Genomic DNA, 57,671 nt, shown 5'->3' with positions numbered 1-57,671 from the left:
GCGATGATCGGTTTCACCCGCGACGAGTCCTTTCGGTCGTTGGGCCCCATTGCCGACATGACCGATTATCAGCGAGCCATCCGGGCCACATTCCCGGCCAATGCGGAGCAGATTCTGCGCGCATATCCCGCCCGGACGTTAGAGGAGGCCCGTCGCGCGGCTCGCGACGTGGAAAGGGACATGACGCTGGGTTCGCAGATGGCGGCCTGGGCGCAAGCACAGTCGAGCGGCAAGGCGCCGGTTTTCGCCTATTTCTTTACCCGCACCCATCCCTACCGGCCGGGCGTTGCCTTTGCCGATCATGATCCCGCGACTGTCGGCGCCTATCATACCGCCGATGTGCCTTATTGGCTGGGAACGCTGGAGAGCCTCAACCGCTTCCGCGTGACACGCGACTGGACGCCCTATGACCGGCAATTGTCAGATCGCATGATGGACCGGTTGCTGGCCTTTGCGCGCAACGGAAATCCGGGGAACGACTGGCCCGCCTGGCAGGCTGCCCGGCCGCGACTGCTTCTCCTTGGCGACGGAGTGGCACCGGACAAGAGCGGCATGATCGATTGGCCGCATTTCAGGACGCTGCCCCTGCTCAGCGACAATGTCCGGCCGGCGGCCCCCGCCGATCGACCGAGGATCAGGGATTGAAGATGATGATGGACCTGAACAGGCGCGCCTTTTTGACCGGCGGGGGTGCGGTCTTCGCGGGATGGACCCTTGGCGCCACGGCGCTTGCGGCAGGTGTGGACGAGCCGGGCCTGGAATTTGTCTACGAGGCGATCGTGACGCTGGAGCCGACCGTCGAGGTCGGGCGGACGCCGCTGGGCACGCGGCGGCGGGTGCCGATTACGGGCGGCAGCTTCAGCGGGCCGCGCATCCGGGGCAAGGTTCTGGCGGGCGGTGCCGACTGGCAGTTGCAGCGTGCGGATGACTGGACCGTCATAGAAGCTGATTACATGATGCAGGCCGACGACGGCACGCAGATCCATGTCCGCAATGTCGGCCTGACCAACAGCCGGGTGCCAGGAGCGGCGCAGCGTTATCTGCGCACTATCCCCAGTTTCGAGGTGCCGGATGGTCCTCATGCCTGGCTCAACCAGGCCATCTTCGTCGGCACGCTGGGATCGCCGCCGGCGGATGCGCCCAAGCCGTCCGTGCGTATCCGCGTCTATCGCGTGACCTGATGCGCGGGGCTTTGGCAACCTGTGCTGCGCTGGCGATACTGCTGGCGGGCTGCGCGCCCGTGCCGGCAAGGCGCCTTGGCACCGACGCCGGTCCTTGCAAGTCGACCGGGCAATTTTCCTTCGTCTGCGGAGCGATGAAGCCGGAGGATCTCGCCGTCATCCCCGGCACCCGCTGGGTCATTGCGAGTGGTTTCGCGACCGGCGCGGGGCTCAAGATCGTCGACAGCCGCACGCGCAAGGCGGCGCTGTGGTTTCGCGGTGAACCGGATCAGGTCGACCGTGACCCGCATTATGCAGATTGTGATGCCCCACCTGATCTGGCGCTGTTCACCGCGCGAGGACTGAGCCTGCGTCAGACGGGCGCGTCCGCTGCGCGATTGCTCGTGGTCAATCACGGGGGCAGGGAGGCGATCGAGGTCTTTGACGTGAATTTCGACGATGTCGACGCAGCGCCCCGGCTGCGTTGGCGGGGTTGCCTGTCCATGCCCCCTGGTCATGTCGCCAACAGTGTCGCTTCCTACAGCGATGGAACCGTGCTGGCGACCGTACTTACCCGGCCGGGAACCAGCATCACCGATTTCGTGATGGGCCGGGTGACGGGCGGCGTTTATGAGCGCAAGCCTGAAGATGCGGCGTTTCGCCTGCTGCCAGGGACGGAGTTGCCCGGCAATAACGGCCTGGAAACCGCACGCGACGACAGCGGATTCTATGTGATAGCCTTCGGCCTGCGCGAAGTCGTCTCCTATGCGCGGCGGGGTAGCCGGGCGCCGTTATGGCGGGTGCAGGCGCCCGAATTCATGCCCGACAATATTCACTGGGATGGCGATCGGCTGTTGCTTGCGGGCATGGTCCGGGATGAACCGGCGTGTGGCGGCTTGCGCAAGATCGTGAATGGCGTTGCCGATGGCATGACCTGCCATCGCGGCTATGTCGTGGCCCAGCTCAACCCCGCGACGCGTGGCATGTCCGTGGTGGCTTATGGAGCGCCCGATGCCCTGTTCAATGGCGTTTCCGCGGCGGTCGTCATCCAAGATGAACTGTGGCTGGGTTCCTATCAGGCGGATCGTATCGCGATCCGGAGCCTTCGCTGAAAACCGATGTACCATTTGGTACATTTCACTTGCACCGGTTCGTTCTTCGGCGTAAAGCTGATTCTGCAAGATCAGGAAGGACATCCTGACGCGCATTGGGGAGGGAAGGGTCGACCATGGGCCAGCGTTTCATTCATGTTCTGAACGGACCCAATCTCGACCTGCTGGGTGTGCGCGAACCCCATATTTATGGCCAGGAAACCCTGGCCGATGTGGAAGCCGCCTGCCTGCGTGAACTGGATGGAAGCGGCGTCAGCCTGGTATTCCGCCAGACCAACGCCGAACATGAAATGATCGGCTGGTTGCATGAGGCAAGGGCGGGGGCCTTCGGGATCGTCATCAATCCAGCCGCCTTTTCCTATGCGGGCTATCCGGTACTGGACGCGCTCAAAATGTGTGATTGTCCGATCATCGAGGTTCATATTTCCAACATCCACAGGCGCGAGGAGGAATGGCGATCGCGCTCCATCATGACCCGGTCGGTCACGGCCATTGTGTCGGGTATGGGTATCGACGGCTATGCGTTGGCGGTGCGCCATCTGCTCCAGATCGACCGGCGGAACGCAGCATGAGGACCGCGACCGACATGCTGCGGCCTACCCGCGCGCGGCTGGGCGTGCTGGCGCTGATAAGCGTCGCCACCATGCTCAATTATATGGACCGCGCCGTGATGGGCGTCGCCGCGCCCGCCCTGACCGCGGAACTGAAGGTTTCGCCGGAGATGATGGGTTTCATTTTCTCCGCCTTCTCCTGGACCTATGTCGCCGCACAGATACCGGGCGGGCTTCTTCTGGACCGGCTGGGCACGCGTATCACCTATGCCGGATCGCTGATCCTCTGGTCCTTCTTCACCCTGCTCCACGGCATCGCGGGTAATGTGGCAATGTTGTTCGGCTTCCGTCTCGCGCTGGGCGTGGCGGAAGCGCCTTGCTACCCGTGCAACAGCCGCATTCTCAGCAGTTGGTTCCCGCAGGACGAGCGCGCGAGGGCCAATTCGGTCTATGCCGTGGGGCAATATGCGGGGCTGGCCTTTTTCAGCCCGGTTCTCTTCTGGGTCGTGGGGAGTTTGGGCTGGCGCGCGCTGTTCCTGATCGCTGGCGCGCTGGGCATGGCCTTCGGGGTGCTGCTCTACGCCCGCTATCGCGATCCAGGCGAGAGCCTCCGCGTGAACTCGGCCGAACTGGAGCATATTCGCCTTGGCGGTGGACTGACGGTGACGAAGCAGGAAGTGAAAATCCCGTTTTCGTGGTCGAATGTGCGAAAACTGATGAGCAAGCGGCAGATATTGGGTGCTTCGATCGGGCAGTTTTGCGGCAATTCTACGCTTGTCTTCTTTTTGACCTGGTTCCCGACCTATCTGGCGACTGAGCGGGGCATGGATTGGCTGAAATCGGGAACCTTTGCTATTCTACCATATATTGCCGCGTCAGCAGGGGTGCTGCTGGGCGGGCAGGTATCCGATTTGCTGATCCGTCGCACCGGGTCTGCCAATGTCGGTCGCAAGCTGCCGATCGTTGTGGGGCTATTGCTGGCGTCGACGATCATCGCGGCCAATTATGTCCAGAGCAACACGCTGGTCATTGCCATCATGTCGATCGCCTTTTTCGGCCAAGGTATGGTCAATCTGGGTTGGACGCTGATTTCAGACGTTGCGCCGCGGCAGTTCATCGGCCTGACCGGGGGCGTGTTCAACCTCTGCGCTAATCTGGCCGGGATCGTGACCCCGATCGTGGTGGGCCTGATCGTGGGTCAGACTGGCTCCTTCTATGGCGCGCTGGCCTTCATCGGAATGCTGGCCCTGATCGGAGCGGCGGCCTATATTTTTGTTGTGGGGGATGTGCGCCGGGTGGAACTAGACTGAAAGGCAAACGCGGCACCAGCGCGCATCAAATAATATACGAACTGGTTAGTAAAAAAGGGAGGATGGAATGAAGACCGCTTTCAATATGCAGCTTCGCCTCGGCGGATCGCTGGCCGCCATAGCGTTGAGCGCCTGCATCAGCCCGGTCTGGGCTCAGGACCAGGCCGACCCAGCTGCCGCGATCGCACCGCCGGCCACGGACGCCGCAACTGATCAGGCCGAAACCGCCGACATCGTCGTCACCGGATCACTGATCGCGCGTCCGAACAATGTCGCGGTCAGCCCGATCGTCACCGTCTCCGACGAGCTGGTGCAGCAGAGCGGCCAGATAACGCTGGAGGATTCCCTGAACCAGCTGCCCGGCTTTACCCCGTCGGGCAATGCCGGCACGGGCGGACAGGGCGCCGGTGGTCGCGCCACGCTCAACCTGCGCGGCCTTGGTTCCAACCGCAATCTCGTGCTGCTTGATGGGCGCCGGCTGCCCTTGTCCGACATCAACGGCAATGTCGACATCAATATACTGCCTGAATCGATCATCGGATCCGTCGATGTCATCACCGGCGGTGCGTCAGCGATCTACGGGTCGGACGCCATGTCTGGCGTGGTTAATTTCAAGACAGACAAATATTTCGACGGCGTCCGCGCCGACATTCAGAATGGCAACAGCTTCCGAGGCGATTATGGCAAGTTCAACGCCTCGCTGGCGCTGGGCACGAAGTTTGCCGACGATCGCGGCCGCTTGATGCTGGCCTTGAGCTATGGCCAGCGCGATCCCCTGTCGGGTTCGCAGCGCGGCTTCTTCGCCGACAAGGTACCGTCCTCCTTCATCGGGACCGGTGCGTTCGTGCCTGACGCGCTCAACCTGCCGAGCCAAGCGGCGCTGAACGGCGTTTTCGCCCAATATGGTGTTACCAATCCGATCAACCGGACGCTGAACCTCGGCTTCAACAATAATGGTTCGCTCTTCGTCCAGACCGGCGCGATCAACTATCAGGGACCGACGACCGGCGCCTATGCCGTTGTCGGCGGCAATGTGCGTATGCCTGTGGGGCCACAGTTGCAGATACTGAACGCGTTTGAGCGCAAGTCGGCCTTCGCCAAGGGCGAATATGATATCACCGACTCGCTGACCGCTTACGGCCAGTTCCTCTATGTCGACTCCACCGTCACCACCGAAAGCGGCGGCAGCCTGACGCAGTTCGCACCCTTCACCACCATTCCCGTCACCAACCCCTTCATCCCCGCCGACCTGCGCACGTTGCTGGCGTCGCGCGCCAACCCTACCGCGCCATTCCGCTGGAGCGCACGTTACATCGGCGTGGGCGACAAGGGATGGGACGAGAATTACCGGGTCCAGCAATATCTGGGCGGCTTGAAGGGCACGATAGGCGGATCGTGGAAGTTTGACGCCTTCGCTTCCTATGACGAGACGGTTCATAACCAGTCGATGTTCAATGCGGTGCTGAAATCGCGCGTGCAGACCTTGCTCAACGCCCCCGATGGCGGCGCGTCGCTCTGTGCGGGCGGCTTCAATCCCTTCGGCATCGCCAACGCAAGCAGCCTGTCGCAGGCGTGCCAGGATTATGTGACGGCGACCATCAACAGCCACGAAAGGCTGACCCAGACTCAGGTGCAGGGCCAGGTCAACGGGCCGCTGTTCAACCTGCCTGCAGGGCCGGTCCAACTCGCCCTGCTCGCCGGCTATCGGAAGAATAGCTATAAATATGATCCGAGTTCGGATCTGGTGTCCAATAATGTCGAGGCAGTGGTCGGCTCGAACCCGGCACGCGGGGAGATCAGCGTCAAGGAATTCGCGGCGCAGGTGGACATACCCCTGTTGTCCGACACGCCCTTCTTCCATGAACTGGGCGTCGGCGCGGCCTTCCGCTATTCCGATTATAATCCGACCGGCAGCGTGAAGAGCTATGAATTCGACGCGCGCTGGCAGCCCGTCGAAGCACTGCTGATCCGCGGCAGTTACCAGCGGGCCGTGCGCGCGCCCAATATCGGCGAACTCTTCTCGCCCGTCACCGGATCGCAGTTGGCAATCGGTACGCCGCCTGCCGCGATCGGCGATCCTTGTGATATCCGTTCCGCCGCCCGGACGGGCGCCAATGGTGCGCAGGTCCGCGGCCTTTGCCTGGCGCAGGGTATTCCGGCCGCCGCAATCGACGCCTATCAGTTCGCGACCACCGCGACCGGCGGCAATATCCAGGGCAACAGTGCGCTGACACCGGAGAAGGCGAACACGTTTAACGTCGGTTTCGTCTTCAATCCGAAATTCTCGTCGCCCTGGCTGTCGGGCTTTTCCTTCTCGGTCGATTATTACAACATCAAGATCCGCAACGTCATCTCGACCATCAATGGCCTGACGGTGCTCGCCAAATGCTACAATCTGGACGGATCGAACAGCGGCTATTCGAACAGCAACGAATTCTGCCAGCTCATCCAGCGCGACCCGACCGGGCAACTGGTGGCCATCGCCCAGCCCTATCTGAACTTGGGCGCGCTCGACACCGACGGGGTCGATGTCCAGGTGAACTGGTCGCTCCGGCTGTCCGAAGCCGGTATCGGCGATGGATCGGGCAAGATCTACGCCTCCTCGGCCATCGGCTGGCTGAACCATTACAAGGTCCAGACGCTGCCGGGCAGTGCCTCGCAGGATTTTGTCGGCACCAGCACGCCCGGTCGACCGCTGCCCAAGTGGAAGGCGCTGACCACGGTGGGCTACAGCTCTGACGTGTTCGGCATCGGCCTGCGCTGGCGCTATCAGGGTAAGCTGCGCGACATCAGCGCGATCACGACGCCGGCGGCCGAGCAGGTGGGGGTGAAGCCCTATAATCTGTTCGATGTATTCTCGACGCTGGACGTCACTGAAAATGTCCAGTTCCGCGCCGGCATCACCAATTTGTTCGACAAGGGTATCCCCTTCGTCGCCAGTTCGCAGAACGGAACGGATGCGGGCACCTACGACATGGTCGGACGGTCCTTCTACGTCGGCGCGAAATTCAACTTCTGACCTTGGTCCGCCTCCGCCGCCCGGGTGGCGGAGGCGGATTTCCTCCTTTTTGGATTTGACGACATTGACCCAATTCCGCCCTGCCACGGAGCGATATCTGACTGGTCTGATCGGTCGCGATATCCAAGCATCCCTGTCCCCCTGGCTGCATGAAAGCGAAGCTGACGCGCAGGGTATTCGGCTGGTCTACCGTCTGTTCGACCTTGCAGTGGAACAGATGGCGGCGGACGATCTGCCGCGCCTGCTCGATGCCTTGCAACTGTCGGGTTTCGCCGGGGTCAATGTCACGCACCCCTACAAGCAGGCGATCATCGCGCATCTCGACGAACTGTCACCGCAGGCCCGGCAGATCGGATCGGTCAATACGGTCGTGTTCAGGGATGGCCGTCGTTTCGGTTTCAACACGGATGTCACCGGCTTCGCCGAAAATCTGCGATCGGGCCTGCCGCCGGCGGCGCGCTTTGACCGGGTGGTTCAAATGGGTGCCGGGGGCGCGGGAGCGGCGACCGCCCACGCACTCCTCGATCTGGGCGTGGGCGAGTTGTCCCTGTTCGATCCTAACGTGCAAAGGGCAGAGGAGCTATGCGTAGCGCTTTGCGGCACATATGGCGCGGGCCGGGCCATTGTGGGGCAGGATCTGGCATCGGCTGCAGGTGCGGCCGACGGGATCGTCAACGCAACGCCGCTCGGAATGAGCGGCTATCCTGGATCGGCAGTGCCAAAGGCGTTGCTGCGTCCCGAATTGTGGGTAACGGACATCGTCTATTTCCCGCTTGAAACACAGTTGCTGCGTGAAGCGAAAGAGGTCGGCTGCACGACGCTCAATGGGAGTGGTATGACCGTGTTTCAGGCCGTTGGCGCCTTCGAACATTTCACCGGGAGGAAGGCCGATCCCGCCCGCATGGCGGATAACTTTCGGGTCGCGCGGGAAGGGGCATGAGCAGCGGAGGCACATGCGCATGATATTCGGCATCGCCACGGTTTCGCTCAGCGGGACACTGGAGGAAAAGCTGCGCGCTGCTGCTGCGGCCGGCTTCGATGGTGTCGAGATATTCGAGAATGACCTGATCGCGTCCCCGCTGCGGCCACGAGAGGTGCGGTCTCTGCTGGATGACCTGGGTCTTGCCTGCCTGCTCTATCAGCCCTTCCGGGATTTCGAGGGGATGCCCGGCGTTCTGCGGCAGCAGGCTCTCGACCGGGCCGAGGCGAAATTCGACCTGATGGGAGAATTGGGGACGGATCGCATCCTGGTCTGCTCCAACTGTTCGCCGCAGGCGCTGGGCGAACGCAGCCGGATCGTCGCGGATCTGCGGGAGTTGGGTGAGCGGGCCGCGAAGCGCGGCATCGTCGTCGGCTATGAGGCGCTCGCATGGGGGCGTCATGTCTTCGATCATCGCGATGCCTGGGCGATCGTCGAGGAAGTGGATCATCCGTCCATCGGCATCATTCTCGACAGCTTTCATTCCCTGTCGCGCGCCATTCCCAGTGACAGCATTCGCGCCATTCCGGCTGACAAGATCGCCTTCGTGCAACTGGCGGATGCGCCGAAACTGGACATGGATCTGCTCTACTGGAGCCGCCATTTCCGCAATTTTCCGGGGCAGGGCGGTCTCCCCGTCAATGAATATGTCGCAGAGATACTGAGGACGGGCTATCAGGGACCGCTGTCGCTCGAAATCTTCAACGATCGTTTCCGCGGCTGGTCTGCCGACCTGATCGCCGCCGACGGCCTGCGTTCGCTGCGTCATGTCGAAGATGCCGCCAGTCGCCAACTGGGACGTCCCTCTCCGGTGCCGCCTCCGCCGGACAGGGTGCGGCCAGAATTTGTCGAGTTCGCCGTGGAAGCAAAGGACGTGCGCGCTCTGGAGGGCATGTTCCAGTCGCTCGGTTTTACCAGGACCGGGGTGCATCGCACCAAGGCCGTCACGCGATGGCAGGCCGGGTCGGTCAATCTCGTCATCAATGCGGATGCCGTCGGTTTCGGTCACGGGTTCGCGGTGACGCATGGCGCGTCGATCTGCGCGGTGGGGCTGACGGTGCCGGATCGCGACGCCGTGGCTGCGCGCGCTGCATATCTGGGTATCAAGGCGGTCGACGACGAGGAGGCGCCAGGCAATTTGTCGGTTCCGGCCCTGCGCGGCATCGGAGGCAGTCTCGTCTATCTTGTCGGAGAGGACGACGTCGCGGCCATGTGGGCGGAGGAATTTGCGCCGACAGGCGAACTGGCTGATCCACGTCCCCTGACGATCGATCATCTGGCCGCAGTCGTGCGGATCGAAGAATATCTGTCCTGGCAACTCTACTGGCGATCGCTCCTGGGGCTTCAGCAGAGCTTGCAGTCGGATGTCATCGATCCGTCCGGTCTGGTTCTCAGCCAGCCCTTGCAGTCAGCCGACGGGGCGCTGAGGCTGACACTCAACGCGTCGGAGGCGACCGGAACGCTCTCATCGCGCTTCGTCGAACATAGTTTCGGCGGCGGCTATCAGCATATCGCCCTCGGCACGTCGGACCTTGTGGTCAAGGCAAAGAGGTTGGCGGAGAGCGGGGCGGAAACCTTGTCCCTTCCCGACAATTATTATGCCGACCTGTCCGCGCGATTCGGATTCGACGCGGATATAAGGGCCAGACTGGCCGGCGCGCATATTCTATATGATCGCAGCGGGGAGGGCGAATATTGGCAACTCTACAGCCGTGCCTTCCAGAAGCGCTTCTTCTTCGAATTTGTGGAGCGCAAGGCGTATGAGGGCTATGGGGCGCCCAATGCCGGGATAAGGCTGGCCGCACAGGAGCGTTTCAAGCCAGGCGTGCTGTGAGCCGGATGTGCAGACATGGGGGGAGGAACGCAGGATCGGACGGACGGTCATTCGTCGGTCCGTCATTCTTTGAACATTCTGCGTCGATGGAAGTTGAAGGGAAAATTTACGCTCGCCGATTATGATGGCGACGGATAGACTTCGGATGTCAGGATCGATTGATGTTAAGCGCTTGGCCAAAGCTGAACCGATCAATCGCTGCTTGGGCCGATCGACGGGGCCGGGCGGTCGTGTCTTTTGTCGATTTCCGGCTTGAACCGCTCATTCCGCTCTGGATAGGAACGGTGGTCCTGATCGCGTTCGGCAAGATCCTGCCCGCGTCGATGCCGGCGCGATCGTTGACGGATGTGGCTACGATGCTGTTGCCCTTCCTGCTTGTGGCGCTGTCTCCCATCGTTGGCTATCGCGTGGCGCTCGGTTGCTTTCCGTTCAACCCATTGGCCTCCCAGCCCTCGTTTCGTCTTTGCCGTTTGGGTAGCTGGCGTCGGGTCGATCCGCTGACGGCGCGCGCCAATCCGGCATTTGGGCCCCACGGGTTCATGGCTTCGCTGCTTGCCGGGCTTCTGCTCAACGTGCCCTTCCGCACGGCGGAGTTCCTGGCAGCCGTCCCCGCGATCGGCACAAGCGCCCCGGCCTGGGCGCAGGTCATCATGAATGCCATGGTGCTGGACGTGATCGTCATGAATTTCTTCTATATCGTCTGCTTCGTGATGGCCTTGCGCGCGGCTCCCCTATTTCCGCGGATGCTTCTGTTCGTCTGGGTGGCTGACATCATGATGCAATTGTCGATTGCGCAAGCCGTGGCCAGCGCACCCGATCTTCCGTCAAGCATCGGGCCGGCGGTCAAGGACTTGTTGCTGGGCAACATTCAGAAGGTGCTGATCAGTGCGACCTTGTGGTTGCCCTATTTGATCCTTTCGGATCGGATCAATATAACCTTTCGGGCGCGCATTCGGGCTTGAATCTCCATTGTGATTAATCTTGTCCTTTGCTGATACATCGCCGTCCGGCCAATTGACTCGAACGACCCTTCGCTTCAACCTTGTGGTTGGAAACGCGCCCACAAAGGACGCGATGGAGGGGCGGCCATGCATTTCTGCGCACTTGCTGCAAGCCGCGCGCGCTATGCCGCCTATCTTGTCGGTGCTGCGGCGTTGGCGCTGCCGATGTCGGCATGGGCTGACGGCACCTTGGTTGTAACCATCACGCCGGCTGGTCGTTACCCGACCCGGATGCAGGGCGCGACGGTCCCGGCGGTCATCACCGTCGGTCGTTCGGCGCAGATGGTAGGGGAACCGGTCCGTTTTTCCCGCGCGTTATTCTCGTCGGTCGCCGTCGCGCTCGATCAGCGGGCTGAGCGGACACAGCGATCGACTATCGGCAGCCTGCCAATCGCCGGCACTGTCACAAGCGGTTTCGGTATGCGGTTTCACCCCTTGCTGGGGATTCACCGTTTTCATAGCGGGGTGGATCTGGCCGCGGCGAAGGGTACGGTCGTCAGCGCGCCATCAAGCGGTACCGTGACACGGGCGCAATGGGCAGGCGGTTATGGTCTCCTGGTAGAGTTGGATAACGGCAACGACACGATGCGTTTCGCCCATCTGTCGCGTATCAGCGTGGCAGTGGGGCAACAGGTCCGCCAAGGCGAGACGGTCGGCTATGTCGGGGCGACCGGGTTGGCGACCGGCGCGCATCTCCACTATGAAGTCCGCAAAAATGGCCATGCTATAGACCCGCTCGATCGCTGACGCCGGACTGACATAGTTAAGGCGAAAATCTGACGCACTGCATGTCAACGGTTGTCGAAAGCGCGAACCGGGGGAATAGCCCATGTCGGCGAGGCCAAGCCGATGAAGGGATCGCTGAGGAGAGCATGTCCCGCTAACAGGGTGCAGCACAGCGTAGATAATTCCCATGCCGCGTTCCGATCGGCGCGGATATCCGCCCTTCGGATCTATTGTGGAATTCTTGATCGGAGCAGGGATGACGACAGGCTTTTCGCGCCGATCAACGCAAAGCCTGATTGCCTCCAACCCGCGATCCCTCTGCAATCAAGCCAAATTGCCAAATGGGGATGAATTCGTATGCGTGCTTGCTCTGCAGAGAGTGCCGTGCGAGCGCAAGAGATCAGCGCAGGCGGCGGCAGGCCGGCCGCGCGCGGGACAGGAAGGGAAAGGCATGGAAAAGCCTCGCCAGGGCTTTGCCGGACTGTGGAATATCAGTTTCGGCTTCTTCGGCATTCAGATCGGCTTTGCATTGCAGAACGCAAATATGAGCCGCGTTTTCCAGTCGCTCGGTTCCAGCATCGACGATCTGTCGGCTCTTTGGGTCGCTGCGCCGCTGACCGGATTGCTCGTGCAGCCCGTGATCGGCCATTTGTCCGATCGGACCTGGCTGGGACGGTTGGGGCGGCGACGCCCCTATTTTCTCGCCGGAGCGATCCTGGCGGCGATCGCGCTGCTGTTCATGCCGCAGAGCGACGGACTGTTGATGGCCGCGCTTCTGCTCTGGATGCTGGATGCCAGCCTCAACATCTCGATGGAGCCATTCCGCGCCTTCGTCGGTGACATGCTCCGCAAGGACCAGCATGTCCTGGGCTATGCGGTGCAGACCGCGTTCATCGGCGCGGGTGCGGTGGTCGGATCGCTCTTTCCTTACCTGCTCGACCAATGGGGCGTCGCCAATGTGGCGGCAGCAGGGGCGGTGCCGGACACGGTGCGCTACAGCTTCTGGGCGGGCGGCGCAGTGCTTTTTGCAGCTGTGCTTTGGACGGTACTCACGACGAAGGAATATGGGCCGGAGGAGATGCGCGCATTTGATGCCGGCGGCGAGAAACATGCGGCGCCCGATCTCGCCGGCCGCTCGATCGCGCCCTGCTTCGTCTGGATGAGCGCGGGGCTGGCGGTTGCGCTGCTGGTCGACGCCTTGGGGATGGAAAAGGAAGTCTATCTGCTCGGCGCCCTGCTGGCAGGCTATGGGGCGGCGAGTCTGGCGGCGATCCTCCTGGCGCGAGCGGGCAGGCGGGATAATATGCTGGCGCATATCGTCGGTGACGTGGCAGGGATGCCGCCGATCATGCGGCAATTGGCGCTCATCCAGTTCTTCAGCTGGTCGGCCTTGTTCATTATGTGGATACACACCACGCCAGTCGTCGCCCAATATATGTTTGGCTCTGCGGACCCGGCGAGTGCCGCCTATCAGGCCGGCGGCAACTGGGTCGGCGTGCTGTTTTCCGTCTACAATGGCGTCGCGGCAATAGCGGCATTGACCCTGTTGCCCTGGATCGCGCGGCGGATCGGCCAGGCACGCACCCACGCCGCGTGCCTGGTGGCCGGCGCAGCTGGCTTTGCCAGTTTCCTGGTCTTGCGCGACCCGCAATGGCTGCTGCTCAGCGAAGTCGGGATCGGCATCGGCTGGGCTTCGATCCTCGCCATGCCCTATGCCATGCTCGCGTCGAGCCTCCCGCCCGCCAAGATCGGAGTCTATATGGGCTTGTTCAACATTTTCGTGGTGGTCCCGCAACTGTTGGTCGCGACGGCGATGGGATCGATCATGAAGGCCTTTTTCCCTGGCGACCCGATCTGGACCATGGCTTTCGCCGCGGCGACGCTTCTGGTGGCGGCGCTGGCGTCATTGCGCATCCGAGTCTGACTGATTCGCGCTCGATAGACCGTCGGCCCGCATCTTGCCGGCGATCGCCTTGATCCACTGCCCCTACGGAAAGCGTAGCGTTCTGCTACGGATGCACATTTTGCAATCACGAACGAATTTTTCGCACTTGCAGCAAAACGTCATTTGAACGAAAAGAAACCTGCCTTTCAGGCATCCTCTCCTAAAACTTTCACGGGCTGGTCTTCGGATCGGCCCTTTTTTTGTGCGTCATTTCAATGATCAGCCACGCTCGTGGCGGTAGCGCCGAAAAGTCTATACTGCTGGTCGCGATGGGATCAACGTCGTTGCGCCGCGTCATCGGCGTGCGGATTGCGCCTGGTGAGTGGGCAGATCAATTGGTTGAGGCGCAGTTCGTCCTGCGCTCCAGACGCGAAGGCGTTGCAAATCCAATCCAGACACCGTGCCAGAAACAGCATGGCCCTCTCCATCCTCTTATTCACCCGATCATAGCATGGGCGCACGGGACGGGAAGGGGGAGAAATAGGGGGCAGTCAAATGATACGGCGCAGTACGGCTTCATGCGCGCGCCTGATCTTGACCAAATTGCCGGGAGAAGAGTGAGCTATTGATCCGCACCGATGACGCGGTAGAGCAGGATGCGGTTGCTCACCAGCGCCAGGTCCGTCGCGATCGCCGATTGACGCGCTCCGTAGAGGGTTCGCTGGCTGGTGAGTGCCGTCAGGAACGTGTCGATCCCGGCACGATAGCGCTGGTCGGCCAGATCATAGGCGCGGCCGCTCGCCGCCACCAGTCGTCGCTGCGCCGACTGTTGCGCGTCGATCGTTCCGTCCCGCGCCAGCGCGTCTGCCACCTCCTGGAAGGCGGTCTGGATCGCCTTCTCATATTGGGCGAGGGCAAGGTCGCGCTGCGCCTTGCTATAGTCGAGATTGCCGCGGTTGGGGCCGCCGAAGATCGGCAGGCCGGCGGACGGACTGGCCGACCAGGCGAAGGCGTCACCTGTGAACAGCGCGGAGAGCGCGGAACTGGCTACGCCGATCGCCGAAGTGAGGCTGATCTTCGGGAATATCGCCGCGCGCGCCGCGCCGACATCGGCATTTGCGGCCTTCAGCTGATGTTCTGCCTGAAGCACGTCGGGCCGCTGGAGCAATATGGTGGAAGACAGGCCCGCCGGCACCTTTGCGATGCCGGCGATCAGGCTGTCGAGCGAAACAGGGAGCAGCGCGTCTTCAACTGGCGCGCCGGCGAGAAGGTCCAGCGCGTTCCGGTCCTGCGCCACCTGCGTGATATTGGCCGCTACGTCGGAAGCGGCTTGTTCGACCGTGGTTTCCGCCTGATGGACGTCCAGCTTGCCTGCAAGGCCTGCGGCGTTCAGCGAGCGGGTGAGGTCGAGCGTCCGCTGCGCGCTGGCTTGCGTCTGGCGGGAAAGGGCCAGCAACTCCTGATCCGCCGCCATGGTCGCATAGGCCGCCGCCGTTTCGGCAATCAGGGTAATCCGGGTCGACCGCGCGCCCTCTTCGGTCGCCAGATAAGTTTCCAGCGCTGATTCCGTCAGGTTGCGGACCCGGCCGAACAGATCGATTTCGAAAGCGCTGAAGCCCACCTCCGCGCTGTAGCTGTTCTGCCGTGCGCCATTCTGCCGGGCAAACCCGGCGGCCGCATCAGCGGTGAGCGTCGGCAACTGGGCGGCGCGCTGGACGCGATATTGAGCGCGGGCCGACTGGACGTTGGCGAGCGCTGCGCGCAGGTCGCGATTGTTCGCCAGCGCCCGCTCGATCACCGTTCTGAGCCTGGCCTCCTGCACCAGCTGCGTCCAGGGCAGTCCGGCTTGACCATCGGGCCGGACGGCGTAGGCCGCCCCCGTCGGCAAGGTCGCAGGCACCGGCGGGGCGGGGCGTTGATAATGCGGAGCCATGTTGCAGCCGGCCAGCAGGAGCGCGGCGCCAATCGGCAGAAGCGTGCGCGTCATGCCGGCACTCCTGCGGCCGGCACTTCGCCGGAAGGCGGAGCCTGACGCTTGTCGGCGCCGAACAGGCGGGCGATGGTGAGGAAGAAGAGCGGCACGAAGAAGATGGCCAGCACCGTGGCCGTCGTCATGCCACCGATCACTGCAGTGCCGATGGCGACCCGGCTCTGCGCGCCCGCGCCGGTGGCGATGGCGAGCGGGATCACGCCGGCGATGAAGGCCAGGCTGGTCATCAGGATCGGGCGGAAGCGCAGCCGCGCAGCCTCCAGCGCTGCATCCCAGGCATTTTTGCCTTCATGATGCGCCAATTCGGCAAATTCCACGATCAGGATCGCATTCTTCGCGGCCAGCCCCATGGTGGTGAGCAGGCCCACCTGGAAGAAGATATTGTTTTCAAGCCCACGCGCCCACACTGCGATGACTGCGCCGACCAGGCCCAGGGGAATCACGAGCAGCACCGCGAGCGGGATCGACCAGCTTTCGTAAAGAGCAGCGAGGCAAAGGAAGACCACCAGCACCGACAGGCCATAGAGCAGCGGAGCCTGGCCGCCGGACAATTGTTCCTGATAGGACAGGCCGCTCCACGCATAGCTGGTTCCGGCAGGAAGCTGCTTCTGCAACGCGACCATCCGGTCCATCGCCTCGCCCGAACTGGCGCCGTCGCCGGCCTGGCCCTGGATTTCGAAGGAAGAGAGGCCGTTGAAGCGCGACACCGTACTCGGTCCCATCGTCCAGCGCGTGGTGGCGAAGGCGGAGAATGGCACCATTTCGCCGGTGCTGCTGGAACGTACCATCCAGTTGTCGAGGTCGCTCGGCAATGCCCGATAGGGCGCATCGGCTTGCATGTAGACGCGCTTCACCCGGCCGCGATCGACGAAGTCGTTGACATAGGTGCTGCCCCAGGCCGAACTCAGCACATCGTCGACATCGGCCTGGGTCAGACCCAGGACCGCCAGTTTCTCGGTATCGACATCGACCTTGAGCTGAGGGGTGTCCTCCAGGGATGCGGCCCGCACACCGGCCAGCATCGGGTCCTTCTGCGCGGCGGCGAGCAACTGGTTGCGCAGTTCGAGGAAGCGTTCACGGCTCAGGCCGCCGCTGTTGAGCAGTTCGAAGGTGAAGCCGTTGGACTGGCCGAGCCCACGGATGGAAGGCGGCGTCATCGCCAGCACTCTCGCATCGCGGATCGCTGCCAATTCCTTGGTCGCGCGGCCGGCGATGGCGCCGGCGGTGTTGGTTGCGCCCTTTCGGTCGTCCCATGGTGCCAGGTTGATGAAGCCCTGGCCGACATTCTCGCCCGAACCCTGGAAGCTGAAGCCCGTCATGATGAAGGCGAAGGCGACATTGTCCTTCTCGTCGTTCAGGAAATAATTCTGCACCTGGTCGATCGCGGCGGCCGTGCGGCCGGATTTGGCGCCGGCGGGCAGCGTCACCTGCACCATCACCTGGCCCTGATCCTCGACGGGCAGGAAGCTGGACGGCAGCCTTACGAAGAGCAGGACCAGCACGGCCAGCACGACGACATAAAAACCCCAGAACAGCGTGCGCCGGGTCATCACCCGTTCGGTGCGGCGGATATAGCCACCGGTCATCCGTTCGAACCAGCGGTTGAACTTGCCCGCCCAGCCCTGGTGCCGTCTTTCCTCGGCCGACGCCTTCAGCAAGGTAGCGCAGAGGGCGGGCGATAGCACCAGCGCGACGACCACCGAGAGCAGCATCGAGGATATGATGGTGATCGAGAATTGCCGATAAATGACGCCCGTAGACCCGCCGAAGAAAGCCATGGGCAGCAACACGGCGGAAAGAACGAGCGCAATGCCCACCAGCGCACTGCCGATTTCCGTCATCGACTTGATCGTCGCGTCACGCGGGGAAAGCCCTTCCTCCTCCATGATGCGCTCGACATTCTCGACGACGACGATGGCGTCGTCGACCAGCAGGCCGATGGACAGCACCATGCCGAACAGGGTCAACGTGTTGATCGAATATCCGAACAGCGCAAGAATGCCGAAGGTGCCGAGCAGCACGACCGGCACGGCGATGGCGGGAATGAGGGTGGCGCGCCAGCTCTGGAGGAAAACATACATGACCACCACGACCAGGGCGACGGCCTCGATCAGGGTCTGGATGACTTCCTCGACCGACAGCTTGATGAACGGCGTGGTGTCGCGCGGAAAGACGACCTTGTAGCCATGGGGCAGGCCCGCGGACAGTTCCGCGACCCTGGCCTTGACCAGTTCGGCGGTCTTGAGCGCGTCCGCGCCGGGCGCGAGTTGCAGTGCTATGCCTGAGGCCGGATGGCCGTTGAGCCGCGCGGCGGTGGTGTAGCTTTCGTTGCCGAGTTCGACCCGCGCGACGTCCGACAGATGGACGATCGATCCGTCGCTCTGCGTCTTGACGATGATCTTGCGGAACTGTTCGGGAGTCTGGAGCCGCGCGCGCGCCGTTACGGTCGCATTGATCTGCTGCCCGGCGGGGGCAGGATCGGCGCCGATCTGGCCGGCCGACACTTCGATATTCTGTGCCCGGATCGCGGTTTCGACATCCGACGGCATCAACTTGACGGCCGCCAGCTTGTAGGGGTCCAGCCAGATCCGCATCGCATATTGCGAGCCGAAAATCTGGGTTGCGCCGATCCCGTCGATGCGCGCGATGGAATCCTGGAAATTATTGACCAGATAGTCGGCTATGTCGGCTTGGGTCGCGGTGTCGGTTTCATCGTAGAGGCCGACCAGCATCAGGAAGTCGGTCTGTTGCTTGGTGACGGTCAGCCCCTGCTGCTGCACGGCGTTGGGCAGCCGGTTGAGCGCCTGCTGCACCCGGTTCTGGACCTGCACCTGAGCTGTGTCGGGGTCAGTCCCCTTCTCGAAGGTGACGGTGATGCGAGACTGGCCCGTCGCCGTCGAGGAGGAGGAAAAATACATCAGGCCGTCGATGCCGGTCAGCTGCTGTTCGATGACCTGGGTGACGCTGGTTTCAACGGTTTCGGCAGAGGCGCCGGGATAGGTGGCACTGATGCCCACGCCGGGTGGCGCGATGTCGGGATATTGGGCAATAGGCAGCGACAGCATCGAGCCAAGGCCGGCGAGCATGATGCCGATGGCGATGACCCAGGCAAAGATCGGCCGGTCGATGAAATAGCGGCTCAGCAAGGCGCGACTCCTATTTCGACGCCGCGACGGCGACCGGCTTGACCTGGTCGTCGGGCTTCACCTTGTCGGTGCCCTCCACGATAAGCCTGTCGCCAGCCTTCAGTCCGCTGGTGATGAGCCACTTGTCGCCGATCGCTTGCGCAGCGGTGACGGTGCGGCGCTCGACCTTGTTCGCCTTGCTCACGACCAGCGCGGTCGCATTGCCCTTGGGATCGCGCGTGATGCCCTGTTGGGGCGCGAGAATGGCGCCTGGAACGACCGATTGGGGCGCGGCGACGCGCACGAACATGCCGGGCAACAGCAGTCCGTCAGGATTCGGGAAGCGGGCGCGCAACGTCACTGTCCCGCTGTTCACGTCGACGATCGGTTCGGCGAACTCGATCCGGCCTTCCAGCGGATAATCGGTGCCGTCGTCCAGCTTGAGGCGGATGGTCGCGCTGGCAGGCAGCGTCGTGCCTGCCGCGAGCGAGCGTCGCAATTGCAGCAACTGCGCGCTGGACTGGGTGACGTCGACATAGATGGGGTCGAGCTGCTGGATGGTGGTCAGCGGGTCTGTTTGGCTTGCCGTCACCAGCGCGCCAGGGGTAAAGAGCGTGCGGCCGATCCGGCCGCTGATCGGCGCGCGAACCAGCGTGAACTCGAGGTTCACATTGCTCGTCTGGAGGCTGGCCCTGGCCTGCTGCACCGCCGCCGCAGCCTGGCGCGCGGTCGCGATCACATCGTCGCGATCCTGCGCGCTGACGGCTTCGGTCGCGCCCAGGCTACGATAGCGCTGTGCCTTGGCCTGCGCGGCGGCGGCGGTCGCCTCGGCGCTGGCGAGCGTTGCGAGTGCCTCGTCGCGGGAGGCGCGGTAGAGGCGCTGGTCGATCCGGTATAGCGGCTGACCGGCGTTCACCATCGATCCTTCGGTGAAGAGGCGCTGCTGGATGACCCCTGCGACCTGGGGCCGGACTTCCGACATCATCGTGGAGACGGTCCGGCCCGGCAACTCGCTCGCCACGGTGACATTCTGTGTAGCGAGCGTCACGACGCCGACTTCCACCGGTCCTTTCCTGGGAGCCTGTTGCTGGCCACATGCGGCAAGCAGCATAGACAAGGCAATCGGTGCGACCCGAAGGCTCAGGACAGGATTGGAGATCGGCATGGTATGTATATCGGTCCTTGGCGCGCGCCTTACGGGCCCCTGCGATGCCACCCGGAACGGAAGGAGGGCGGATCGGGCGCACAGGGGGGAGGGGGTGTGCGCCGGCGATCCGGACTTTCCGTCATGGGTTTCCGGCCGGATTGGCTGGAAGGTCATCGCAAGGGCTCCGCTTTGCGTCGGCGGAGGGAAGCCGACAGCGTCTCATCACCATTTTGCCCGTCACGTCATAGCCTGACTTGTTTTCGGATTGGGTCGACCTGTTGCGGCCCATATATCCTTCGTATCGCTTTGTATCAGCCTGTATCGCGCGTGACGCGGCGCAGACTTTCGGCGAATGATCCGCTAGGAAGACGACATGGTGGACTCATCCCTTACCCGGCCCGCCACCGTGCTGGTGGTCGATGATGATGCGGATATACGCGAACTCATCGTCGGGCAGCTGCAGCAGGAAAATTACAGGCTTTTGTCAGCCTCCAGCCTGGCCGAACTGCGCCAGACGCTGCGTGAACATCCGGTCGATCTGATCGTGCTGGACCTCAACCTCCCCGATGGCGATGGCCTTTTGCTCTGTCGCGAATTGCGGGCCGAAGGAGCCGAGGTGCAGATCATCATGGTTACCGCACGCGGCAGCGCGATCGATCGGGTGCTGGGACTGGAATTGGGCGCCGACGATTATCTGACCAAGCCGTTCGAGCCGCGCGAATTGCTGGTGCGTATCCGCAACCTGTTGCGGCGTGCACGCAGCGAGCCTGCGCCGCGTGGCGGCACGATGCGCTATGCCCATTTCGGTCCATGGCGGCTCGATCTGCAGCAGCGCCGGCTGGTCGCGCCCGACGATCGTCTCGTGATGCTGTCGTCGGCGGAGTTCCGCCTGCTCAGTCGCTTCATCGAGGAGCCCAATGTCGTCCTCGCGCGCGAGACCTTGCTTCCCGAACGGCGCGCAACGGCCGCTTTCGATCGGTCGATCGACCTGCAGGTGAGCAGGCTGCGGCAGAAGCTGGCCGGGGTGGCCGGCGGCGACGAACTGATCCTGACCGTGCGCGGCGAGGGATATGTGCTGGCAAGCGGGGTCGACTATACATGAAGATGCGGCCGATTGCCCGCGTGCGCGCCTTTTTCGGAACCATGGCCGGCCAGATCTTTCTGATCCTTACGCTCGGCATGTCGGTCGCGGCGATCATCGCGTTGCTGGTTGCGGAGCAGACGCGCCATCACGACTTCGAACGCGTGCGACGACAGCGCGTGGTGGCGAGTGCGGTCGATATCGCCGCCAGGCTGCGCCGCGATCCGGCGCGGGTGGAAGCGATGATGGCCACGCACAATATCGTCGGCGCCTATCCCGCGCCCGATGGCGTATCGCTCAGCAACCCGGATGCCGATCTTGAAGCGTCGCTGAAGGAGCGGTTCGGGATACAGTCGCAGCCCGAAGCCGGACAGGTTCCCGTTGGCCTGTGCTTCCCCCCGAATGACCGGAAGGACCGGGCTGCCGGCCTGGTAGACGCGCCGCGCCCGGATTGCTGGATCGTGCGCTTCACCGATATTGGCGGACAGCGGCGCGCAATGGCACTGACCTTCCCCCGCATCGCCAAACCGCCCAGCACCATCTTCAACCCGCTCTATCTGCTGGTCATTATCGCCGCTTCGGCCGGGCTGGGGATATTGGTTGCGCGCTTCGTGGCCAAGCCGCTGCGCCGGCTGGAACGCGCCGCGGAGGCTTTCTCCCTGTCGCTCGATCCGCAGGACGTGCCGGAAACCGGCCCGGAGGAAGTACGTGCCGCCTTGTCGACCTTCAACCTTATGCAGCGCCGCGCCCGCGCCGGCTTTGCCGAGCGGACGCAATTGCTCGCGGCGATCAGCCATGACCTCCAGACGCCGCTGACGCGGATGCGGCTGCGGCTGGAACTGGTGGAAAATGTCGAACTGCGTGAGCGGTTGCTGGCCGATCATCATGCGATGCTGACCTTGGTGCGCGAGGGGCTCGACCTTGCCAGCAGCGCGGAATCGCGGGAGGAATGGTCGATGGTCGACATCGACTCGCTCCTTGCGAGCATGGTCGAGGATGCGCAGGATCTGGGCGCGCCGGTACGCTTTACCGGGGGCTGCGGCGGGTCGGTGCGGGTCAAGCCCAATGCGCTCAGTCGCTGCATTGCCAATCTGGTCGACAATGCCGTCAAATATGGGGGCAGCGCCGACATCAATTGCGCGCGGGCTGGCGGGCGGCTTCTCATTCAGGTGCGCGACCATGGACCCGGCATCCCCGCCGATCAGATCGACCAGATGTTCGAGCCGTTCACGCGCGGGCCGAGCGGCCAGCCGGGTGGACGACATGGCACGGGTATCGGCCTCACCATCGCCCGGTCGCTGGCTATGAGCTTCGAGGCCGCGGTACGGCTGCGCAATGCCACGGATGGCGGCGTCGTCGCTACCATCGACATGAAGGAATGACGGTCAGGCGCGAAGCATTGCGCCGGCCGCGATCAGTAGCAGCGCAACGACCAGGCCCGGTCGCAGCCATTCGGGGCGGTAGGTCAGGCCGAGCATCATGATCCCGGCCACCAGCGGGAGCAGTCCGCACCAGTTGACCAGCCCGATGCCGCCATGCCAGCCGGGCGCGATGCTGAGCAGCGAGAGGCCGAGCAGGCACCATCCGGTCGGTGCAAGCAGCGGAGCGACCGGGGGGCGGTGCCACGGTCCAGCCAGTGTCCGCCGATGCCGATCCATGCTGGCGGCCAAGGCGAAAAGGCCCAGGTAGAGGAAGCCCGCGCTCGCGATCATGTCGCCACGGCCCTGCGTCGTGTCGGTGCCGGCGCGCGCTTGCGCTGCACCTGGCGGCGGATGACCGGCAGCAGAGCCAGCGCGACACCCAGCAGCAACAGGTTTACGGTCGCCAGCGGCCATCCGTCTGGCCAGATGGGGCCGAGGAACGCGGCCGACACGCAGCCAATGGCAAGCCCGCCCAGCAGCACGGGCCAGCCGATTGCCGGCGGCAGAACCATGCCCAGGGCCAATGCTGCGCCGCTGGTCCACAGCGCGATGGACACTTCCGTCTCCGCGCGGGCGACGATGCCCAGCGGCAGCAAGCGATTGGCAATGAGGAAGGCGACCGCTCCGATCGGCGCACCCGTCAGCACGCCGACATTTAGCCGTTCGAGGATGCGGTTGCCCACCGACAGCGGTGCGCGTTCACGGCGCTTGACGATCCACAGGACCATCCCGGTCGCGATCGCCATCGTCAGCATCGCGCCGCCGAGAAAATAGAGCCAGCGGGTGAGCGAAGGCGCGAAGCGCGCCATGTGGAGGCCGTAGATGGTCTGGTAGGTGCGGATGCCCGTCCGTATCTCGGTCCACGCCTTGAGGGTGTGGCCGGTTGCGCCATCGAAACTGATTTCGGCGGGCATATAGCCGATCGCCTCGGCGTCCGACGGGTAGACGGTGACGACGGCGGCCTTGTCGCCGGGGTTGAAGACGTAGACCCGGCCTATCGGCGTACCGCCGAAATGCCGCTGTGCGGTGGTTAGCATTGGCGCAAGCGGCGCCAACGCTGCCTTTTCTCCACTTGCTGCGCGGGTGACGGACCCCGGCGCCAGATCGGCGTACATTGTCGCCATATCCTCGCCATAAGCACCCGTCATGCCCCAGGGCAGGTTGAGCGATGCCAGGGTCAGCAATCCGGTGAAAGTGATCATGATATGAAAGGGCATGGCCAGAACGCCAAGGCCATTATGTCCATCGAGCCAGCTACGCTGCCCCTTGAACGGCCGGAAGGTGAAGACGTCCTTGAAGATGCGCTTGTGGGCGATAACCCCCGTGACGAGCGCAACCAGCATTGTCATCGCGGCGAGCGAGGCGAGCAGCCGCCCCCAGGGATAGGGCAGTTCCAGTTCGAAATGCAGGCGATAGAAAAATTCACCGCCCAAAGTTTCGCGCGCGACCGGGGCGCCGGTTTGCGGGTCGAGCGCCTGTGTGCGGTAGACGCCGTCGCTGTCATAGCTGGCCTCGACGATATTGGCCCGGTCGTCCGGCGCCGACAGATACCAGCCGGTCGAGTCCTTGCTATTGGCTTGGAGCCAGCGCGTGGCGGCGAGGATCGCCTCTGCAGGCGACGCCACAGCCCGGGCTTCCGGGCGCATCCACTGGCTGATTTCCGGTTTGAATATCGTCAGTGTGCCGGTGAGGCAGATGATGAAGAGGACATGGCCGAGCAGAAGCCCTGTCCAGCCGTGCAGCCAGGCCATACATTGGCGCGCACTGTCGCGTATCATGGCGGCGACGGGACTCATGCGGGCGGTCCCGCCGCCCACGTCCCCAGCGCGAGCAACCCGGCCGCCAGGGCAACCCCCGCCAGCGCGCGCCAGGGGCTGCGCGCCAGGAACGCCCCGATGGTGACGGTCGGAGCGGCAAGATAGGCGATCATCGTGCCACTCGTTACGGCCTCCACCCGGCTCATCGGCAGCGTGCGGGCAAGCAGCATGGCGACCAGCGCCGTCACCAGATAGGCGCCGACCGTCGCTGCCAGGATGCGCAGCGCGATATTGGCGCGATAGCGCCATCCCTGCCGATACGGCTTCAGCCCGGCCGCCATGCCATCAATACTCCACGCTGAGCGTCGCCAATATGTTGCGTGGCGGCGCATAATAGGCCTGTCCCCACATCAGGCTGTTGAGGTAGCGGGTGTTGGTGACGTTGCGGACATTGACGCTGGCGCGGACATGATCGACCACGCGGATGCCGGCCATCAGATCGAGTACCGCATAACCCTTCTGCCGGTACGTGCCCACGTCGACCGCGCTGCGAATAGCGTTCTGCCAGCGCAGTTGAGCGCCCAGCTTCAGATCGTTGAACTGCGGCACATTGTAGGTGCTGGACAGCTTCAACGTCCGGGTCGGTAGCCAGGTGCGCGTATCCTTGCCGTCCTGATCCTCGATATCGAGCCAGGTGTAGCCGCCGCTCAGCGACCAGTTTTCGGTGATATGGCCTGTCATCTCCAACTCGAACCCCTTGGAGGTGGTATCGACGCCGCGATAATAGCTGTCGCCCGCCTGTCCAGCGCCATCCGCACCGAACACGCCGGCATATTCCGCAAGCCCCTTCTGCTTTGCGCGGAACACGGCAGCGGTGGCGTAGAGCTTGCCTCCCAGCCACTCGCTCTTGACGCCCGCCTCGACGCTGGTGCCCTTGGCCGGATCGAGCCGGACATTGTTAACGTCGACCTGCGTCTGCGGGTTATAGATGTCGGTATAGCTGGCATAAAGCGAGATGTTGGATGTCAGGTCGGCGACCAGGCCGGCATAGGGGCTGACCTTGCTGTCCTTGCGATAGAGATCGCTGCCGTAGCTGTAACCGGTGGATTTGAGCCACATGGCGCTGGCGCCGACCACGGCCTTGAGATTGTCGGCCAGGTTGAGGTGTGCGGCGCCATAGGCGCGGGTCAGCCTGTCGGTACTCCGCGCTGCCAGATAGGCGTCGGGAAAGCTTGGTTCTGCAATCAACCCCTCGTCCCACTGGCTGACAGTTGGATAGGCGACCAGCGCGCTGGACAGGGCCGACCATTCCCACCCATCGCGCTTGGCGGTGGACAGGCCGAAGGCCAGGCTATGCTCGCGACCGAACAGGCTGACCGGCCCGGATGCGTAGAAATCGCCCAGATATTGCTTGTAGTCGGCTGGATAGGCGCCCGCCATGCCATAGACGCCCAGTCCGGTATCGGCATCAGGCGCGCCATAGGCATAGAGCAGCTTCGCATCCTCTTCGAACCGCTTGTAGGTAAACACGCCCTTCATCGACCAGCCATTGTCGAAGGCGTAGGCCAGTTCGGCAAAGGCGGTCGTGTCGATCGTGTCCCAATAGGTCCAGTCCGCCGAAGTGGATGCCGATCGCGCATGGTCGATCCGGCTTCCATCGCTATAGACCAGCGGCAGCGCGCCCCAGAGCACGCCGTCGCTTTCATTCTCCTGGCGGCTGTAGCCGGCCGTCGCCTTGAGCTGCGGCGTTACCTGCCAACTGATGATCCCGCTCATCACGTCGCGATTATTGCGGTTATAGTCGAGGTAGGAGTCGCGCTCCTGATGGGCGTAGGTCACGCGGACAGCGACCGTTTCGCTGAGCGGCGCGGACATGTCGGCTTCAGCACGCCACAGATTCCAGGAACCGAGCTGAACGGAGCCATTGGCCTGGAAATGGTCCAGCGGGCGCTTGCGCACATAATTGATCGTTGCCGACGGATTGCCCACTCCGGTCAGAAGGGCATTGGCGCCGCGGATGGTTTCCACATTTTCGAACAAGGCGGTATCGAGGTCGCCATATTGGATGCCCCAGATCAGTGGCAGGCCGATGCCATCCAGTTGGAAATTGGTGATGTCGAAACCGCGTGCGTTATAATAGGTGCGGTCGGTCTCGACCCGCTCGACATTGATGCCGACGGCCTGGGAGAGCAGGTCGTTGATATTGGTGAGCGCGAAATCCTCGATCCGTTCGCGACTGATGATGCTGACCGACTGCGGCGTTTCGCGCAAGGTGAGGGACAGGCCCGTCGCCGAACTGCTCGCCTGATTGCCGGCGCCGGTGACGATGATGGTGGAATCATCGACCGCGCCCGCGTCGGCGTCCACCGGGGCTGCCGCCAGCGCCGATCCGGCCGGTAGGATGGCGACAACGCCAGCAAGCAAGAGATGGCGCAGGTTGCGGTGCATGTGATTCCCCTTTTCGGATGCGACTTGCGCGCCCGTTAGAGGGTTTTAGCAATGCGAGTCAATCGCATTAGCAATTTACGGAAGATGGTCCTGGCTATCGTCTTTCATCTTACGCGACTGCCGATCATGTCCCCCCGGCTCCGGTCGATCGACCAGAGCAGGTCCTTTGCCGCCGGATCCCAGTCGATGGCCTGACCGGGCGAGGCGAAGCCGATCGTGCGCCGCAACTCCAGTGTAGATCCGGCGTCGGGCAGCGCCAGTTCGTAGATTTCCGGCCGGTCATGGCCCGTGACGTACAGGCGTCCTTCGCTGCTCCAGCTCATGCCGGAGCAACTCTTCGGGGCGAAGCGCGCCAGCACGGCGGCAGGAAAGGTCCAGGCTGCCTCCTGCCGGAAGTGGTCGTCCATCCGCACCAGCAGCGTGTAGCGATGGTCGCGGCCTGCTTCACCGCCCTTGCCCGCATAATTGGCAAAGACCGCCCACCATTTGCCGGCATGGCGGTCCATTACGGTCAGCGATCCGGGTCCAAGGCCGAGGCTCAAAGTGCGCAGGTGACGCAGGGTGCGGGTGTCGAATATCTCGACCGCGCTGGTCTGGGGCACGGCGGGATAGTTGGATGCGGCGCAGACCAGTTCATGCCCGACGATGGTGCAACTGTTCATGTGCGGAAACAGGCGGCGCTCGCCCTGCCAGGCCGCTATCCGTTTGCCATCGGCGATGCGATATTTGCCGATCCGGTCATTGTCGATCGCATAGACATGGCTTCCGTCCGAAGCGACGCCCTGGTTCGCCTCGGGCGCGGCCAAGCGGATCAATATGGGAGCGGGAGCAGGCAAAGGGACGTCAGCGCCATCCTGCGCGACTGCCATCGCCGACAGGCCAAGGCTTGCAGCGATAGCAAGAAGAAAGATCGTGCGCTGCGTCATGGTACGGCTCCGATGATGGAGCGGGCAGCGATAGGGCGTCAATACTACAGAAAAATGGCGTTCACCACAGGAGGCTGGCGGACAGCAAGAGGCCGCGCGCCTGATCCTGCGCGCGCAGGCCGAGCGGGGCGTCTGGCGCCAAAAAGGCGCTGCTCGCCAGCCGGTCGGGATCGGCGATGCGCAGGCCGACGGCCAGCCCAGGCAGGGAGGGGGGCTGGAAGCTGACCGCCGCCGACAGACGGATGGCGCGATCAGAGGCCGCGCCCGGGTCAATCAGGGCAGCGGCACTGGTGTGTGCGGCGCTCAGGCTGGCGCGCCAGGCGCCGACCTGCCAATAGCCTTCGCCCGCCAGGCGGCGTTCCTGCGCGACGTCGCCATCCAACTGTTCGACACGGGCATGGCTGTAGCGCAGGGACCAGCCGATAGAGGGCGTCACCTGGTGTGCGGCCGTCATCATGCCCCCCAGCAGCGTGGCCGATCCATGGTTGACGGGAAGGGCGCTTCCCTCTGCGAATGTCAGCCGGTCGTCGAGCCGGCCACGATAGACGTCAAGCGCCACGCGGAAGCCCGGCGCCGCGCTCCATCCGGCGCCGATGGTCATGCGGCGATGGCGTTCGGGCCGTAGTCGGTCCTGTAACTGCCGGAAATCCTCGCGCCTCAGTCCCAGCGGACCGCTCATGCCGACATCGGCGTAGGCGCGCAAGCTTTCATCATAGGCGGCGCGCAGCCACAGATTTTTCGTTGCCGTCCAGTGCAGCGCGGCGTGTGGCTGTAACCAGTCCTTGGCGCGCAGATTGGCATTGCTGTAGGCGGCGGTCACATTGGCGTTGCGGTTGCTATATTTGGCGCCGGACCAGCCAAGGCGGAAGCTCGCGCGATCGTCCACGGGCAGCAGGCCTTCGATACGGATCGTGCGGACGCGGGTGCGCGAGAGGTGCCCGGCAAGCGGCAACGGGGCGCGGGCTCCACTTTCGCGCTGTTGCGAAAATTGCATCGTCTGGCGGGCGACGCCGAGGAGGTCCGCAGCCTCGTCGCGCGTCGGCGCGGCTTGGGCGAGGCTGAACGGTCGCGGCCCGCGGGGTTCTGCCGGCGCCGTCAGCAGCGTCAGCCGCACCGGCGGCTTCAGCGTGAAGCGCGGGGTCGGGTCGATCGAGTGGATCTGTGCCTGTGCTATCGGGCAGAGGCAGGGCAGGAGGGCGAGGCCCGTCAGAAGGCCTTTCATGGCATCGCCTTTCCGCCAAGCGCAGCCAGGCGGACTGTCTTTTCCTCCGGTTGACCGGTCGGAGCATAGGTCAGGACATAGCCATAATGGTCGGACAGCGGTCGGCCGTCAGCTTCGTTGCCGAACGGAACTGTTGCTTGCGCGACATCCATGGGGCGGCCGCTGGCGTCGCGGGCGAACAGCCAGTCCTTCGCGCGTTCGGCCGAAGCGTTAAGCGCGTCGCGGTCGATCCGGGCGGGCATGGTCAGGGCTTGCCTTATGCCGCCCAGGGCGGGGGTGACGAACCTATGTCCCATAGGCGCCCATTGGCCAAAAAACGCGGCATTGCGCGCCGGGTCGCCGCCGATGTTCATGTCTCCGCCCAGGATGAGGGTGCGGCCCTGCGGCACATGGCTCCGCACGAAGTCGGCCAGCAGCATCACCTGTCGCGCAAATGCGTGCTGCGAACGGGCGATGGACACGCCGGAGGCCTTGCGCGCATTGAGATGGGTGTTGACGACGCTTACCGGCTCGGCGAAGCCCGGTACGGCGAGATGCGCGATCAGCGTGCCCTTGTTGGCGAGGCAGTCGAACCCGGCGCAGGCGAAGGCGGGAAAGGCCATGCGCGCCTGCCCCAAGATCGGATAGTCGGACAGGATCAGAAGTCCGCTGCCCAGGCGCTTGCCGATGCCCTCGCCCCGCTCCCACCGCCCATTGGCGATATAGGCGCGATCGAGTCTCGTCGCCGGCAGACCGTCGGCCATTGCCGCATCCGGACCGATTGCGACATGCACATATCCGGCGCGCCGCGCGATCGCGGCGGCCTCGCTCGTGAAGGCTTCCTGAAGCAGGACGATATGGGGCTGTCGCCGCTCACGGCGCAGGGTGGCCAGTCGATCGCCAATTTTCGCCAGCGCTTCGTCCCGTCCCCAGGCGATCGGCCAGGGCAGGCCCTGCACATTATAGGTCATCACCGACAGGCGACCGTCGGCTGGCGCGACCGCGTGCAGCCCGTCAAGGGCGGAATAGGCGACGGGGCGGCTACCGGTGGAACCGGTTGCCGCCATCACCGTCAGGCTCGCGAACAGGAATGCGCGCAATGGCTTCAGCATGATCAAGACCCCCGCCGAAGCGCCTAGCGCGGCAATAGGTCATGACCGCGAAACTAAAGCGGCAGGGCGATGAAAGTTCAGGGTCGGACCGCTTCACGAAAAAGACGCGGCGCTGTCATGAAGACCGGGGCCTTCTCAGTCGTGCAAGTCTTTCCAGCCAGTTATGAAGGCTCGCGCTGCTTCCCCGACCTGCTGGGCGGTGGCGCCGGGTTTGTAGAGGGCGGAACCAAGACCGAATCCATTTGCGCCCGCTTCGGTCCAAGGCCGCATATTGCCGGGGTTGATCCCGCCCACGACCAGCATCGGCAGCGCCTTGGGCAGGACGGCGCGTTGTGCCTTGAGAACGGAGGGGCTGGCGGCTTCGGCGGGAAAGAGTTTGAGGGCTGTGGCGCCCGCCTGGACCGCGGCGAACCCTTCGGTCGGGGTGAAATAGCCTGGCATGGAGATCATGCCTGCCCGGACGGTCGCGGCGATGACGGCGACATCGCTGTTGGGGGAAATCACGAGTTGTCCGCCCACGTCCTGCACCTGCCCGACCTGCACGGTCGTCAGCACTGTGCCTGCGCCGACCAGTGCCTGCCCGCCGAAACGGCGCGCGAGCCGGCCGATGCTGTCGAGCGGATCGGGCGAGTTCATCGGCACTTCGATCAGCGTGAAGCCGGCCGCGACCAGTTCGTCGCCGATCGCCTCGACCTCGTCGGGGCGGACGCCGCGCAGGATCGCGACCAGGGGGCAGCGGGCGAAGGCGGTGGCGAAATCGAGACTCATGACAGATACTCCCAAAGGCGGGTCGCGCCGGCGACGAAGGCCGCATGGCTGTCGACCGGCAGCGGCGTGCCGCCCAGCTCGGTGATGGCCCGGCCATAAAGGGCGCCGAGCGCCGGATCGGCGAGCAGGTGGACTTCGCCCGTGCCGGCATGTGCGGCGCAGTCTGTGCCGATCAGTAATCCACTGACGAAGGCGGCTGCATCCGCGCGATCGCGAAGGCCGAGCAGGCTGGCGGGGCGCACGCCGAACAGTGACGCGAGCAGGTCGCCGCGCGCCGCTTCCCGGACGCCTTCGACAAAAGCGTCGCCAGGCGTGACCTCGCCGGTCATTTCCTGGCCGATCAGGGCATGATTCTTGAGCAGCGCGAACATCTCGCCGGTCATCGCGGTGACGAAGGCGGACAGGGCTCCGTCCTCCATCCAGGCCCATTTGCAATGGGTGCCGGGCTGGCAGAGCAGAGCGTCAGCGGGGGCCAGACCGGCGGCGAGCGCGCCGAGCAGCTGAACCTCCTCGCCCCGCATCACGTCGCCGCGCCCTTCCGCCACATGCCGGACGCCGGGGATGATGAGCACGTCCTCCATTGGTTTCACGACAGCGGCGGCCAATGAGTCCAGCGTCGCGGGCGTCGGTACATAGCCCGCGTCGACCCAGCCCCGATTGGAACCGACCATCCCCGCGAGCAGGACGGGCGCGCCGCCATGACGATCACGCAGCCGAATGACCTCCGCTTCAAAGCCTCCGGACGGCACCGCGGTCACCCCCAGCGAATCCCGCTCGGTCTCCACAACCACGCCATTCTCGATCCGATAGGCGCGGCGATTGGTCGTGCCCCAGTCGACGGCAATGAAAGTCTGCTGCCCCATATTGTCCGAGTATATCGGAGCGGCGATTTAGGCAACCGGTCAACGTTGGATGATGAGCGAATCCGGCCGCTTTCGCGGCACCCATTGTCCGCGACCGGGGAAGTTTTTCAGCACCTCGCCATCCCATAGCCTGACCGTTCGACGCTGGAAGCGCCATTGGCCGTCCGCGTTTTTGACCGCATGATCGTCATACCATCCGGCAAAGCGCAGCAGATAGGGCGGTTCGCCTTCGCATTCCGTCACGAAGGCGAAGGAGCGCATGGCGCAGCTGCCGTCGTCCTGCGGCTTATACTGGGTCTGTGTGACATGATGCTGGCGGCCGGGGAAGCCGGGGGCATTGCGATAATGTTCGGCGATTCCGCGAATTCCCTCATGCCCTTCCCATATGTCGGGGTCGTCGAACACTTCCTCCACCATGCGCGCATCGGGAGTGAAGCAGGCGACGAGCGCCTCGACGTCGCCGGTGTCCAGCGCCCAGCTATAGGCGGCGATCAGGTCTTGCAGCGCGATCCGGTCCTCGATCGGAAGGGATGGCATGATGGTCGCTCTCCTTGTTTGCGTCTCTTGACGTAATAATAACAATCGTTACGATTGTCTGCAACAAGAGAGCAGATCATGCAAGCGAGAGGATGGATGGGGAAGATCATCATTTCAGGTGCTTCGGGTGCATTCGGGCGTGCGGCGGCGGAATTGCTGCTGGATCGCATCGCCCCACATGAGGTGATCCTGCTGACGCGCACGCCTGCCCGGCTGGCTGATCTTGCAGCGCGCGGGGCGGATGTGCGCTTTGCCGATTTCGACGATCCATCAAGCCTGCCCGGTGCCATGGAGGGGGGGCAGAAAATGCTTCTCATCAGCACAGCGCGCGTTGGAACCCGCGTCGGCCAGCACCGCAACGCCGTGGAAGCGGCGGTCGCGGCAGGCGTGCGGCATATCGTCTATACCTCGATCATCGCCGCCGATCAGCCGTGCAATCCTGCCATCGTGAAGCACGATCATCGCGCGACCGAGGAGATCATCGAAGGCTCCGGCACGTCCTGGACGCATTTGCGCGACAGCCAATATGCCGAGGCGATCGCCGGCCCGATGACCATCCCCGCGCTGATGGCTGGGCGCAAGCCCGACAATTGCGGTGACGGTCCGGTCGCCTTCGTCAGCCGCGCCGATTGCGTCGCGACCGCCGTGGGCGTGCTGACGCAGCCGGGCCATGAAAACCAGGCCTATGTGCTGACCGGCCCCGAACTCATCACCATTCCGCAGGCGATGGCGATGGCCAGCGAGATCGCCGGAAAGCCGATCGTCGTCAGCCAGGTCGATGATGAAGCGATGTTCGCCTATTTCGATGCGCTGGGCGCGCCCCGCCATGCGTCCGACATCGTGCCGGATGGTCCTATTCCATGGTCCAGCGACGACATGGTGACGTTCGGTCAGGCGATCCGCGAAGGCTATTTCGCGGAAAGGACCGACTGGGTCGAACGGATCACCGGCCGCAAGCCCAAGACCCTGCGCGAGGTGATGCTGGCGCACAAGGGAAGCTGGCCACTGTGAGAAGGGTGTTTCTGGTGATCGCCGGGTTGCTGGCGCTGGCGGGTTGCGCGCGCGGCGGCGGCGATGCGGGCGCGGGCGACGACTGGCCCTACACCGGCGGCGATGTCTGGGGCAGCCACCACTCGCGCCTGACCGACATCGACAAGGGCAATGTTACGCGGCTGGGTCTTGCCTGGTCCTATGACCTCAATACCAACCGCGTGCAGGAAGCGACGCCGGTGGTGGTCGATGGGATCATGTACACCAGCGGCAATCTGGGCCGGGTTTATGCGCTCGACGCGGCGACCGGCAAGCCGCTCTGGACCTTCGAGCCGGAGGTCGACATGCAGGCCAATCGCTCCGCCTGCTGCGACCAGGCCAATCGCGGCGTCGCTGTCGCGCAGGGCAAGGTGATGGTCGGTGCGCTCGACGGGATGCTCTACGCGCTCGACGCGAAGACCGGCAAACGTCTTTGGAAAGCTGACACGGTGGTCGACCATGGCCGGGGCTACACCAGCACCGGCGCGCCCGAAGTGGCGGGCGACCTCGTCATCATCGGCAATGCCGGCGCGGAATATGACGCGCGCGGCTATGTGACCGCCTATCGCATCGCGGATGGGGGACAGGCCTGGCGCTTCTACACCGTGCCGCATGATCCCGCGCAGGGGCCGCAGGAGGACAAGGCGCTCGACGCGGCGCTCAAGACCTGGGATGCCAGGAGTCGCTGGGACATTGGCGGCGGCGGCACCGTGTGGGACGCGATCAATTATGATCCTGCGTTCGATACCGTCTATATCGGTGTCGGCAATGGCGGCCCCTACTCGATTGCGACGCGCTCGCCCAAGGGCGGCACCAATCTCTATCTCTCCTCCATCGTCGCGCTGGACGCGAAGAGCGGAGCGGTAAAGTGGCATTATCAGGAAACGCCTGGCGACAGCTGGGACTTCACGGCCACCCAACCGATGGTGCTGACGCAGATGGAGGTAGACGGCGAGGTTCGGCCGGTGATCCTCCATTCCCCCAAGAACGGCTATCTGTTCGTGCTGGATCGCGAGACCGGCAAGCCGCTGCGCGTCAATGCGCTGGTGCGGACAAACTGGGCCAAGGGTTTCGACAAGACGGGCGTGCCGCATATGACGCCCCAGCGGGTCGATTACTGGAACGGGCCGCGCATCATCTTCCCGGCGTCGGCGGGCGCGCGCAACTGGTATCCTGCGGCTTATGATGCCGAGCGGAAAAGCTATTATGCCCATGTGCTGGACATGGGGAACCTGATGTTCACGGTGCCGCCGGGCACGCCGGCGCAGGCGCGGCGGCCCAAGGCATTGAATGTCCAGACGACCCTGATCTTCACCCCGCAATTGCAGAGCGTGTTGCCGACGCTGCCGCCCGCGATCCGAGAGCAGGTGGAAAAGCTGCCGGAAATGCGGTGGGTGAAGGACAAGTCCTACGTGTCCGAACTGCGCGCGATCGATCCGCTGACCGGAAAGGCGCGCTGGTCGGTCGCGACCGAAGGCTGGCAGGACCGGATGGGCGTGCTGTCTACCGCATCGGGCCTGATTTTCCACGGTACGATCGGGGGCAAGCTGATGGTGCGGGATGCGGACAGCGGCGCGCTGTTGAAGGAGATCGACACCGGTAGCTCGATCATGGCCGCGCCCATGACCTATCGCGTGAAGGGCGTGCAATATGTTGCGGTCGCAACGGGCTTTGGCGGTGGCGGCTGGGGCTATGTGCCGCTCTATTCGGCCGCCTACCGCTATGGCAATGCCAACCGCATCCTGGTGTTCAGGCTAGACGGAGGGGCGGTCGAGAAGCCGCAGCCCTTGCCGCCCGTCGAGGTCGCGGCTGCGCCGCCAGCGCAGAAACCGGGCGTGACGCGGGCTACGATCATGCAGGGGCAGGCGATGTTCTTCCAGAATTGTGCGATCTGCCACAGCAACCAGTTACGATCCACCGCGCCGGACCTGCGGCGGATGCAGCCGGCGACGCATGAGATGTTCGGAGCGATCGTGCGCGATGGGCTGCTGCTACCGGGCGGGATGCCCCGCTGGGACGATCTGCTCAGCGGCGAGGATGTGGATGCGATCCATGCCTGGCTGATCGACGAGCAGGGCAGGCTTCACGCGCGCGAGGTGAAGATGCAGGCGGCGGGCGAGCCGCTCGACGCGCCCAGCGCCGCCATCATGTCCAGTTTCTAGGAACGACCATGGAAGAAAGTGACATCATCGTCGTGGGCGGCGGATCGGCCGGCTGCGCCATGACCGGGCGGCTGGCCGAGGCGGGGCTTGCCGTCACCCTGGTCGAGGCGGGCAAGAGCGACCGGCATATACGGTCGCGCATCCCGGCTCTGACCAGCGCGATCGTCCAGAACCCGGCCTATGATTGGTGCTATCAGGTCGAACCGGACCCGTCGCTGGGCGGCCGGGCCGACATCTGGCCGGCGGGCAGGATGCTGGGCGGCGGCAGCGCCCTGAACGGCATGATGTTCATCCGCGGCCATCGGTGGGATTATGACGAATGGGCGCAACTGGGCGCGGAGGGATGGGACTATCAATCCGTCCTGCCCTATTTCCGCCGGCTGGAGGATAATGAACGCGGTGCGGATGCCTGGCGCGGCGTCGGGGGGCCGATCGCCGTGTCCGAAGGGCGCGCGCGCTATCCGATCACCGACCAGTGGATCGCGGCGGCACAGGCGGCGGGCATATCGCGGTCGTCGGACCTGAATGGGGAGAAGGCCGAGGGCGTCGAGTATGTCCAGGTGTCGCAGCGGGGCGGCGAGCGCTGTTCGGCGGCGCGGGGTTATCTGCACGATCGGCGCGGCGGCAACGCGCCCAGGATCCTCTTGGAGGCCCAGTTGCTGCGCCTGCTGATCGAGCGGGATCGCGTTGTCGGCATCCTCTATCGGCAGGACGGCGTCGAGAAGGAATTGCGCGCACGCCATGGCGTGGTGCTGAGTGCCGGCGCGATGAACACGCCCCGCCTGCTGATGCTGTCGGGCATCGGCCCGGCCGATCATCTGCGCGACCATGGCATAGAGGTGGTGCGCGACCTGCCGGGCGTGGGCGGGAACTTGCAGGACCATGTCGGTACCCATGTCGTCAATGACGTCGATGTGCGGACACTGAACAACGACGCGCGGGGGCTGCGCGGCGCGTGGCAGTTGCTGCGCTACGCGCTCGCGCGGCGGGGCGCGCTGACCACGGCGATCGGTCATGCGCAGGCGTTCGTGAAGAGCCGGCCGGATTTGCCCGCGCCCAACCTCCAGATCAGCTTCGCCGCCTTCGCCTTCGACTTTGACGAGAAGGGGCGGTTGATGCTGCGCCGGAACCCGTCCGTCTCGACCCTGGTCGGGCTGATGCGGCCCAGCCATCGAGGGCGCATCAGCCTTGCGTCGGCAGACCCGTTCGACGCGCCGAAAATCGAACATCGGCAACTGGGCAGCGAGGATGATATCGACCAGATCGTCGAGGGCATCGGCATTGCCCGGTCGATCCTGAGCGAGGCGCCGATCGCAGCGCATATCAGGAGCGAACTGCGCCCCGGCAAGGCGCTGACCGATCCGGAGCAGTTGCGCGCCTATGTGCGGATGGCGTCGATTCCGCTCTATCATCCGGTCGGCACGGCAAGGATGGGTCGGGTCGATGATGCCCAGGCGGTGGTCGATCCCGATCTGGCGGTCATTGGCGTCGATGGGCTGTGGGTCGCCGACGCATCGGTCATGCCCAGCCTGCCCGCCGGCAACACCAATGCGACCGCGATCATGATCGGCGACAAGGGCGCGGACCATGTGCTGCGCGGAATCAGACAGCGAAGTGGACAGTTGTGAGCCGTTGCACCGGCTTGCAATAATAATAACGACCGTTATCATTTGATCGCAGGACGAGGAGCAGATCAACGTGCGAGTCTTTCCCGAAACGATCCATTTTACCGGCCTAAACACGCCCGTCGGCATCGAATGGTCAGCGCGTAACCTGGATGTCGTCGGCGTCATCCCCGCCGAGATCGAGGGCGCCTTCTTTCGCGCGGTGCCCGATCCTGCGCACCCCCCGATGTTCAAAGACGACATCGTCCTGTCGGGCGACGGCATGGTCGCCAAATTCACCATTCGAGGCGGCACGGTCGATTATGCGATCCGCTATGTCGAAACCGAACGCTATGCCCTGGAGAGGGAGGCGCGGCGCGCCTTGTTCGGCCAATATCGCAACCCTTTCACCGACGATCCGAGCGTCGTGGGGCGGGACCGCACCGTCGCCAATACCACGCCGGTCTGGCATGGCGGGCGGCTGTTCATGACCAAGGAGGACGGGCTTGGCTATGAGGTCGATCCCGACACGCTGGAGACGATCGGCCGCTGGGATTATCATGGCGCCTTCACCTCGCAGACCTTCACCGCGCACCCCAGCGTTGATCCGGTCACGGGGGAGATGTTCTTCTTCGGCTATGAAGCGGACGGCCTTTGTTCGACGAAGATCGCCTATGCCATCGCCGATCGCGACGGCAATCTGGTGCGCGAGCAATGGTTCGATCAGCCCTATTGCTCGACTATCCATGACTTCGCGATCACCGAAAACTACGCGATCTTCCCGATCTTCCCGACCACGGCCGATCTGGATCGGCTCGAGGCCGGCGGGGCGCATTGGGCGCACCGGCAGGATCTGGACAGCTGGGTCGGCATCATGCCGCGATACGGCAAGGTGGAGGAGATGCGCTGGTTCAAGGGACGACCGGGCATTTCGGCCTTCCATCTGGTCAACGCTTATGAGGAAGGCGACCTGCTCCATCTCGATCTCTGCCTGTCGGACACCAATGCCTTCGGCTTCATGCGCGAGGCGGGCGGTATCCAGCGAGACCAGCGCGACATAGGCGGCGGGCTGACTCGCTGGACCTTTGACATGGCGAAGCCGGGCGAAGCTTATGAGGAAAGACTGCTCGGGCCGCCGGGCGACATGCCGCGCCTGCGCGACGCCGACCAGGGGCGACCCTATCGTGCGGCCTGGTATCTGTCGATGAATCCGCAGGGTGGACCACCGCTGCCGGGCGGGCCGGTCGGGGCTGCGTTCAATGCGCTGCTGCGGATCGAACCGGGCAATGGCCGGATCGACATGATGGGGCTGGAGCCGGGCATGGCGATCAGCGAGCCGGTCCATGTCCCCTCGGCGCAGGCCGATCATGAAGGCTGGCTGCTGACGGTGGTGGACAGGCAGACGGGGCCGGTGGACTTCCAGTCCGAACTCTGGGTCGTGGATGCCGGCGCGATCGCCGCGGGGCCGGTCGCCCGCGTGCCGATGCCGCTGCCGATGCGGGCGCAGGTTCATGGCGCCTGGGTTTCTGCAGCGCAATTGGCGGCGGCAAAGGCGCGCCAACCCGCTTGACAAAATACTAACGATCGTTATGAATAGTGGGGAGGCGAAGACCTCTCCGCTGCGGGCGGAAAAGATGGACGGCCGTGGGTCGGGCAAGAGGATGGCATGGCAGGTCGATGCACGGCATCGCCCCACCGGAACCGGCAAAGGCTGGTCCGGCGCTTCCTCCCCTGCGCCTTGCGGCCATCATATGAGGGAGGAAAAGAAAATGGCGACAATCTGGAAGAGCCGGTTTCACGCACATGCGGCGGGTCTGGCGCTGGCGTCGGCGATGATCGCCGCGCCCGCATGGGCCCAGGAGGCGGCAACGCCGGAGCAGCCGGCGGATCAGCCCGCCGCCGCCGACATCATCGTCACGGCCCAGTTTCGCGCGCAGAACTTGCAGGACACGCCCATCGCGATCACCGCGGTGTCTGCCGACACGCTGGCGGCGCGCAGCCAGACCAGCGTCACCGATCTTGGCCAGTTCGCGCCCAACGTCGCGCTGGCGCCCGCGACCAGCATCCAGGGCAATGCCGTCGCCGCCTTCATTCGCGGCGTGGGGCAACTCGACGCCAGTTTCGCGCTGGAGCCGGGCGTTGGTATCTATATCGACGACATCTATTATGGCACGACCTTCGGCGCGGTGATGGACCTGACCGACCTGGAACGGGTCGAGGTGCTGCGCGGGCCGCAGGGCACGCTGGCGGGCAAGAACAGCGTCGGCGGCGCGGTCAAGCTGTTCAGCAAGAAGCCCGATTCGACAACCGGCGGTTTCATCGAGGCGACCTACGGCCGGTTCGACCGGCTGGAACTGCGCGGCAGCGCCAATGTGCCGTTGACCGACGACCTGTTCCTGCGGGTGTCGGGCGTGTCGAAGAATGTCGACGGTTATATGAAGCTGCTCGACTATGGCTGCGTCAATCCGGCGTCGGGCATCCTCACCAGCAGCGGCAACAAAAATTGCCGGATCGGCACTGAAGGCGGGATCGACGTGATGGCGCTGCGCGCCGCGCTGCGCTACGCGCCAGCCGGAGCGCCGCTGGAAATCAACATCGTCGCCGATGTGTCCAAGGACAATAGCGAGACGGTCGCGACCAAATTGCTTTATGCCGACAATCCATCGGTGCGCAGCTATGTCGCGGGCGATCCTACCGCCGGCATCCCGTTCGACAGCCGCTTCCTAACCGGCGCCAAGAGCTATAGTTCCTACGCCACTTACGCGACCGGCGGCAATTATACGACGGTGTTCGGCATCCCGACCCAGATCGCGCCGGGCGGCTTCACCGCCAGCCCGACCAGCACGGTCAAGGCATGGGGCCTGTCTGGCACGATCGACTATGATCTGTCGGACAGTCTGAAGCTGAAATCGATCACCGGCTATCGCAGCGCCGACGGCACCAGCGCGATCGACGTCGACGGATCGCCGCTCGCTATCCTGTTGCAGCAATTCACCTACGGCCATGAGCAGTTCACGCAGGAAGTGCGCCTCAGCGCCAATTTCAACGATCTGGTCGACCTGACCGTCGGCGGCTTCTATTATAACGCCACGGACACGATCCAGGGCCGCAGCCAGATTCCGACCCTGCTCTTCGATTTCCTGTCGGACGACGTGATCAAGAACCGCAGCGCCTCGGTCTTCGCCCATGGCGAATTTCATGTCACCGACGCATTCAATATCATCGGCGGGCTGCGTTATACCGACGACAAGAAGACCTATCGCTATTCGCGCCGCAATGTGGACGGCAGCTTGCCGAGCGGCGCCTTCTTCACGCCGAACTTCCTGCTGGTCGGGCTGGATGGGCTGACCGGCACGTTCAAGGGCAACCGGGTCGATTACCGCATCGGCGTCAACTATCGCTGGTCGGACGAACTCATGACCTACGCCCAGCTATCGACCGGCTTCAAGGGGGGCGGCATCAATCCGCGCCCGTCCGCGCCGGACCAGGTCCAGACCTTCGGCCCGGAAAAGCTGACCACCTATGAAGCCGGGTTCAAGGCCGACCTGCTCGGCCGGATGCTGCGCCTGAATGGCGCGGTGTTCCTCAACAAATATAACGATATGCAGCTTGTCCGCTATCAGTGTCCGGAAAGCATCGTCCTGTCCTGTTCGGTGCCGTCCAATGCGGGCGATGCGGAGGTGTTCGGATGGGAGCTGGAAGCGCAACTGCGCCCGGCGGACGGTCTGTCGTTCGATGCGTCGGTCGGCTATCTGGATTTCGACTATAAGGCGATCACCAACCCGGCGACTCTGGTGACGAAGGACATGATCGCGCCTTTCATCAGCAAATGGCAATTGTCGGCGGGCGTGCAATATGAAGCGGACCTTGGCGGCAGCGGCACGATGACGCCGCGGATCGACTGGTCCTGGCGTTCGAACTTCTATTATAACTCGGTCAACAACCCCTATAATCTGATCGACGCGCCCAGCCTGGTGAATGCGCGGCTGACCTATCAGGCGGCGGACAAGGACTGGTCGCTCAGCGTCGGTGTCACCAATGTCTTCGACAAATTCTATTATAATGGCGTGGCGGAAAATGTCGGCACCTTCGGCGTCGTCACCGGCACGGTCGGCCGGCCGCGCGAATGGACCGCGACCGTCAAGAAAAGCTTCTGAGAGGAAATGGACAGCATGATTCCCGCAGGCATCCGCATCGCCCATCCCGACAAATTGTTCATCGGCGGCGCGTGGATCGATTCCACCGGCGATGGCGTGATCGAGATCGTGTCGCCCAATAGCGAGGCGGTCATCGCGCGGGTCGCCGACGGCACGGAAGCGGACATGGACCGCGCCGTCGCGGCTGCGCGCACGGCGTTCGATGACGGGCCATGGCCCAGCATGGCCCCCGCCGAGCGCGGCGCCATTGTCCGGCGGATGGGCGCGGAGCTGGAAAGGCGCGCGCCCGAACTGGCGGCGGCCTGGACCGCGCAGGTCGGTGGCCTCGCCAGCTTCGCGCCGGTCATGACCGGCGGCGCGACCGCGACGCTGATGGCGATCGCGGGCTATGCCGATACCTATCCCTTCGTGGAACGGCGCCCGTCGCACATGGTCGACACCGCGATCGTGGTGCAGGAGCCTGCGGGCGTAGTCGCGGCGATCGCGCCGTGGAACGCGCCCTATGGCATCATGTCGGCAAAGGTCGCCTATGCGCTGGTCGCGGGCTGCACCGTCATCATGAAGCCCTCGCCCGAAACCCCGCTGGAGGCGTATATCATAGCGGAAGCGGCGGAGGCGGCGGGGGTTCCTGCAGGTGTCGTCAACCTGGTGGCGGCCGGGCGCGATGCGTCCGACCATCTGGTTCGCAATCCGGGGATCGACAAGGTGACGTTCACCGGATCGACGCTGGCGGGCAAGCGGATCGGCGAGGTGTGCGCCGGACGGGTGGCGCGCTGCACGCTGGAACTGGGCGGCAAGTCGGCGGCGATCGTGCGCGACGACTTCCCGATCGAAGTGGCCGCCGCGATCCTGGGCAACACCATCACCATCATGAGCGGGCAGGTCTGCGCCATGCTCAGCCGCGCCATCGTGCCCCGGCACCGGCATGACGCGCTGGCCGACGCCATCGCCAAGGTGATGCAGGGCATCCGCATCGGCCATAGCGATGCGCCCGATACCCAGCTGGGCCCGGTCGCGATGAAGCGCCAGCTGGCGCGGGTAGAGGAGTATGTCGCGCTGGGCCGGGAGAGCGCCGATCTGGTGACGGGCGGCAATCGTCCGGCGCATATGAACAAGGGCTATTTCATCGAGCCGACCCTGTTCGCCAATGTCGATAACGCCAGCCGCATCGCGCAGGAGGAGATTTTCGGCCCGGTTCTGTGCCTGATCCCGGCCGAGGATGAGGAGGATGCGATCCGTATCGCCAACGACAGCAGCTTCGGCCTCAACGGATCGGTGCTGACCAACGACGCTGACGCCGCCTATCGCATCGGTCGGCGCATCCGCGCGGGCGGCTTTGGCCAGAATGGCATGAAGCTGGAATTTGGCCTGCCTTTCGGCGGCTTCAAGCAATCGGGCATCGGCCGCGAGGGCGGGGTGGAAGGGTTGCAGCCCTATCTGGAAACCAAGACGATCCTGCTCGACGGCGCGCCCGCGGGTTTCTGAGGATGATCGCGCTGGACGCGCAGGGGCGCGGAACCGGGGCGGCATTTACTGCCGCCCGGATCATCTTCGGCGGCTGGTTCCTGTTTTCCGGGGTGGAATATTTCACGCCCTTCGACTTGCAGCCGCTGGGCAATACGCCGCTGGCGCGGGAGTTCACGCTCGCGTTGATCCACAGTTGCCTGTTCGCCTGGATCAAGCTCATGGAGATCATCGTCGCGCTGCTGGTGCTGGCGAACCGGGCGATCCTGCCCGCAGCGCTCGCCTGCGTGCCGCTCAATATCGTGATCGGCTATTGGAATTTCGTGCTCGATCCGGGCGTGGTCGAATATGCGTTCGGGATCGTGACGCTGATGTTGAACGCGATCCTGCTATGGCCCTGGCGGCAGGAACTGGTCGGGCTGTTACGCTGGTAGAAAAGCAAGAACGAACCTTATTCGAAAAACGCCACCGCCCGCACCTCGATGCTGGATCGCGTCTGCGTGTCGGGCAGGCTGCTGTCGTGGAATGCGGTATGGGGGCAGCGCCACGTTACATCATGATCGCTGTCCTGGAATTTGAACAGCAGCACATCGTCCGCCGCCATGTTCGAAAAATACCACCAGCGATGACGGTCCCGATGGCGGAAGATGGAGGCGGCGATCATCTGGTCCTCGCCTGCGACCGGCGCTGTCAATGCGTCGCCGACCGGCAGCTCGTCCACCACGAACAAGGTGTTGGACGTCGCCTCTTCATCGGACACTGTGCGGCCGTCGCACACGGCCAGCGGCCAATCCTGCGGGCCGGACGTAAAGGTACGCCAGAAACTGACGCAGACATAGCGTTTATAGCCCGGCCCATCGGGGAAGGCGGCGGCATAGGCGCGCTCGGCTGCGCGGCGGCCGGTGATTTCATTATAATCGACATGCGCCTCGCCCGCCGGTGGCTGGATGCCGCCTTCATGGCGGTAATTCTCGACCTTTTCCTGGGCGCGTGCAGTGAGATCGGCGGAGGTGCGGATCATCCATCCGCCCGCCGACACGCAGGTTGCGCCGGTCAGCGCGCGGATCGCGTCTTCACATTCGCCCAGATAGAGCCGATCGACCTCCTCCTTGTCGAAGAAATCGGCGATGCCGCTGCGATGTTTGCCCAGCATGAAGCCATGCGTGTCGAAACGGAAATGATCGCGGATCGGCATCCCGTCGCGCACCATCATGCGATGGTCGCCATAGGTGCCGGTGTTGATCTCCACGCCACGCGACACATAGCGCCGCGTGACGAAATCGCCTTCATCGAGATAGCGGATCAGCGCGGGCGCCTGCCGCGCGCTATCCTCGACATCGGCTGCGATCGGCAGGCTGGCCATTAGTCGACTTCCTCTGGCAGCGCGCCGATCACCGATTTCACCTCCAAAAATTCTTCCAGCCCGAACTTGCCGAATTCGCGACCATTGCCCGATTGTTTGTAGCCGCCGAACGGCATGTCGAAGGCCAGGCCACCGGCATTGACGAACACGGCTCCCGCCCGGATGCGACTGACGAACTTGCGCGCACGGGCGGGATCGCCCGCGACATAGGCGCCCAGCCCATAGGGCGTGTCGTTGGCGATGCGGATCGCGTCCTCATCATCTGCATAGGGCATGAGGACGAGAACGGGACCGAAAATCTCCTCCTTGGCGATCGTCATGTCCGGCGTGACATTGGCGAAGACGGTGGGGCGGACATAACTGCCCGCGTCCATGCCTTCGGGACGGCCGGTGCCGCCGGTGACCAGGGTCGCGCCTTCGTCGATTCCGGACTGGATCAGGCCCTGGATTCGCTCCCATTGGCGCTGACTGACGACCGGGCCGATATGATCGCCCTCGATCTGTGGATCGCCCACCTTCTTGGCGGCGAACAGCGCGCCGACCTTTTCCGCCGCTTCGTCATGCTGGGACTTGTGGACGAGCATCCGGGTGGGCGCGACGCAACTCTGGCCGCTGTTGAGCAGCACGCCGCCCACGCCGCCCGGCAGCGCCTTGTCGAGCGGCGTGCCTTCCAAAATGATGTTGGGCGATTTGCCACCCAGTTCCTGCGCGACGCGCTTGACCGTATCGGCCGCGTTCTTGGCCACCATGATGCCCGCGCGGGTGGAGCCGGTGAAGCTCACCATGTCGATGTCGGGATGCTTGGCGAGCGCGGTGCCCACGCCTTCGCCATCGCCCTGCACCAGGTTGAAGACGCCCGGTGGCACGCCCGCCGCGTCCAATATCTCGGCAAAGATGGCGGCGCAACTGGGCGCTTCTTCGGAGGGCTTCAGGATCATCGTGCAGCCCGCTGCCAGCGCCGGGCCGACCTTGGCCACGATCTGGTTCATCGGCCAGTTCCACGGCGTGATGAGCGCCACCACGCCGATCGGTTCGCGCACGACCCGATTGTCGCCGATCTTCTCGGAAAATTCGTAATTCTTCAGCGCGTTGAGCGCCTGCCCCAGATGGCCCAGGCCCGATCCCGCCTGCGCCGTTTGCGCCATGGAGATGGGGCAGCCCATTTCGGTGGCGATGGCGCGGGCGATGTCGGGCACGCGTTTCTGATATTCACCGATGATGCGTTCGAGCAGCGCGATCCGTTCTTCGCGGCAGGTTCGGGAGAAGGTGTCGAAGGCGCGGCGCGCGGCGATCACTGCCGCATCCACATCGGCCGCCGTGCCCAGGATCAGGTCAGCGGCGCGTTGGTCCGTCGCGGGGTTGATGACGGCCATCGTCCGGCCGCCCTGGCTCTCGACCCACTGGCCGTCGATATAGTGCTGGAGCGTGTTGGGCATGGGATGTCCTTATGCGGGGAGGAGACCGAGTTCGGCGTCGGTGGCAGGCGTGCCCCATTTATCGCGCGGGGGCAGGGGGCGGTCGCGCCAGGGCGGGTCGAGGGTGAAGCTGGAGATGCGACGGCCTTCGGGCAGGCGACCGTTGCCACCGCCCTGGGCGTAGTCATAATAAAGCGTCATCAACTCGCGATGGCCGTGGTGGCGCTGTGCTACCGGATGCGACAGGCAGGCGTCCCGCCAGCGCAGGAGCCGCGTGAGATGCAGGGGGATCTGATAGGCCTCATAATAATCGAGGAACCAGAGCCGTTTGAACATGGGCGTAAAGGCGACCTCCGCCCAGCCGAAGCGGTCGAACAGATAGTCGCCGTCCGGCGCATAATGGCGCAGAAATGCGTCCAGCCGCGCATATTGGGCATCAACTTCGGCCCGGTGCTCGTCGCGCTTGGCCGGATCGCGATTGAGGATCATGCGGTAACCCGCGCCGGTGAACTGGCCATCGGTCGCGCACAGCATCGCCTCGACTGCATGGTCATATGGGTCTTGCTGCGCCACGGGCGGGTCGGGAAAGCGATCCTCGACATAGCGCATGATGACCATGCTTTCCTTCAGCGTCTCTCCATTTTCGAGTTCCAGAGCCGGGAGCGCGGTTGTGCCGTGCGTCTTGGCGAGCAGCCATGCGGGGCGCGGATGCGATATGTCGATCTCATGGTCGGCCATGATGCCATACAGTCCCTTGAGGTCGAGCAGCAGCTCGATCCGTTCGGAAAAGGGGCAACCGGGAATATGGTACATTCTGAGCTGCCCCGCGGGCGGTTCGTCCTGCCAGGTCATGGGATCAGGCCGCTGTCGCCGCAGCCGGGCGAGGTGGCATTTCGCTCCTGGAGTTGGCGAACATGGCCTGCGCGGCGGGGCGGGCATTGATCCGGTCTATCCAGGCGACCAGATTCGGGGTCGCGTCGGGGTTGACGATGTCGGCATAGCCGAACTGCATCCCGTTCGCGATCGCGAAGTTGCAGATGTCCGCGAGCGTATAAACTTCGCCCGCCAGCCAGGGACTTTGCGACAGGCGCTTTTCGAGCCGTTCGATCGATACGCGGATCTTGCGCATTTCCTCGTCCAGTACCGCCTGGGGGAAGCCGGCGCGGGCGCTGCGCCATTTGGCCTGCTGTTCGGGGATGGGGATATGCTTCAGTTTCTCCTCGAACTCCTCGTCGGAGAGTTTGCGCGCCATCGGGCCGATCATCCGCTCCCAGCCGATGGTCGACACGCACCAGCAGAAATATTCGTCCACCCATTTGGTCCAGACGCGCATTTCCGCGATCTGTACGGGATCGGTCGGGCGCAGGCGCGGCGCGTCCGGAAAGGCATCCTCCAGATATTCGCAGATGACGGTCGATTCCGTAATGATATGACCGTCATGATCGAGCGCGGGCACCTGGCCGCGCGGATTGATTGCCTTGAACCAGTCCTCATGATGCTCGAACCGGGTCGGATCGACAAAGCGGGGCGTGAAATCCAGCCCCTTTTCGTAAAGGGCCAGTAGCGGCTTCAACGAATTGGCGGCCGGACCGAAGCTGTAGAGCGTCAACATGCGCTATCCTCACCTTGTTGCTTGCGGCGTCTGATGCGCCTTCGCCAACAGGTGGTGCCGGGCGATCCTGTGGGCCGCAAGTCGTCTGTGGATACTATCAGTGGCGCTACCCGGCAGGGGGAGCGCTCAACCTGTCAGTCTCAATGATAGCGCCGCCACTCGTCTTGCAGGGAGGGCTGCGCTTTGCTTTGGGGACGGGAAGAAAAGTCGGAGAGGATGATGCTGGAACTGCTGACGTCGGAGACGCCCAATGGCTGGAAAGTGTCGATCCTGCTGGAAGAGCTGGGCGTGCCCTATCGGGTGACGCCGATTTCGCTGACCGACAGGGTACAGAAGCAGGACTGGTATGTGGCGATCAATCCCAATGGCCGCATCCCGACCCTGGTGGACCGTGATGCGGGGGATTTCGCCATCTTCGAATCCGGCGCGATCCTGCTCTATCTGGCGGAGAAGTTCGGGCGCTTCATCCCCGCCGATGCGCAAGATCGTAGCCGCGTGATCCAGTGGGTGATGTGGCAGATGTCGGGGCTTGGCCCGATGATGGGGCAGGCGACGGTCTTCAACCGCTATTTCGACGAGAAGCTGCCAGCAGTGATCGACCGCTATGTCCGCGAAAGCCAGCGGCTGTTCGGGGTGTTGGACACGCGGCTGGCGGATCGCGATTTTCTGGTCGGCGATTATTCGATCGCCGACATCGCCTGCTTTCCCTGGGTTCGGGGGCATGACTGGGCGGGTGTCGACATGAGCGGCTTTCCCCATCTTCAGCGCTGGTTCGACCGGATTTCGGTGCGGCCCGCAGTGCAGCGCGGGCTGCTCGTCCCCACCCCGCCACCCGCCGAGGAGATGGCGGAAAAGACCACCAGGCAAGGAAAGACTATTCTCGCGTGAGCGCCTATCTCCAGCGGATCGTCCGCATCGAATGGGGGCATTGCGACCCCGCCGGCATCGTCCATGCCCCGCGCTATTTCGACATTTTCGGCGAAACGACGATGCTGCTGTTCGAACGCGCGGGCCTGCCCAAAAAGCGCGAGATGATGGCGACCATGCCCTTTGCCGGATTTCCCATGGTCGACGTGTCGGCGCGATTTTTCGTGCCGACCGCCTATGGCGATGATGTGCTGGTGGAGGCGGAGGCGCCGGTTTTCGGCAATAGCAGCTTCACTGTCGCGCATCGGCTGTCGCTGGACGGCCGGCTGTGCGTGGAGTGCATCGAAAAGCGCGTCTGGACTGCCCCGGACGCCAACCGCCCGGGCGGGCTGCGGGCGGAGCGGGTGCCTGATTCGGTGCGGGCGCTATTCCTATAGCCTTGGGTGAAACCGAATGGGGTGGGTCTGTAAGCGTTCAGCGCCCGGCAAGGCTGAGCGGGCCATGACGGTCTTCACGAAAGAGGGAGACGCGTCATGGAGCAATCATTCGGCCTTTCCGACAGGCGCAGCCTGATCGCGACCTTGGCGTTGCTGCCGCTGGCGGCCTGCGCCACGCCGATGGGGCGCTATACGGTCGAGGAAGCGGTGCGGCGCTTGCTGGAACTGTCGAGCGAGCGTGCCTTTGCCCGGTTGACCGAACCGGGTGGCTTCTATGACGATCAGCTCACGCGGATCGCGCCGCCGGACCTGGGTGGCGGGAAGGGTGGAGCGGTGCTTTCCGCGCTGCTGCGGACCAATGCCGTGCGCAACCAGGTGGCGATGGCGCTCAACGATGTCGCGGTCGATCTGGCCGACAATGCCGCGCCGGTCGTGATCGACGCGGTGCATCGCATGACGCTGGCGGATGCGGTATCGGTGCTGCGCGGCGGACCGACGGCAGCGACCGATCTGTTGGCGCGCGAAGCGCGCGGCTCGGTGGTCGAGGCGCTGATGCCCGGCGCGTCGCAGGCGTTGCGGTCGGACATGTTCGAGATGCTGTCGGCGGCGCTGGCTGCGACAGGCGGCAGGGATTATGCGGCGATGGCCGACAATGTGTCGGGCCAGATCGGCGACGCGATCTTCCGCGCGATCGGGCGCGAGGAAGCGGAAATTCGCCGCGACCCGCGCGCGACCGGCGACCCGATCCTGATGGCGTTGCTCGGATAGGCCTTGCTTTCCTTGGCGGAGCGTGGTGACGCAGGCGCATGGAACAGAAATTTCCCGGCGTCGCCAGCATCCCCTGGGATCAGCCCGCGACCATGATCGACCTGGATGGCAAGCCGCCGCTGATCGGCACGATCCGCGACTGCGCCGTCCATTTTGGCCTCTACAAGCCCGATGCCAAAGCGCAGGCGCGCATCCTGCTGACCCAGCCCGTCCATCGGGAAGGGCGCAAGACGCGCACCTGGCTGCTGGAACCGGAGGAGATCGATGCGCTGGCCGAGCGATTGAAGCGCGAGACCAACTGACAATCAGGCGGCGGTGGACGGGCGTCAGGCTGTAACTGGCGCCTCCGTTTCCGCCACCAGCCTGGCGAGTCGCTGTGCGCTGACCTCGTCCAGCGGCGCGAACAGCAACAGGCGCTGGCCCGGCGCTTCCTCGATCGCATAGCTGGTGTGGCGGAACATGATCTCGCCCACGCCCGGCATGTCGGCGATGTTGGTATCCTCGAAATGCGCCATGATGTCGGATTCCTGCCAGTAGCGCTGGAAGAATTCCGACTGGTCCATCATGTCGGCGATGATGCCCTCGAACACTTCGGGCTGGGCGGTGCGGCTATAATCCCATTTGAAGCGGGCGATCAGGCGGCGGCACATATCCTGGAACTTGTCCGGGTCGGCGCGATAGCGCGGGTTGAGCATCAGGATGCGGAACAGGTTGCGTTCTTCGCGCGGTAACTGGCTATAGTCGCGAAAGGCATGGGCGACGAGGCGGTTCCAGCCGATCACCGTCCAGTCCTCCACCATCACCAGCGCGGGAATCGACAGCGCATCCATCAGATGCTGGGTGCCCGCGTGGATCGTCTCATCGGCGCGGCGGGCCAACGGCGGGGGGCGATGCTGGGCGAGCGCAAAGAGAAATTCGCGCTCGTTGGGGCTGAGGCGCAGGGTGCGGCTCAGTCGCTCCAGCATCGGCGCGGATAGCTGGACCTCGCGCCCCTGCTCGAACCATGTGTACCAGGTGACGCTCATCCCCGCGAGCGTCGCCACTTCCTCGCGCCGCAGACCGCGCGTGCGGCGGCGTTCTCCCGCTGGCAGACCGACTTCGGACGGCGCCAGCTTGGCGCGAGCGGCTTTCAGGAACCGCGACAATTCTTCCCTTTGTGCCATGCCTTATCCAGTTACTCGCAATAATGGGACATCCACCGGCCTTCTTGCGGGCCGTCTCCTCTGCAAGACCCGTTGGTCTGCGGTCGGCAGCATAGCCGACAGTGAACAGGAGAGGTAGATTGGCTGGCAAGCTATTTGTGACCTGCGCGGTGACGGGAAGTTCGCCGATGCCGGCGCATCCCGACTTCCCCTTCCGCCCGGATCATGTCGCCGCCGAGGCGCTGGCGGCGGCGGAGGCCGGCGCGTCGATCATTCATGTCCATGTGCGTGATCGCGAGACCGGCGCGCCGTCGCAGGCGCTGGAGGATTATCGCGAAGTGGTCGGCCTGATCCGGGCGAAGAATGATGAAGTGATATTGAATGTCACCACAGGGCCGGGCTGCACCTGGATGCAGGGGGACGATGATCCGGCGGTCTGCGGCCCCGGCACGCTGATGTTCACCGCCGAGCGGCGGCTGGAGCATATCCTAGATTTGAAGCCCGACATGTGTACGCTCGACATCTGCACCATGCAGCTATGGGGCGGGGTGGCGATCAACCTTGACCCCATGATCACCAGGATGGGGCATATGATCCAGGATGCGGGCGTGTTGCCGGAGATCGAATGCTTCGAGGCGGGGGACTTTGTGTTCGCCGACGACCTGATGGCCAAGGGCGCGATCCCGAAGAATGTGCCCTTCACCTTCGTTCTGGGCACCAAATATGGATTGCCGGCGACGCCTGAGGCGATGCTCTATGCGAAGAACCAGATTCCGCGTGGGAGCCAGTTCACCGGCTTCGGCGTCAGCCGGCACAGCCTGCCCATGGCGGCGCAGTCGATGCTGCTGGGCGGCAATATCCGCGTCGGGTTCGAGGACACTATCTATCTGCGGCGTGGCCGGATGGCCGCGGACAATGGCGAGATGGTGCGCTGGGCAGTCGAGATGGTCGATCGGATGGGCGGCGACATCGCCAGCGCCGGCGAGGCGCGGGCCATGCTGGGCCTGAAGCAATAAGGAGAGGACAGGATGACGCAGGCAGCAGGTGCGCCGATGGGCGATGTACGGGGCAAGACCGCTTTCATAACGGGCGGGGCGAACGGAATCGGGCTGGGCATTGCGCGGGCGCTGGTCAGGGCCGGGGCAAATGTGGTGATCGCCGATATCCGCGAGGACGCGCTGGCACAGGCGAAGGCCGATCTGGCCGCCGATGCGCAGGTCGAGACAGTGCAACTCGACGTCACGGATCGCGCCGGATTCGCCCGCGCCGCCGATGCGGCGGAGGCGCGGTTCGGCAAGATCCACATGCTGATCGGTAATGCCGGCATAGGCGTGATGGGGCCGGTGCTGGACGCGCGCTACGATGACTGGGACTGGGGCATGGGCGTCAATCTGGGCGGGGTCATCAACGGCCTGGTCACCATCCTGCCGCGCATCAAGGCGCATGGCGAGGGCGGACAGATCGTCACCACATCGTCCCAATCGGCGCTGATCCCGATCAGCTATTCGGCGATCTACACCGCCGCCAAGGCGGCGGTGCTGGGTATTTCGGAGGCGATCCGGGGCGAGCTGGCGGCGGAGAATATCGGCGTTTCGGCTTTCATGCCCGGCCCGGTGCAGAGCCACATCGCCCATTCGGGCGAATTGCGGCCGGCCGAATATCGCAGCGACAGCGGCTACAAGCAGCGCGAGGAAGAACTGGAGAAGCGGCCGGTGTCGCCGCTCTGGATGAGCGCGGACGAGGTCGGCGAGCGGGTGCTGGCCGGCATATGCGACAACGATCTGTACATCCTGACGCATCCCGAATTCGCGGACGGGATGCGGACCCGGTTCGATGCGATCCTGGCGTCGATGCCCGATGAGGCGATCAACCAGGATCGGGCGAAGGAGATCGGCTTTCTGCTGTCCAACCCGGTGTTCGACGACCAACTGGCGCGGCACAAGGGCAAGGAGTTGGCGGCATGACGAGGATCGCGGGACGCACCGCCTTCATCACCGGCGGCGGATCGGGCGTGGCGCTGGGGCAGGCGAAGGTCTTTGCGCAGGCGGGCTGCAAGGTCGCGATCGCAGACATAAGGCAGGACCATCTGGACGAGGCGCTGGCCTGGTTCGACGGGCGCGGGCATGAGGTGATGGCGGTAAAGCTGGATATCACCGACCGCGCCGCCTATGCCCGCGCCGCCGATGCGGTGGAGGCGCAGCTGGGGCCGGTCGAGCTGCTGTTCAACACGGCGGGGGTGTCGATCTTCGGGCCTTTGCAGAACGCCACCTATGATGACTGGGACTGGCAGTTGGATGTCAATCTGCGCGGGGTCATCAACGGCATCCAGACCTTCGTCCCGCGCATGATCGAGCGGGGCAAGGGCGGGCATATCGTCAACACTGCGTCGATGTCCGCCTTCGTGGCGCTCAAGGGCACGGGCATCTATTGCACGTCCAAAATGGCGATACGGGGCCTGAGCGAATGCCTGGCGCTCGACCTGGCCGATCATGGTATCGGCGTGTCGCTCCTCTGTCCCGGCGCGGTCAACACGAACATCCACGAGGCGGTGCTGACGCGCCCGGCGCACCTTCAGGACACCGGCTATTATGGCGCCGATCCCGTTGTCATGGCGCACCTCAAGCAGGTGATCGCGGTCGGTATGGAGCCGGAGGTGCTGGCCCGCTATGTGCTGGAAGGCGTGGAGGCGAACCAGTTCTACATCCTGCCCTATCCCGAATTTCGCGGGACGCTGGAGGAGGTCCACCAACAGGTCTTGGCCGCTCTTGCAAAGCCCGAGGACGACCCGGACTATGGGAAGCGGGTCGCGCATGGCGTGCCGGGCGGGGAAAGGCGCGAAAAAGTCAACAGCGCATAGGGGCTGCCTCTGGCCGGATGGAAAAGGGGCATGTCCGGCCAGCTTTTTGATTTGCGATGAAAATTTTGCCAACAGAAAGGACATTGCGCCGTATATTGGGATATTACCCCCAACAGATTTTCTGCCGATCGGTTCTAAACCCCGGATTTCCGAGCTTTTCATCAATTGGCACGCCCCCTGCACAGCATTGGGCACGGTCCATCGGGATCGTTCAAAGCAAGTTCAGGGAAGGACATGACCATGAAGACCATTGCCGCCATCATCATCGCCGCCGCCGCCATTGGCAGCTTTGCCGCGCCCGCCGCCGCGCAGGGCCAGTATGGCAAGCCCAAGGTGAGCTATGATGCCAAGACCCAGCATTATTGCATCAAGCAGGTCCAGCCCAGTTCCATCGTTCCCACCGTCGAGTGCCGCACTGCGAGCAAATGGGCCGAGGCCGGCGTGACCATCACGCGCAAGCCGGCCGTCCAGCTTGCCCAGCGCTGAGGCGAGGGGCCTCCCGCATCGATCTGATCGGGAGGCCGTCCGCTAACAAGGCGCCATACCCGACTGATGGAGAAATCCTTCGCTTCACGCCAGGAGCATGGTTTTCTCTCAATCTGCCGTCTGGGCAAATCCGTTCGAGAAGAAAGTCGACCGTCCTCGACGAACGGAAGTTCCATGTCGAGCCGACGCGTGGGTCGGGCGATCGACCGCATGAAGGATGCGGCATGTGGCGACGATACGCCATGCCGCCCCGACCCGTATCGGCATTCCTTCGCTCTTGGCTTGCCTGCGCCGATATGGGAGAGGTGAAGCAGGGTCGCAGGCAGGATGGCGGAATATAGACATATGTGCATTGCGACCGACAGGATTGCGCGTCGCGCCAAGTGCTGGGGCATCGCCTTTCTGCTGGCATCGCTGGTGCCCGCGTCCCTCCATGCGGCCGACCCGGCCCCATTCGAACTGTCCGGTCCATCCCTGCGCGTCATGGTGATGCGCGGCGCGCAGAGCCTGCCGATCGCGCAGGTGCCGAGCCTGTCCGAGGGGGATCAGCTCTCCATCGAGGCGGACTTGCCGGATGAACAGGGTGCCCGTTTCATCCTGGCGTCCGCATTCCTGCGCGGGGCGACCAATCCGCCGCCCAAGGATTGGGTGAGGTTCGCCGAGACCTGGAAGAAGAAGGCCAATGACAGGGCGCTGACCGTGACCGTGCCCAAGGGCGCACGGCAGATGGTGCTGTTCCTGGTGCCCGACACGGGCGGGGCGGAGGGGACGCTGACCGACGCGGTGCGCGGCAAGCCGGGCGAATTCGTCCGGGCGACGCAGGATCTGAACCAGGCCTCGCTCGACCGATCTCGGCTCGACGCCTTCATGGCCGCGATTCGCGCGCAGGAAAATACCCATCCCGAATTTCTGCGGGGCGTCGCGCCGATGCTGGCGAACAGCCTGTCGATGAAACTGAATGAGGAATGTCTGTCGAGGGTTGTCGAATTGCAGGCGGCCTGCCTGCTCGACAATCGGGAATCGCTGGTTCTGGCGGATGTCCACAGCAGTTCGATGGCCGAGACGCTGACGGGAGCGCCGACCGATCTGGCGTTGCAGCTGAGCGCTACGCGGGAGGCGGGCTATGGCTATTACAGCGCCTATATCGGCGTGGTGCGCGATGTGGCGAAGATTTTCGGCGCATTCAGTAATCCGCAGTTCGACTATCTGCCAACGCTCAGTGTGCGCAAGGGCGATGGCATCGGCCTGTTGCTGAACGCTGCGCCCTCTTTCCAGAAGCCCAAGTCGGTGATGGTCGTGGCGATGCCGGCGATCGAGGCCGACAGCCCGCCGCGCCTGCGCAATGCAGCCGATGCGCCGATCTGCGCCGTGCGCGCCGGCACCGTGCTGCCGGTCGAGGGCGCGCCGCTCATCTATTCCACCGCCTATGCGCGCGACGTCAAGCTGGCGCTGAAGGCGGCAACGGGCGAGATGGCGGAACTGCCGGTTACGGCGCGGGCGGATCGGGGCGGCTATGTGCTGGCTGGCGCCGACCTGCCGTCTACCTTCAAGGGAACGGTGCAGGGCCATCTGTACGGCCATTGGGGATTCGATCGCCTTGAAGGACCGGACTTTACGCTCCAGTTGCCCGATGGGGGCGGATGGGCGGTCGAGGGCGAAGCGCCTGCGCTTGTGGTCGGCCGCGACAATGGGCTGGTCTTGAAGGGCGGCGCGCCGGCCTGCGTCGAAAGCGTGACGATCCGTCAGGGCGATGGACCGGTTCAGTCGATAGGGTGGAAAGTCCAGGGGCGCGACGGGCTGGCGCTGACATTGCCGCTCGCGGAGCGCAGGCCGGGAACGATCGATCTCGCGGTGAAATATCAGGGGGTCGCTCAACCGTCGACCATTAATCTGCGCAGCTATGCCCAGGCAAGCCGCCTGGACGGCCTGCTTCTCCATACCGGCGACAGGCAAGCGCTGCTCTCGGGGCAGCGGCTCGATCAGGTGGAAAGCGTCGAAATTGCCGGCGTGATCTTGCGGCCCGACGGGCTGACGCGCGACGGGTCTATCGACCGATTGAGACTGGCGATGCAGGGGGAAGGGGTGGTTCCCCGGCAGGGCAGTCAGGTGAGCGCCCGGGTCAGCTTGCATGACGGGCGAACCGTTGGCCTGGCGGTAACGATAGCGGCTCCACGTCCGCAGATCGGGCTGCTGAGCAAGGAGGTGACGCCGGGCGCCCCGGGCGGCAGCGCGGATCTGGCGCTCGATGGCGACGAGGTGCTGCCGGATAGCGGTCGGCTCGTCTTCTCCGTCGAGGCCAAGGGGGAGACGCATTTGACCGCTGCCGACGCCATCGAAGTGGCGCCGATCGATGGTAGCGCCGCGCTTCGCCTCACGACGGCCGATGGTCTGCGCCTGGAAAGTCCGCAGGTGATGGTGGCGACGCTCGACCCGGACGCGCTGGCGCCGCTTTTCGGCCCGCTCCGCTTTCGCCTGGCGCGGGGCGGGGAGGTCAGTGACTGGCAGCCGCTGGTGACTCTGGCCCGGTTGCCGCGGATCGAGGGCGTGGCCTGCGAAGCAAAGGAGGGAGATTGCACGATCCGTGGCCGCGACCTGTTCCTGATCGACGCGGTCGGGACGACGCCCAACCTCGATCAGGCCGCCCAGGTCGCGCACGGCTACACCGGTTCTGCCCTGAAGGTGCCGGCGCCGCGGGACGGGAAGCTTTACCTGCGGCTCCGCGATGCGCCGGCCAATGTGGTCACATTGCCTGCCGCCTGACCGTATCATCCAGATTTGTGTGGTCCCACACGGATGAAATGGCCTATAGCGCAAAGGAAAATGGTCGTATCGCCGGATGATGGGCTGCTCGATAATCCAATTATTTTGCTGATCCCGCCATGGGCGCGCGCGCATCGGCGCGGCATGTTTCCGGCATATTCCGCATCTGCTGGAGAGGATCATCATGAAAACCCAGGTCGCCATTGTCGGCGCAGGGCCGGCCGGACTGTTGCTCGGTCATCTGCTGCGAGCCGAAGGCATCGATACCATCATCGTCGAGCGGGCGTCGCCCGATTATGTTCTGGGCCGCATCCGCGCGGGTGTGCTGGAGCGGACCACGACCGACCTGATGGACCGGCTGGGCCTGGGCGCGCGTATGCATGCCGAAGGGCTGCCGCATGACGGGTTTCACCTGGCCGACGGCGAACGGTTGATCCGCATTGACATCGCCGCGCTGACAGGCAGGCAGGTCATGGTCTATGGGCAGACCGAAGTGACGCGCGACCTGATGGCAGCTGCCCCGGAGCGCGGGCTGGAGATCGTCTATGAGGCGAGCGATGTGGCGCTGCACGATGTAGACAGTGATGCGCCTTATCTCACCTACAGCAAGGATGGATCGGCGCACCGGATCGATGCCGACTTCCTCTGCGGTTGCGACGGGTTTCATGGCCCTTCGCGCAAGGCGGTTCCTGCGTCGGTCGCCACGGCCTATGAAAAAATCTATCCCTTCGGCTGGCTGGGGATTCTTGCGGATGTCCCGCCCTGCAATCATGAACTGATCTACGCCAATCACGCGCGCGGCTTTGCGCTGGCGTCGATGCGGTCGGAGACGCGCAGCCGCTATTATATTCAGGTGCCGCTCGACGAGAAGGTGGAGGAGTGGCCCGATGACCGCCTGTGGGATGAACTGGCGACGCGTCTTGGGCCGGAGGCGGCCACACACATCACGCGCGGGCCAGCGCTGGAAAAGTCGATCGCGCCGCTGCGCTCCTTCGTGTTCGAACCGATGCGGCATGGCCGGCTGATGCTGGCGGGCGACAGCGCGCATATCGTCCCCCCGACCGGTGCGAAGGGGCTGAACCTGGCCGCGTCCGATGTCCATTATCTGTCGGAGGCGTTGATCGCCTATTTCGCGCGGCAGGATCGGGATGCCATCGCCGGCTATTCGGACAAGGCGCTGGCGCGGGTGTGGAAGTCGGAACGGTTTTCCTGGCAACTGACGAGGCTCATGCATCGTTTCCCGGAGAGCGACGCGTTCGATCGCCGGATGCAGGTCGCCGACCTCGACTATATCGCCTCATCCGTGGCAGCGCAGACGACGATCGCCGAAAACTATGTCGGCTTGCCCCTGTAGGATGGGTCAAGGCGGCGATTCTCCCTGAATCCAGACATAAACATCTGATAATTGAGGATAATAGCCGCCATTGGCATGTCTGGATTCGGTGGTCGGACGAGGGCGGGACGCCTTGGAAAGGGCGCGGGGGATCGAAATCCTCCCGCGCCCTTTCTGCTGAAAGGCCGAGAATTCCGTCGATTTTCCGCATTGTCCGACGTCCTGTCCGAAGATTTGTCGTTTTTTTGAAATTTTATCGTTG

Annotated in this window: 49 protein-coding genes (1 of these 49 running past the window's edge); 30 read left to right on the top strand and 19 right to left on the bottom strand. The window is 64.1% G+C overall.

Annotated features, from left to right (window positions below):
- The 11 genes from A7Q26_RS00240 to A7Q26_RS00190 all read left to right on the top strand — a co-directional run.
- On the top strand, positions 1-645 hold the 3' end of the coding sequence (locus A7Q26_RS00240) for a carboxylesterase/lipase family protein (RefSeq protein ID WP_084438916.1). The gene continues 975 nt to the left of window position 1, outside the view; 645 of the gene's 1,620 nt are visible here — the last part of the coding sequence; its start codon lies off the left edge, out of view; it ends in the stop codon at positions 643-645.
- Between the two features lie 2 nt (positions 646-647).
- Positions 648-1,181 (top strand): DUF3237 family protein, encoded by a 534-nt coding sequence (locus tag A7Q26_RS00235; RefSeq protein WP_084438915.1) that lies wholly within the window; start codon positions 648-650, stop codon positions 1,179-1,181.
- An 11-nt stretch (positions 1,182-1,192) separates the two neighbouring features.
- A complete protein-coding gene (locus A7Q26_RS00230; protein WP_232313611.1) occupies positions 1,193-2,272 on the top strand; it encodes a hypothetical protein in 1,080 nt (359 codons plus the stop codon).
- A 116-nt stretch (positions 2,273-2,388) separates the two neighbouring features.
- A complete protein-coding gene (locus A7Q26_RS00225) occupies positions 2,389-2,844 on the top strand; it encodes a type II 3-dehydroquinate dehydratase (RefSeq protein ID WP_066854822.1) in 456 nt (151 codons plus the stop codon).
- Positions 2,841-4,133, top strand: a complete 1,293-nt coding sequence (locus A7Q26_RS00220; protein WP_066854819.1) for an MFS transporter — start codon at positions 2,841-2,843, stop codon at positions 4,131-4,133. Before A7Q26_RS00225 ends, A7Q26_RS00220 begins: the two co-directional genes overlap by 4 nt.
- Before the next feature lie 67 nt (positions 4,134-4,200).
- A complete protein-coding gene (locus A7Q26_RS00215) occupies positions 4,201-7,152 on the top strand; it encodes a TonB-dependent receptor domain-containing protein (protein ID WP_232313610.1) in 2,952 nt (983 codons plus the stop codon).
- A gap of 64 nt (positions 7,153-7,216) precedes the next feature.
- On the top strand, positions 7,217-8,092 hold the full coding sequence (locus A7Q26_RS00210) for a shikimate dehydrogenase (protein ID WP_066855305.1): 876 nt from the start codon (positions 7,217-7,219) through the stop codon (positions 8,090-8,092).
- 13 nt (positions 8,093-8,105) lie between these two features.
- On the top strand, positions 8,106-9,965 hold the full coding sequence (locus A7Q26_RS00205) for a bifunctional sugar phosphate isomerase/epimerase/4-hydroxyphenylpyruvate dioxygenase family protein (protein ID WP_332308750.1): 1,860 nt from the start codon (positions 8,106-8,108) through the stop codon (positions 9,963-9,965).
- A 230-nt stretch (positions 9,966-10,195) separates the two neighbouring features.
- Positions 10,196-10,927: a DUF2569 domain-containing protein gene (locus A7Q26_RS00200; protein WP_232313609.1), complete on the top strand. Its 732-nt coding sequence runs from the start codon at positions 10,196-10,198 to the stop codon at positions 10,925-10,927.
- 126 nt (positions 10,928-11,053) lie between these two features.
- Positions 11,054-11,713, top strand: a complete 660-nt coding sequence (locus A7Q26_RS00195) for a M23 family metallopeptidase (RefSeq protein ID WP_066854813.1) — start codon at positions 11,054-11,056, stop codon at positions 11,711-11,713.
- A gap of 430 nt (positions 11,714-12,143) precedes the next feature.
- Positions 12,144-13,616, top strand: a complete 1,473-nt coding sequence (locus A7Q26_RS00190) for an MFS transporter (protein ID WP_066854811.1) — start codon at positions 12,144-12,146, stop codon at positions 13,614-13,616.
- 583 nt (positions 13,617-14,199) lie between these two features.
- Here the strand turns inward: A7Q26_RS00190 and A7Q26_RS00185 are convergent.
- The 3 genes from A7Q26_RS00185 to A7Q26_RS00175 are packed head-to-tail and all read right to left on the bottom strand — an operon-like array spanning position 14,200 to position 19,803.
- Positions 14,200-15,564 carry an efflux transporter outer membrane subunit gene (locus tag A7Q26_RS00185; protein WP_066854809.1) on the bottom strand — a complete coding sequence of 455 codons (1,365 nt, stop codon included), beginning with the start codon at positions 15,562-15,564 and terminating at the stop codon, positions 14,200-14,202.
- The gene (locus tag A7Q26_RS00180) at positions 15,561-18,713 is read right to left on the bottom strand and encodes an efflux RND transporter permease subunit (RefSeq protein WP_066854806.1); all 3,153 of its coding nucleotides are present in this window, start codon (positions 18,711-18,713) and stop codon (positions 15,561-15,563) included. Before A7Q26_RS00180 ends, A7Q26_RS00185 begins: the two co-directional genes overlap by 4 nt.
- A gap of 10 nt (positions 18,714-18,723) precedes the next feature.
- Complete coding sequence (locus A7Q26_RS00175; RefSeq protein WP_443018143.1) at positions 18,724-19,803, bottom strand: efflux RND transporter periplasmic adaptor subunit; 1,080 nt, start codon at positions 19,801-19,803, stop codon at positions 18,724-18,726.
- 409 nt (positions 19,804-20,212) lie between these two features.
- On the opposite strand from A7Q26_RS00175, the gene A7Q26_RS00170 reads away from it, so the two are divergent.
- Positions 20,213-20,941 carry a response regulator transcription factor gene (locus A7Q26_RS00170; protein WP_066854801.1) on the top strand — a complete coding sequence of 243 codons (729 nt, stop codon included), beginning with the start codon at positions 20,213-20,215 and terminating at the stop codon, positions 20,939-20,941.
- Positions 20,938-22,302, top strand: a complete 1,365-nt coding sequence (locus A7Q26_RS00165; RefSeq protein ID WP_066854798.1) for an ATP-binding protein — start codon at positions 20,938-20,940, stop codon at positions 22,300-22,302. The genes A7Q26_RS00170 and A7Q26_RS00165 overlap by 4 nt, the downstream gene beginning before the upstream one ends.
- A gap of 3 nt (positions 22,303-22,305) precedes the next feature.
- Here A7Q26_RS00165 and A7Q26_RS00160 read toward each other — a convergent pair whose 3' ends face one another.
- From A7Q26_RS00160 to A7Q26_RS00115, 10 genes are all read right to left on the bottom strand, one after another.
- Positions 22,306-22,632 (bottom strand): DUF3325 domain-containing protein, encoded by a 327-nt coding sequence (locus tag A7Q26_RS00160; protein ID WP_066854796.1) that lies wholly within the window; start codon positions 22,630-22,632, stop codon positions 22,306-22,308.
- Positions 22,629-24,137 carry a PepSY-associated TM helix domain-containing protein gene (locus A7Q26_RS00155; RefSeq protein ID WP_066855299.1) on the bottom strand — a complete coding sequence of 503 codons (1,509 nt, stop codon included), beginning with the start codon at positions 24,135-24,137 and terminating at the stop codon, positions 22,629-22,631. Before A7Q26_RS00155 ends, A7Q26_RS00160 begins: the two co-directional genes overlap by 4 nt.
- Positions 24,134-24,439: a ketohydroxyglutarate aldolase gene (locus tag A7Q26_RS00150; protein WP_066854793.1), complete on the bottom strand. Its 306-nt coding sequence runs from the start codon at positions 24,437-24,439 to the stop codon at positions 24,134-24,136. The genes A7Q26_RS00155 and A7Q26_RS00150 overlap by 4 nt, the downstream gene beginning before the upstream one ends.
- A 4-nt stretch (positions 24,440-24,443) precedes the next feature.
- Complete coding sequence (locus A7Q26_RS00145) at positions 24,444-26,546, bottom strand: TonB-dependent siderophore receptor (RefSeq protein WP_066854790.1); 2,103 nt, start codon at positions 26,544-26,546, stop codon at positions 24,444-24,446.
- 104 nt (positions 26,547-26,650) lie between these two features.
- The gene (locus tag A7Q26_RS00140; RefSeq protein WP_232313608.1) at positions 26,651-27,472 is read right to left on the bottom strand and encodes a hypothetical protein; all 822 of its coding nucleotides are present in this window, start codon (positions 27,470-27,472) and stop codon (positions 26,651-26,653) included.
- Positions 27,473-27,533: 61 nt separating this feature from the next.
- Positions 27,534-28,694, bottom strand: coding sequence for a TonB-dependent receptor (locus A7Q26_RS00135; RefSeq protein ID WP_084438912.1), 1,161 nt, complete (start codon positions 28,692-28,694; stop codon positions 27,534-27,536).
- Entirely contained in the window at positions 28,691-29,785 is a 1,095-nt protein-coding gene (locus tag A7Q26_RS00130) for an endonuclease/exonuclease/phosphatase family protein (protein ID WP_066854787.1), read from the bottom strand. Before A7Q26_RS00130 ends, A7Q26_RS00135 begins: the two co-directional genes overlap by 4 nt.
- A gap of 135 nt (positions 29,786-29,920) precedes the next feature.
- Entirely contained in the window at positions 29,921-30,553 is a 633-nt protein-coding gene (locus A7Q26_RS00125) for a 2-dehydro-3-deoxy-6-phosphogalactonate aldolase (RefSeq protein ID WP_066854784.1), read from the bottom strand.
- A complete protein-coding gene (locus A7Q26_RS00120; protein ID WP_066854781.1) occupies positions 30,550-31,416 on the bottom strand; it encodes a 2-dehydro-3-deoxygalactonokinase in 867 nt (288 codons plus the stop codon). Before A7Q26_RS00120 ends, A7Q26_RS00125 begins: the two co-directional genes overlap by 4 nt.
- Positions 31,417-31,455: 39 nt before the next feature.
- The gene (locus tag A7Q26_RS00115; protein ID WP_066854779.1) at positions 31,456-31,953 is read right to left on the bottom strand and encodes a nuclear transport factor 2 family protein; all 498 of its coding nucleotides are present in this window, start codon (positions 31,951-31,953) and stop codon (positions 31,456-31,458) included.
- 96 nt (positions 31,954-32,049) lie between these two features.
- On the opposite strand from A7Q26_RS00115, the gene A7Q26_RS00110 reads away from it, so the two are divergent.
- The 7 genes from A7Q26_RS00110 to A7Q26_RS00080 all read left to right on the top strand — a co-directional run bounded on the left by A7Q26_RS00110 (position 32,050) and on the right by A7Q26_RS00080 (position 42,803).
- Entirely contained in the window at positions 32,050-32,964 is a 915-nt protein-coding gene (locus A7Q26_RS00110; protein ID WP_066854777.1) for an NAD(P)H-binding protein, read from the top strand.
- The gene (locus A7Q26_RS00105) at positions 32,961-35,144 is read left to right on the top strand and encodes a PQQ-dependent dehydrogenase, methanol/ethanol family (RefSeq protein WP_232313607.1); all 2,184 of its coding nucleotides are present in this window, start codon (positions 32,961-32,963) and stop codon (positions 35,142-35,144) included. The genes A7Q26_RS00110 and A7Q26_RS00105 overlap by 4 nt, the downstream gene beginning before the upstream one ends.
- 8 nt (positions 35,145-35,152) lie before the next feature.
- Positions 35,153-36,772 (top strand): GMC family oxidoreductase, encoded by a 1,620-nt coding sequence (locus A7Q26_RS00100; RefSeq protein ID WP_066854772.1) that lies wholly within the window; start codon positions 35,153-35,155, stop codon positions 36,770-36,772.
- A gap of 70 nt (positions 36,773-36,842) precedes the next feature.
- Positions 36,843-38,318, top strand: a complete 1,476-nt coding sequence (locus A7Q26_RS00095; RefSeq protein ID WP_066854770.1) for a carotenoid oxygenase family protein — start codon at positions 36,843-36,845, stop codon at positions 38,316-38,318.
- Positions 38,319-38,517: 199 nt separating this feature from the next.
- Positions 38,518-40,905, top strand: coding sequence for a TonB-dependent receptor (locus tag A7Q26_RS00090; RefSeq protein ID WP_084438909.1), 2,388 nt, complete (start codon positions 38,518-38,520; stop codon positions 40,903-40,905).
- Between the two features lie 15 nt (positions 40,906-40,920).
- Entirely contained in the window at positions 40,921-42,390 is a 1,470-nt protein-coding gene (locus tag A7Q26_RS00085; protein WP_084438926.1) for an aldehyde dehydrogenase, read from the top strand.
- Between the two features lie 2 nt (positions 42,391-42,392).
- A complete protein-coding gene (locus A7Q26_RS00080; protein WP_066854764.1) occupies positions 42,393-42,803 on the top strand; it encodes a hypothetical protein in 411 nt (136 codons plus the stop codon).
- Positions 42,804-42,820: 17 nt separating this feature from the next.
- Here the strand turns inward: A7Q26_RS00080 and A7Q26_RS00075 are convergent, their stop codons facing one another.
- Genes A7Q26_RS00075 through A7Q26_RS00060 form a run of 4 tightly spaced genes read right to left on the bottom strand, consistent with a single transcriptional unit; the run spans position 42,821 to position 46,759 of the window.
- Positions 42,821-43,732, bottom strand: a complete 912-nt coding sequence (locus A7Q26_RS00075; RefSeq protein ID WP_066854761.1) for a CmcJ/NvfI family oxidoreductase — start codon at positions 43,730-43,732, stop codon at positions 42,821-42,823.
- A complete protein-coding gene (locus A7Q26_RS00070; RefSeq protein WP_066854758.1) occupies positions 43,732-45,168 on the bottom strand; it encodes an aldehyde dehydrogenase family protein in 1,437 nt (478 codons plus the stop codon). Before A7Q26_RS00070 ends, A7Q26_RS00075 begins: the two co-directional genes overlap by 1 nt.
- 9 nt (positions 45,169-45,177) lie before the next feature.
- Positions 45,178-45,999 carry a glutathione S-transferase family protein gene (locus A7Q26_RS00065; protein ID WP_232313606.1) on the bottom strand — a complete coding sequence of 274 codons (822 nt, stop codon included), beginning with the start codon at positions 45,997-45,999 and terminating at the stop codon, positions 45,178-45,180.
- 4 nt (positions 46,000-46,003) lie between these two features.
- Complete coding sequence (locus tag A7Q26_RS00060; RefSeq protein ID WP_066854755.1) at positions 46,004-46,759, bottom strand: glutathione S-transferase family protein; 756 nt, start codon at positions 46,757-46,759, stop codon at positions 46,004-46,006.
- Between the two features lie 216 nt (positions 46,760-46,975).
- Between A7Q26_RS00060 and A7Q26_RS00055 the strand changes: the two genes are divergently transcribed.
- From A7Q26_RS00055 to A7Q26_RS00040, 4 genes are all read left to right on the top strand, one after another.
- Complete coding sequence (locus A7Q26_RS00055; protein WP_232313605.1) at positions 46,976-47,647, top strand: glutathione S-transferase family protein; 672 nt, start codon at positions 46,976-46,978, stop codon at positions 47,645-47,647.
- Entirely contained in the window at positions 47,644-48,063 is a 420-nt protein-coding gene (locus tag A7Q26_RS00050) for an acyl-CoA thioesterase (RefSeq protein ID WP_066854754.1), read from the top strand. Before A7Q26_RS00055 ends, A7Q26_RS00050 begins: the two co-directional genes overlap by 4 nt.
- Positions 48,064-48,159: 96 nt before the next feature.
- On the top strand, positions 48,160-48,831 hold the full coding sequence (locus A7Q26_RS00045) for a DUF4197 domain-containing protein (protein ID WP_066854752.1): 672 nt from the start codon (positions 48,160-48,162) through the stop codon (positions 48,829-48,831).
- A 38-nt stretch (positions 48,832-48,869) separates the two neighbouring features.
- On the top strand, positions 48,870-49,133 hold the full coding sequence (locus tag A7Q26_RS00040; RefSeq protein WP_066854750.1) for a hypothetical protein: 264 nt from the start codon (positions 48,870-48,872) through the stop codon (positions 49,131-49,133).
- Positions 49,134-49,157: 24 nt separating this feature from the next.
- On the opposite strand, the gene A7Q26_RS00035 is transcribed toward A7Q26_RS00040, so the two are convergent.
- On the bottom strand, positions 49,158-49,994 hold the full coding sequence (locus A7Q26_RS00035) for a helix-turn-helix transcriptional regulator (RefSeq protein ID WP_066854748.1): 837 nt from the start codon (positions 49,992-49,994) through the stop codon (positions 49,158-49,160).
- A 119-nt stretch (positions 49,995-50,113) separates the two neighbouring features.
- Here A7Q26_RS00035 and A7Q26_RS00030 point away from each other — a divergent pair, with 119 nt between their 5' ends.
- The 6 genes from A7Q26_RS00030 (at position 50,114) to pobA (ending at position 57,430) form a co-directional block, all read left to right on the top strand.
- Entirely contained in the window at positions 50,114-50,989 is an 876-nt protein-coding gene (locus A7Q26_RS00030) for a 3-keto-5-aminohexanoate cleavage protein (RefSeq protein ID WP_084438908.1), read from the top strand.
- Between the two features lie 12 nt (positions 50,990-51,001).
- Positions 51,002-51,937: an SDR family oxidoreductase gene (locus A7Q26_RS00025; RefSeq protein WP_066854743.1), complete on the top strand. Its 936-nt coding sequence runs from the start codon at positions 51,002-51,004 to the stop codon at positions 51,935-51,937.
- Positions 51,934-52,830 (top strand): SDR family NAD(P)-dependent oxidoreductase, encoded by an 897-nt coding sequence (locus A7Q26_RS00020; RefSeq protein WP_066854740.1) that lies wholly within the window; start codon positions 51,934-51,936, stop codon positions 52,828-52,830. Before A7Q26_RS00025 ends, A7Q26_RS00020 begins: the two co-directional genes overlap by 4 nt.
- 240 nt (positions 52,831-53,070) lie before the next feature.
- Entirely contained in the window at positions 53,071-53,316 is a 246-nt protein-coding gene (locus A7Q26_RS00015; protein ID WP_066855283.1) for a hypothetical protein, read from the top strand.
- A gap of 345 nt (positions 53,317-53,661) precedes the next feature.
- Positions 53,662-56,076, top strand: a complete 2,415-nt coding sequence (locus tag A7Q26_RS00010) for a hypothetical protein (protein WP_066854736.1) — start codon at positions 53,662-53,664, stop codon at positions 56,074-56,076.
- A gap of 184 nt (positions 56,077-56,260) precedes the next feature.
- Complete coding sequence (gene pobA / locus A7Q26_RS00005) at positions 56,261-57,430, top strand: 4-hydroxybenzoate 3-monooxygenase (RefSeq protein WP_066854733.1); 1,170 nt, start codon at positions 56,261-56,263, stop codon at positions 57,428-57,430.
- 6 nt (positions 57,431-57,436) lie between these two features.
- Here pobA and A7Q26_RS25765 read toward each other — a convergent pair.
- On the bottom strand, positions 57,437-57,671 hold a 235-nt coding region (locus tag A7Q26_RS25765), incomplete at its 5' end, for a hypothetical protein (RefSeq protein WP_232313604.1).

The organism is Sphingobium sp. TCM1 (assembly GCF_001650725.1).
Lineage (GTDB): Bacteria > Pseudomonadota > Alphaproteobacteria > Sphingomonadales > Sphingomonadaceae > Sphingobium.
Note: the sequence above shows the minus strand (reverse complement) of the source record. Positions and strands in the feature narration are given on the sequence as shown.

What these genes read in the sequence shown, in the direction of transcription:
- A7Q26_RS00235 (WP_084438915.1), top strand. Translation starts at nt 648, where the DNA reads ATGATGATGGACCTGAACAGGCGCGCCTTTTTGACCGGCGGGGGTGCG.
- A7Q26_RS00225 (WP_066854822.1), top strand. Translation starts at nt 2,389, where the DNA reads ATGGGCCAGCGTTTCATTCATGTTCTGAACGGACCCAATCTCGACCTG.
- A7Q26_RS00220 (WP_066854819.1), top strand. Translation starts at nt 2,841, where the DNA reads ATGAGGACCGCGACCGACATGCTGCGGCCTACCCGCGCGCGGCTGGGC.
- A7Q26_RS00215 (WP_232313610.1), top strand. Translation starts at nt 4,201, where the DNA reads ATGAAGACCGCTTTCAATATGCAGCTTCGCCTCGGCGGATCGCTGGCC.
- A7Q26_RS00205 (WP_332308750.1), top strand. Translation starts at nt 8,106, where the DNA reads ATGCGCATGATATTCGGCATCGCCACGGTTTCGCTCAGCGGGACACTG.
- A7Q26_RS00195 (WP_066854813.1), top strand. Translation starts at nt 11,054, where the DNA reads ATGCATTTCTGCGCACTTGCTGCAAGCCGCGCGCGCTATGCCGCCTAT.
- A7Q26_RS00190 (WP_066854811.1), top strand. Translation starts at nt 12,144, where the DNA reads ATGGAAAAGCCTCGCCAGGGCTTTGCCGGACTGTGGAATATCAGTTTC.
- A7Q26_RS00185 (WP_066854809.1), bottom strand. Translation starts at nt 15,564, where the DNA reads ATGACGCGCACGCTTCTGCCGATTGGCGCCGCGCTCCTGCTGGCCGGC.
- A7Q26_RS00175 (WP_443018143.1), bottom strand. Translation starts at nt 19,803, where the DNA reads ATGCTGCTTGCCGCATGTGGCCAGCAACAGGCTCCCAGGAAAGGACCG.
- A7Q26_RS00170 (WP_066854801.1), top strand. Translation starts at nt 20,213, where the DNA reads ATGGTGGACTCATCCCTTACCCGGCCCGCCACCGTGCTGGTGGTCGAT.
- A7Q26_RS00165 (WP_066854798.1), top strand. Translation starts at nt 20,938, where the DNA reads ATGAAGATGCGGCCGATTGCCCGCGTGCGCGCCTTTTTCGGAACCATG.
- A7Q26_RS00160 (WP_066854796.1), bottom strand. Translation starts at nt 22,632, where the DNA reads ATGATCGCGAGCGCGGGCTTCCTCTACCTGGGCCTTTTCGCCTTGGCC.
- A7Q26_RS00155 (WP_066855299.1), bottom strand. Translation starts at nt 24,137, where the DNA reads ATGAGTCCCGTCGCCGCCATGATACGCGACAGTGCGCGCCAATGTATG.
- A7Q26_RS00150 (WP_066854793.1), bottom strand. Translation starts at nt 24,439, where the DNA reads ATGGCGGCCGGGCTGAAGCCGTATCGGCAGGGATGGCGCTATCGCGCC.
- A7Q26_RS00145 (WP_066854790.1), bottom strand. Translation starts at nt 26,546, where the DNA reads ATGCACCGCAACCTGCGCCATCTCTTGCTTGCTGGCGTTGTCGCCATC.
- A7Q26_RS00140 (WP_232313608.1), bottom strand. Translation starts at nt 27,472, where the DNA reads ATGACGCAGCGCACGATCTTTCTTCTTGCTATCGCTGCAAGCCTTGGC.
- A7Q26_RS00135 (WP_084438912.1), bottom strand. Translation starts at nt 28,694, where the DNA reads ATGAAAGGCCTTCTGACGGGCCTCGCCCTCCTGCCCTGCCTCTGCCCG.
- A7Q26_RS00130 (WP_066854787.1), bottom strand. Translation starts at nt 29,785, where the DNA reads ATGCTGAAGCCATTGCGCGCATTCCTGTTCGCGAGCCTGACGGTGATG.
- A7Q26_RS00125 (WP_066854784.1), bottom strand. Translation starts at nt 30,553, where the DNA reads ATGAGTCTCGATTTCGCCACCGCCTTCGCCCGCTGCCCCCTGGTCGCG.
- A7Q26_RS00120 (WP_066854781.1), bottom strand. Translation starts at nt 31,416, where the DNA reads ATGGGGCAGCAGACTTTCATTGCCGTCGACTGGGGCACGACCAATCGC.
- A7Q26_RS00115 (WP_066854779.1), bottom strand. Translation starts at nt 31,953, where the DNA reads ATGCCATCCCTTCCGATCGAGGACCGGATCGCGCTGCAAGACCTGATC.
- A7Q26_RS00110 (WP_066854777.1), top strand. Translation starts at nt 32,050, where the DNA reads ATGGGGAAGATCATCATTTCAGGTGCTTCGGGTGCATTCGGGCGTGCG.
- A7Q26_RS00100 (WP_066854772.1), top strand. Translation starts at nt 35,153, where the DNA reads ATGGAAGAAAGTGACATCATCGTCGTGGGCGGCGGATCGGCCGGCTGC.
- A7Q26_RS00090 (WP_084438909.1), top strand. Translation starts at nt 38,518, where the DNA reads ATGGCGACAATCTGGAAGAGCCGGTTTCACGCACATGCGGCGGGTCTG.
- A7Q26_RS00085 (WP_084438926.1), top strand. Translation starts at nt 40,921, where the DNA reads ATGATTCCCGCAGGCATCCGCATCGCCCATCCCGACAAATTGTTCATC.
- A7Q26_RS00080 (WP_066854764.1), top strand. Translation starts at nt 42,393, where the DNA reads ATGATCGCGCTGGACGCGCAGGGGCGCGGAACCGGGGCGGCATTTACT.
- A7Q26_RS00075 (WP_066854761.1), bottom strand. Translation starts at nt 43,732, where the DNA reads ATGGCCAGCCTGCCGATCGCAGCCGATGTCGAGGATAGCGCGCGGCAG.
- A7Q26_RS00070 (WP_066854758.1), bottom strand. Translation starts at nt 45,168, where the DNA reads ATGCCCAACACGCTCCAGCACTATATCGACGGCCAGTGGGTCGAGAGC.
- A7Q26_RS00065 (WP_232313606.1), bottom strand. Translation starts at nt 45,999, where the DNA reads ATGACCTGGCAGGACGAACCGCCCGCGGGGCAGCTCAGAATGTACCAT.
- A7Q26_RS00060 (WP_066854755.1), bottom strand. Translation starts at nt 46,759, where the DNA reads ATGTTGACGCTCTACAGCTTCGGTCCGGCCGCCAATTCGTTGAAGCCG.
- A7Q26_RS00055 (WP_232313605.1), top strand. Translation starts at nt 46,976, where the DNA reads ATGATGCTGGAACTGCTGACGTCGGAGACGCCCAATGGCTGGAAAGTG.
- A7Q26_RS00045 (WP_066854752.1), top strand. Translation starts at nt 48,160, where the DNA reads ATGGAGCAATCATTCGGCCTTTCCGACAGGCGCAGCCTGATCGCGACC.
- A7Q26_RS00040 (WP_066854750.1), top strand. Translation starts at nt 48,870, where the DNA reads ATGGAACAGAAATTTCCCGGCGTCGCCAGCATCCCCTGGGATCAGCCC.
- A7Q26_RS00035 (WP_066854748.1), bottom strand. Translation starts at nt 49,994, where the DNA reads ATGGCACAAAGGGAAGAATTGTCGCGGTTCCTGAAAGCCGCTCGCGCC.
- A7Q26_RS00025 (WP_066854743.1), top strand. Translation starts at nt 51,002, where the DNA reads ATGACGCAGGCAGCAGGTGCGCCGATGGGCGATGTACGGGGCAAGACC.
- A7Q26_RS00020 (WP_066854740.1), top strand. Translation starts at nt 51,934, where the DNA reads ATGACGAGGATCGCGGGACGCACCGCCTTCATCACCGGCGGCGGATCG.
- A7Q26_RS00015 (WP_066855283.1), top strand. Translation starts at nt 53,071, where the DNA reads ATGAAGACCATTGCCGCCATCATCATCGCCGCCGCCGCCATTGGCAGC.
- A7Q26_RS00010 (WP_066854736.1), top strand. Translation starts at nt 53,662, where the DNA reads ATGTGCATTGCGACCGACAGGATTGCGCGTCGCGCCAAGTGCTGGGGC.
- pobA (WP_066854733.1), top strand. Translation starts at nt 56,261, where the DNA reads ATGAAAACCCAGGTCGCCATTGTCGGCGCAGGGCCGGCCGGACTGTTG.